This window comes from Streptomyces sp. NBC_01006, assembly GCF_045162725.1.
Taxonomy (GTDB): domain Bacteria; phylum Actinomycetota; class Actinomycetes; order Streptomycetales; family Streptomycetaceae; genus Streptomyces.
Genome location: NZ_CP108701.1, coordinates 284806 through 342476 on the forward strand (window position 1 = coordinate 284806; position 57671 = coordinate 342476).

49 protein-coding genes, 1 tRNA gene and 3 pseudogenes (2 of these 53 only partly in view) are annotated in these 57671 nt (G+C 68.3%); 23 read left to right on the forward strand and 30 right to left on the reverse strand.

Annotation, left to right across the window (positions count from 1 at the left end; all coding sequences use genetic code 11):
* On the reverse strand, positions 1–428 hold the 5' portion of the coding sequence (locus tag OG509_RS41060) for a 2-oxoacid:acceptor oxidoreductase subunit alpha (RefSeq protein ID WP_331742760.1). Its footprint begins 1462 nt before the window's first position; only the first 428 of its 1890 coding nucleotides appear in the window; it begins with the start codon at positions 426–428; its stop codon lies off the left edge, out of view.
* An 815-nt stretch (positions 429–1243) separates the two neighbouring features.
* Between OG509_RS41060 and OG509_RS41065 the strand changes: the two genes are divergently transcribed.
* Together OG509_RS41065 and OG509_RS41070 are read left to right on the forward strand one after the other, a co-directional pair.
* Entirely contained in the window at positions 1244–1405 is a 162-nt protein-coding gene (locus OG509_RS41065; RefSeq protein ID WP_387289332.1) for a hypothetical protein, read from the forward strand.
* 130 nt (positions 1406–1535) lie between these two features.
* Positions 1536–4175 carry an AAA family ATPase gene (locus tag OG509_RS41070; RefSeq protein ID WP_331742187.1) on the forward strand — a complete coding sequence of 880 codons (2640 nt, stop codon included), beginning with the start codon at positions 1536–1538 and terminating at the stop codon, positions 4173–4175.
* 195 nt (positions 4176–4370) lie between these two features.
* Here the strand turns inward: OG509_RS41070 and OG509_RS41075 are convergent, their stop codons facing one another.
* Both OG509_RS41075 and OG509_RS41080 read right to left on the reverse strand, forming a co-directional pair.
* The gene (locus tag OG509_RS41075) at positions 4371–4640 is read right to left on the reverse strand and encodes a hypothetical protein (protein ID WP_331742190.1); all 270 of its coding nucleotides are present in this window, start codon (positions 4638–4640) and stop codon (positions 4371–4373) included.
* 70 nt (positions 4641–4710) lie between these two features.
* Positions 4711–5247, reverse strand: coding sequence for a hypothetical protein (locus OG509_RS41080; RefSeq protein ID WP_406187899.1), 537 nt, complete (start codon positions 5245–5247; stop codon positions 4711–4713).
* 77 nt (positions 5248–5324) lie between these two features.
* Here OG509_RS41080 and OG509_RS41085 point away from each other — a divergent pair, with 77 nt between their 5' ends.
* Entirely contained in the window at positions 5325–5546 is a 222-nt protein-coding gene (locus OG509_RS41085; RefSeq protein ID WP_406187900.1) for a hypothetical protein, read from the forward strand.
* Positions 5547–5612: 66 nt separating this feature from the next.
* Positions 5613–6857, forward strand: coding sequence for a hypothetical protein (locus OG509_RS41090; RefSeq protein WP_331742196.1), 1245 nt, complete (start codon positions 5613–5615; stop codon positions 6855–6857).
* A gap of 156 nt (positions 6858–7013) precedes the next feature.
* Here OG509_RS41090 and OG509_RS41095 read toward each other — a convergent pair whose 3' ends face one another.
* Genes OG509_RS41095 through OG509_RS41110 form a run of 4 tightly spaced genes read right to left on the reverse strand, consistent with a single transcriptional unit; the run spans position 7014 to position 8287 of the window.
* On the reverse strand, positions 7014–7247 hold the full coding sequence (locus OG509_RS41095) for a hypothetical protein (RefSeq protein ID WP_331742199.1): 234 nt from the start codon (positions 7245–7247) through the stop codon (positions 7014–7016).
* Positions 7244–7606 carry a hypothetical protein gene (locus OG509_RS41100; protein ID WP_331742202.1) on the reverse strand — a complete coding sequence of 121 codons (363 nt, stop codon included), beginning with the start codon at positions 7604–7606 and terminating at the stop codon, positions 7244–7246. The genes OG509_RS41095 and OG509_RS41100 overlap by 4 nt, the downstream gene beginning before the upstream one ends.
* The gene (locus OG509_RS41105) at positions 7603–7884 is read right to left on the reverse strand and encodes a hypothetical protein (RefSeq protein ID WP_406187901.1); all 282 of its coding nucleotides are present in this window, start codon (positions 7882–7884) and stop codon (positions 7603–7605) included. Before OG509_RS41105 ends, OG509_RS41100 begins: the two co-directional genes overlap by 4 nt.
* Before the next feature lie 49 nt (positions 7885–7933).
* Positions 7934–8287, reverse strand: coding sequence for a hypothetical protein (locus OG509_RS41110; protein WP_331742209.1), 354 nt, complete (start codon positions 8285–8287; stop codon positions 7934–7936).
* 167 nt (positions 8288–8454) lie between these two features.
* Between OG509_RS41110 and OG509_RS41115 the strand changes: the two genes are divergently transcribed.
* Positions 8455–11235, forward strand: coding sequence for a hypothetical protein (locus OG509_RS41115; protein WP_406187902.1), 2781 nt, complete (start codon positions 8455–8457; stop codon positions 11233–11235).
* 610 nt (positions 11236–11845) lie between these two features.
* Positions 11846–12262 carry a hypothetical protein gene (locus OG509_RS41120; RefSeq protein WP_331742216.1) on the forward strand — a complete coding sequence of 139 codons (417 nt, stop codon included), beginning with the start codon at positions 11846–11848 and terminating at the stop codon, positions 12260–12262.
* Here the strand turns inward: OG509_RS41120 and OG509_RS41125 are convergent.
* The 3 genes from OG509_RS41125 to OG509_RS41135 are packed head-to-tail and all read right to left on the reverse strand — an operon-like array spanning position 12259 to position 16074.
* Positions 12259–12669 (reverse strand): DUF6262 family protein, encoded by a 411-nt coding sequence (locus OG509_RS41125; RefSeq protein ID WP_331742218.1) that lies wholly within the window; start codon positions 12667–12669, stop codon positions 12259–12261. The two genes, OG509_RS41120 and OG509_RS41125, sit on opposite strands and share 4 nt — an antisense overlap.
* Positions 12659–14992, reverse strand: a complete 2334-nt coding sequence (locus OG509_RS41130) for a tyrosine-type recombinase/integrase (RefSeq protein ID WP_406187903.1) — start codon at positions 14990–14992, stop codon at positions 12659–12661. Before OG509_RS41130 ends, OG509_RS41125 begins: the two co-directional genes overlap by 11 nt.
* The gene (locus tag OG509_RS41135; protein ID WP_406187904.1) at positions 14989–16074 is read right to left on the reverse strand and encodes a tyrosine-type recombinase/integrase; all 1086 of its coding nucleotides are present in this window, start codon (positions 16072–16074) and stop codon (positions 14989–14991) included. The genes OG509_RS41130 and OG509_RS41135 overlap by 4 nt, the downstream gene beginning before the upstream one ends.
* A 119-nt stretch (positions 16075–16193) precedes the next feature.
* On the opposite strand from OG509_RS41135, the pseudogene OG509_RS41140 reads away from it, so the two are divergent.
* A pseudogene (locus OG509_RS41140) lies at positions 16194–18391 on the forward strand (Tn3 family transposase).
* Between the two features lie 14 nt (positions 18392–18405).
* Here OG509_RS41140 and OG509_RS41145 read toward each other — a convergent pair.
* On the reverse strand, positions 18406–19656 hold the full coding sequence (locus tag OG509_RS41145; protein WP_406187905.1) for an MFS transporter: 1251 nt from the start codon (positions 19654–19656) through the stop codon (positions 18406–18408).
* 267 nt (positions 19657–19923) lie between these two features.
* Here OG509_RS41145 and OG509_RS41150 point away from each other — a divergent pair, with 267 nt between their 5' ends.
* The 3 genes from OG509_RS41150 (at position 19924) to OG509_RS41160 (ending at position 21645) form a co-directional block, all read left to right on the forward strand.
* The gene (locus OG509_RS41150; RefSeq protein ID WP_331742233.1) at positions 19924–20844 is read left to right on the forward strand and encodes a recombinase family protein; all 921 of its coding nucleotides are present in this window, start codon (positions 19924–19926) and stop codon (positions 20842–20844) included.
* Positions 20845–21112: 268 nt separating this feature from the next.
* Positions 21113–21439, forward strand: coding sequence for a hypothetical protein (locus tag OG509_RS41155; RefSeq protein WP_331742236.1), 327 nt, complete (start codon positions 21113–21115; stop codon positions 21437–21439).
* Positions 21436–21645, forward strand: a complete 210-nt coding sequence (locus tag OG509_RS41160; protein WP_331742240.1) for a hypothetical protein — start codon at positions 21436–21438, stop codon at positions 21643–21645. Before OG509_RS41155 ends, OG509_RS41160 begins: the two co-directional genes overlap by 4 nt.
* A gap of 10 nt (positions 21646–21655) precedes the next feature.
* Here OG509_RS41160 and OG509_RS41165 read toward each other — a convergent pair whose 3' ends face one another.
* Positions 21656–22045, reverse strand: a complete 390-nt coding sequence (locus OG509_RS41165) for a hypothetical protein (protein WP_331742243.1) — start codon at positions 22043–22045, stop codon at positions 21656–21658.
* 414 nt (positions 22046–22459) lie between these two features.
* Between OG509_RS41165 and OG509_RS41170 the strand changes: the two genes are divergently transcribed.
* Both OG509_RS41170 and OG509_RS41175 read left to right on the forward strand, forming a co-directional pair.
* Positions 22460–23446, forward strand: a complete 987-nt coding sequence (locus OG509_RS41170) for an integrase (protein WP_331742246.1) — start codon at positions 22460–22462, stop codon at positions 23444–23446.
* Positions 23447–24053: 607 nt separating this feature from the next.
* Positions 24054–24665, forward strand: a pseudogene (locus OG509_RS41175) (site-specific integrase); the annotation flags it as partial.
* A gap of 140 nt (positions 24666–24805) precedes the next feature.
* On the opposite strand, the gene OG509_RS41180 reads toward OG509_RS41175, so the two are convergent.
* From OG509_RS41180 to OG509_RS41215, 8 genes are all read right to left on the reverse strand, one after another.
* A complete protein-coding gene (locus tag OG509_RS41180) occupies positions 24806–25285 on the reverse strand; it encodes a hypothetical protein (protein WP_406187906.1) in 480 nt (159 codons plus the stop codon).
* Positions 25273–25695 carry an enterotoxin A family protein gene (locus tag OG509_RS41185; RefSeq protein WP_331742252.1) on the reverse strand — a complete coding sequence of 141 codons (423 nt, stop codon included), beginning with the start codon at positions 25693–25695 and terminating at the stop codon, positions 25273–25275. Before OG509_RS41185 ends, OG509_RS41180 begins: the two co-directional genes overlap by 13 nt.
* 147 nt (positions 25696–25842) lie before the next feature.
* The gene (locus OG509_RS41190) at positions 25843–26118 is read right to left on the reverse strand and encodes a hypothetical protein (protein WP_331742255.1); all 276 of its coding nucleotides are present in this window, start codon (positions 26116–26118) and stop codon (positions 25843–25845) included.
* Positions 26111–26452 (reverse strand): hypothetical protein, encoded by a 342-nt coding sequence (locus tag OG509_RS41195; protein ID WP_331742762.1) that lies wholly within the window; start codon positions 26450–26452, stop codon positions 26111–26113. The genes OG509_RS41190 and OG509_RS41195 overlap by 8 nt, the downstream gene beginning before the upstream one ends.
* A 155-nt stretch (positions 26453–26607) precedes the next feature.
* Positions 26608–27855, reverse strand: coding sequence for a helix-turn-helix domain-containing protein (locus OG509_RS41200; protein WP_331742258.1), 1248 nt, complete (start codon positions 27853–27855; stop codon positions 26608–26610).
* Between the two features lie 885 nt (positions 27856–28740).
* Positions 28741–29166 (reverse strand): hypothetical protein, encoded by a 426-nt coding sequence (locus OG509_RS41205; RefSeq protein ID WP_331742261.1) that lies wholly within the window; start codon positions 29164–29166, stop codon positions 28741–28743.
* 1110 nt (positions 29167–30276) lie between these two features.
* Positions 30277–30507, reverse strand: coding sequence for a hypothetical protein (locus OG509_RS41210; protein WP_331738212.1), 231 nt, complete (start codon positions 30505–30507; stop codon positions 30277–30279).
* Positions 30504–30701, reverse strand: coding sequence for a hypothetical protein (locus tag OG509_RS41215; protein ID WP_331738209.1), 198 nt, complete (start codon positions 30699–30701; stop codon positions 30504–30506). Before OG509_RS41215 ends, OG509_RS41210 begins: the two co-directional genes overlap by 4 nt.
* A 156-nt stretch (positions 30702–30857) precedes the next feature.
* Between OG509_RS41215 and OG509_RS41220 the strand changes: the two genes are divergently transcribed.
* The gene (locus OG509_RS41220) at positions 30858–31580 is read left to right on the forward strand and encodes a GntR family transcriptional regulator (RefSeq protein ID WP_331738206.1); all 723 of its coding nucleotides are present in this window, start codon (positions 30858–30860) and stop codon (positions 31578–31580) included.
* 64 nt (positions 31581–31644) lie between these two features.
* On the opposite strand, the gene OG509_RS41225 is transcribed toward OG509_RS41220, so the two are convergent.
* A complete protein-coding gene (locus OG509_RS41225) occupies positions 31645–32523 on the reverse strand; it encodes a GntR family transcriptional regulator (protein ID WP_331738203.1) in 879 nt (292 codons plus the stop codon).
* A gap of 225 nt (positions 32524–32748) precedes the next feature.
* Between OG509_RS41225 and OG509_RS41230 the strand changes: the two genes are divergently transcribed.
* The 5 genes from OG509_RS41230 (at position 32749) to OG509_RS41250 (ending at position 37353) form a co-directional block, all read left to right on the forward strand.
* Positions 32749–33084 (forward strand): hypothetical protein, encoded by a 336-nt coding sequence (locus OG509_RS41230; RefSeq protein ID WP_331738200.1) that lies wholly within the window; start codon positions 32749–32751, stop codon positions 33082–33084.
* Positions 33084–34415: an FtsK/SpoIIIE domain-containing protein gene (locus OG509_RS41235; RefSeq protein WP_331738197.1), complete on the forward strand. Its 1332-nt coding sequence runs from the start codon at positions 33084–33086 to the stop codon at positions 34413–34415. The genes OG509_RS41230 and OG509_RS41235 overlap by 1 nt, the downstream gene beginning before the upstream one ends.
* Before the next feature lie 169 nt (positions 34416–34584).
* Entirely contained in the window at positions 34585–35925 is a 1341-nt protein-coding gene (locus OG509_RS41240) for a replication initiator (RefSeq protein ID WP_331738194.1), read from the forward strand.
* Positions 35918–36100: a helix-turn-helix domain-containing protein gene (locus OG509_RS41245; RefSeq protein ID WP_331738191.1), complete on the forward strand. Its 183-nt coding sequence runs from the start codon at positions 35918–35920 to the stop codon at positions 36098–36100. The genes OG509_RS41240 and OG509_RS41245 overlap by 8 nt, the downstream gene beginning before the upstream one ends.
* Positions 36100–37353, forward strand: a complete 1254-nt coding sequence (locus OG509_RS41250; RefSeq protein WP_331738188.1) for a tyrosine-type recombinase/integrase — start codon at positions 36100–36102, stop codon at positions 37351–37353. The genes OG509_RS41245 and OG509_RS41250 overlap by 1 nt, the downstream gene beginning before the upstream one ends.
* 186 nt (positions 37354–37539) lie before the next feature.
* Here the strand turns inward: OG509_RS41250 and OG509_RS41255 are convergent, their stop codons facing one another.
* Together OG509_RS41255 and OG509_RS41260 are read right to left on the reverse strand one after the other, a co-directional pair.
* Entirely contained in the window at positions 37540–37851 is a 312-nt protein-coding gene (locus tag OG509_RS41255) for a hypothetical protein (protein WP_331738185.1), read from the reverse strand.
* A gap of 11 nt (positions 37852–37862) precedes the next feature.
* Positions 37863–44792 (reverse strand): polymorphic toxin-type HINT domain-containing protein, encoded by a 6930-nt coding sequence (locus tag OG509_RS41260; RefSeq protein WP_406187909.1) that lies wholly within the window; start codon positions 44790–44792, stop codon positions 37863–37865.
* 709 nt (positions 44793–45501) lie between these two features.
* On the opposite strand from OG509_RS41260, the gene OG509_RS41265 reads away from it, so the two are divergent.
* A complete protein-coding gene (locus OG509_RS41265) occupies positions 45502–49776 on the forward strand; it encodes a ricin-type beta-trefoil lectin domain protein (RefSeq protein ID WP_331742277.1) in 4275 nt (1424 codons plus the stop codon).
* A 93-nt stretch (positions 49777–49869) separates the two neighbouring features.
* Here the strand turns inward: OG509_RS41265 and OG509_RS41270 are convergent, their stop codons facing one another.
* Both OG509_RS41270 and OG509_RS41275 read right to left on the reverse strand, forming a co-directional pair.
* The gene (locus OG509_RS41270) at positions 49870–50409 is read right to left on the reverse strand and encodes a GNAT family N-acetyltransferase (protein ID WP_406187910.1); all 540 of its coding nucleotides are present in this window, start codon (positions 50407–50409) and stop codon (positions 49870–49872) included.
* A 550-nt stretch (positions 50410–50959) separates the two neighbouring features.
* Positions 50960–51712, reverse strand: a complete 753-nt coding sequence (locus tag OG509_RS41275; RefSeq protein ID WP_331742283.1) for a hypothetical protein — start codon at positions 51710–51712, stop codon at positions 50960–50962.
* A gap of 85 nt (positions 51713–51797) precedes the next feature.
* Here OG509_RS41275 and OG509_RS41280 point away from each other — a divergent pair, with 85 nt between their 5' ends.
* The gene (locus tag OG509_RS41280; RefSeq protein WP_406187911.1) at positions 51798–52010 is read left to right on the forward strand and encodes a lysine transporter LysE; all 213 of its coding nucleotides are present in this window, start codon (positions 51798–51800) and stop codon (positions 52008–52010) included.
* Between the two features lie 201 nt (positions 52011–52211).
* Here the strand turns inward: OG509_RS41280 and OG509_RS41285 are convergent, their stop codons facing one another.
* Positions 52212–52718, reverse strand: coding sequence for a hypothetical protein (locus OG509_RS41285; protein WP_331742289.1), 507 nt, complete (start codon positions 52716–52718; stop codon positions 52212–52214).
* A gap of 108 nt (positions 52719–52826) precedes the next feature.
* Complete coding sequence (locus OG509_RS41290; RefSeq protein ID WP_406187912.1) at positions 52827–53711, reverse strand: hypothetical protein; 885 nt, start codon at positions 53709–53711, stop codon at positions 52827–52829.
* Positions 53712–54498: 787 nt separating this feature from the next.
* Between OG509_RS41290 and OG509_RS41295 the strand changes: the two genes are divergently transcribed.
* On the forward strand, positions 54499–55032 hold the full coding sequence (locus OG509_RS41295; RefSeq protein WP_331742295.1) for an SMI1/KNR4 family protein: 534 nt from the start codon (positions 54499–54501) through the stop codon (positions 55030–55032).
* A gap of 266 nt (positions 55033–55298) precedes the next feature.
* Positions 55299–55736 carry an NUDIX domain-containing protein gene (locus OG509_RS41300; RefSeq protein ID WP_331742298.1) on the forward strand — a complete coding sequence of 146 codons (438 nt, stop codon included), beginning with the start codon at positions 55299–55301 and terminating at the stop codon, positions 55734–55736.
* Between the two features lie 424 nt (positions 55737–56160).
* On the opposite strand, the gene OG509_RS41305 is transcribed toward OG509_RS41300, so the two are convergent.
* Positions 56161–56796 carry a hypothetical protein gene (locus OG509_RS41305; protein ID WP_406187913.1) on the reverse strand — a complete coding sequence of 212 codons (636 nt, stop codon included), beginning with the start codon at positions 56794–56796 and terminating at the stop codon, positions 56161–56163.
* Between the two features lie 56 nt (positions 56797–56852).
* Here OG509_RS41305 and OG509_RS41310 point away from each other — a divergent pair.
* A pseudogene (locus OG509_RS41310) lies at positions 56853–57122 on the forward strand (RHS domain-containing protein); the annotation flags it as partial.
* Positions 57123–57212: 90 nt separating this feature from the next.
* On the opposite strand, the gene OG509_RS41315 reads toward OG509_RS41310, so the two are convergent.
* Together OG509_RS41315 and OG509_RS41320 are read right to left on the reverse strand one after the other, a co-directional pair.
* Positions 57213–57283, reverse strand: a tRNA-Trp gene (locus OG509_RS41315).
* Positions 57284–57308: 25 nt separating this feature from the next.
* Positions 57309–57671, reverse strand: the 3' portion of a protein-coding gene (locus OG509_RS41320; protein WP_331742304.1) for an SMI1/KNR4 family protein. Its footprint extends 201 nt past the window's final position; the window shows 363 of its 564 coding nt (coding positions 202–564); the start codon falls outside the window, past its right edge; its stop codon occupies positions 57309–57311.

Consider the following 57671-nt stretch of genomic DNA (forward strand, 5'->3'; position numbering starts at 1 on the left):
GCGTCGAGGGAGCCGTCCTCCAGCGGGGACGTCGCGTAGCCGATGCGGGCCATGCTGCGCTCGGTGAACTCGTCGGTGTTGACGATGATCTCGGCGCCGCGCGGGACGTCCGCGATGTTCGCCTTCAGCGCGGCCGGATTCATCGCGACCAGTACGTTCGGGGCGTCGCCCGGCGTCAGGATGTCGTGATCGGCGAAATGCAGCTGGAACGACGACACACCCGGCAGGGTGCCGGCGGGGGCGCGGATCTCGGCCGGAAAGTTCGGCAGCGTGGAGAGGTCGTTCCCGAAGGAAGCCGTCTCCGAGGTGAACCGGTCACCCGTGAGCTGCATGCCGTCCCCCGAGTCACCCGCGAAACGGATGATCACCCGGTCCAGGCGGCGCACTTCCTTGGGCCCTTGGCCTTCCTTGGGTCCTTGGCCTTCCATGGGCCCTTCCTTGGACCCCGTCCCGCTCTGGCTGGGGACGGCGTCGGTGATGACGGGCGTGGGCGGATTCACCTGGTACCTCCGAGGATGAGCAGGGCAGGGGTCAGCCTCGCGAACCGCGATCGCGTCAGACTCGACCGCCCGTTGAGCCGCCGCACCGGCTCTCGCTCCTCGGCGCGGACGGGCTCGCCGCCCGGTCCAGGGTCGCTTGAGGACGGCTGGATTACGGGTGGAGAAACGGTCGGGGCGGGACGGGGGGCGGGGCCCAATTCCGGGCACCCGGTTTTTCGACTCCCCTTTCGACCGGCAGCCCGCACACAATTCGGCCAAGCGCCCGCGATCCGGTTTGGGCCGGCGATTTCGGGTGATGCGCAGCTGACCGCCCGGGCGGATGCCGCATGCGTACGGCCTTTTCTGCCGGAATAGGGACGGTATTTCGCCGGATCCGCCGGTCCCGCGCCGGTTCGCTCCCCCTATCTCCGCCCGGGCGCCTTCACCCCTCCGTAGGGGGTCGGCGGAAGCCACCACCCCAGAGTGCGGCGGCTGCCATGGATCCGGAGGGCGTTCGCCCATAGCTTGAGGTGTCCTCGATCGGCTGGTGCCGACATTTCTCGCAGTTCTCGGATCCGGCAGTGGAGGTGGCCGTGCGCGTCCGACCGACGCCTGGTGTGGTCGCCGCCTCCGTGGACGAGGACGGCTGTCTGGAGCTCCACGCCGCGTACGCGACGGGTTCCGGTGCTGGTCCCGGTCCCGGTGCCTGCGCCGGTCCCGCCGCCGGTTCGGGGCGATTCCGGTGCGGCCCGGTGGGGACCGCCATGTGGATTGTGCTGCGCCGCCACGACGGCGATGCGGGAATCGCCGCCGACATGCTCGCCGAATTGTGGAACACCGCACCGGAAAACGCGCGGGCCGATCTCGACATATGGGTCGAGGAAATGCGCGACGCCGGTCTGCTCTGCGTACAGCCGGCGCCCTGACGCGCCCCCGCCCGCCGTCCTGGCCGGTTTCCGTCCCGACCTCCGCTTCTCCTCGACCTGCTCTGTAGCGCGCGGGCTCCATCCTGTCCTGGGTCAGGGGTGGGTGGACCGACGGATCGCGGGGGCGGCTATGACATTGACGGGCAGGGAAGCCGGAATCGACCTCCTGGAGACGGCACTCGCGGACTGCGTCGCGGGGCAGTCCCGGATCGTCCTGATCGAAGCCGGCACGGGATGCGGCAAGAGCGCGCTCGTCGATCTCGTCGCCGAGCGGGCCGCGGCGTCCGGCGCGCTGGTCCTGTACGCGGTCGGCGCGCCGGAGGAGCAGCAGGTGCCGCTCGGCGTGCTGCGCCAGCTCGTCAACAGCGAGCAGGTCTTCGCCCTGCCGAGGCCGTCCGAGGGCCCCGGGGCGCCCTCGCGCGTCGAGGCGATGCAGGCGTTCTGCGCGGAGCTGCGCGAACTGAGCCTGGACTGCCCGGTCGTGCTCTGCGTCGACGACGTCCAGTACGCCGACCGCGAGTCGTTGCAGTACGTGCAGTACCTGGCCCGGCACGCGCGCACCGCCCCGGTCCTCGTCGTGGTCGCCGGCGCGGTGCACGCCCCGGCGCAGGACCCGGCGTTCACCACCGAGCTGATGCGTCAGCCGCACTTCCGGCGGATGCGGCTGGAGCGGCTGACCGCGGCCGAGGTGGCCCTCGTACGGGGCCGGCAGGAGCCATCGGCGCACGCCGCGGAGACCGCTGAGCTGCACCGGATCAGCGGCGGCAATCCACTGCTGCTGCGCGCGCTCGTCGAGGAGGCGGCCGGCCGGGAGGCGCCCGAGTCGGCCGCCACCGGCCCCTGCGCCCCGTTGTTCCCCGCCCCCTCGTTCCCCTGCCCCGAGCCCGGCGGGCCGTTCGCCCAGGCCGTCGCGACGTGCCTGCGCCGCAGCGGCCCGGACGGGCTGGCGCTGGCCCGTGCGGCGGCGCTGCTCGGCGAGCAGGCGACCGCCGCCCGGGTCACCCGGCTGACCGGCCTCGACACGGCGGCGGCCCGGCGCGGGCTGGCCGCGCTGGAGGCCTCGGGCCTGCTGGAGGGCCTGCGCTTCCGCCACCCCGCGGCGCGCGCCGCGGCCCTGGAGGAGTGCGATCCGCAGACCCTGACCGCGCTGCACCGCGAGGCCGCCCGAGTGCTGGGCGAGGACCGCGGGCCGGTACTCGCCGTGGCCGAGCACCTGCTGGCCGCCTGCGCCGAGGGCCGGCCCCTGGACTGCGGTCCGGCAGAGGTCGCCGTACTGCGGGACGCGGCCGAGGAACTCCTCGTACGGGGCGACGCGCGCGAGGCGGCGCGGCTGCTGGAGCTCGCCGCGCGGGCGCGGGGCGACGAACACGTGGAGCGCGGGATCCGGGTACGGCTCGCGCAGATCACGGCCCGCTTCGATCCCGCCGCCGCGGAGCGGCAGTTGGGCGAGCTGCTGGAGGCGGCGCGGGCCGGTCTGCTGGACGCCGAGCAGGTGCAGCCGCTGGCCGGGCTGCTGCTCGCGCAGGGGCAGTTCGCCGAGGCCGCCGCCCTGCTGCCGGCTGCCCTCGGCGAGCCGGCCGCCTCCGCGCTGGACACGCTGGTCGACGCCACGGCCGCGGTGGGCGAGCGGCTGCTGCAGTCGGCCCGGCTGACGGATGCCACGGTGGCTCCGCTCGCCCAGGCCGTACGGTCGCTGATCTGCTCGGAGCATCCCGAGCGGGCCGTGCCGTGGAGCCGGAACCTGCTGGAGGAGGCCCGGCGCTGCCAGGCGCCGGGCTGGAGCGCGGTGTTCGCCGCGCTGCACGCCGAGGCGCTGCTGCGGATGGGCGATCTGCGGGGTGCGCACGCGCACGCGACGGCGGCGCTGGAGGCGCTGCCGGAGCGCGGCGGGAGCTTCCCGTGCTCGCCGGCGGCGGTGCTGATCAGGGCGTGCACGGCGATGGGCCGGTTCACGGAGGCCTCCCGGCTCGCCGACCGGCAGGTGCCGAAGGGGCTGCTCACCGGTCTGCACGGGCTGGCGTTCCTGCGGGCCCGCGGCCTGTACCGGCTGGCGGTCAACCAGCCGCACGCGGCGCTCGCCGACTTCCTGGAAGTCGGGCGGCTGATGGAGGCCGGCCGGGTGGACCGACCGGCGTTCCTGCCGTGGCGCACCGATGCGGCGGAGGCGCTGCTGAGGCTGGGCGAGGGGACGCGGGCCGAGCAGCTCGCGCTCCAGCAGCTGACCCTGCCGGATGCGCAGCGGCCGTACGTACGGGGCGTCTCGCTCCGCATCAAGGCGCTGACCGGCGACCCCAAGCGGCGTACGGCCGTCCTGGGGCAGGCGGTCGAGGCACTGCACCGCTCCGGGGACCGGGTGGAGGCGGCGCGGGCGATGGCGGAGCTGGGGCGGGCGCTGCAGGCGGACGGTTCGCCTGCGAAGGGCAGCGCGATGATCCGCTCGGCGTGGAACCTGGCGAAGGAGGCGGAGGCCACGGCCCTGTGCCGGGAGATCCTCCCCGACGCCCCCCTGACCACCCCGGCGGCGCGCGACCGCGCCCCGTCGGAGGCGACGCCGGCGGCCGGCACCACGGCAAAGCTGAGCAGCTCGGAACAGCGGGTCGCCACGCTGGCGGCCCAGGGCCTCACGAACCGGGAGATCTCGGCGAAGCTCTACCTGACGGTCAGCACGGTCGAACAGCACCTGACCCGCGTCTACCGCAAACTCCAGATCACCTCCCGAGGCGACCTCCCCACAGGCCTCTCCCCCCTCCCCCACCCCACCCCAGCCTGACCCCCACCCCCGGCAGCGCCGCCCCGCTGCCGGGACTTCGAGGTGTCCCCGGCCACTGCGGAGCGCCTGAAGAACAACGCCGTACCGGCCAACACCCACGCAGTTGCAGCAGCCAACGCAGGAACTTCGCCGGGTGGTTAGAGGCGATGGCTGGGTGGCACGGCCGTGCACGACAGGACCCTGTCGCGTCCGTGGTCAGTCGGCTGTCGGGCGCCAGCGGTGTGTCAGTCGTACCGCGCCGTAGGCGCCCCATAGCCATACGAGCAGCGCCATGGCGAGCGTGGTGGCGAGTACGAGGGTCAGGACCGGCCAGGAGTGGGTTGCGCCGTCGCAGTAGGGGCCGGCCGTCATGGGCGTGGCCAGCCAGTAGTGCGTGGCCAGGCCGATCAGGGACGCGGCCGCGAGCGGTAGGAACAGGGTGAAGAACGCGGTGCTGAGGTAGATGGTCCGGTTGCCGGAGAGCACGCTCAGCGCAGTGATCTGGCGGCTGAACGGACGAATTCGGCAAGGTTCGAGACCACGATGGACACTGCGATCACGATGACGGCGAACGCGCCGAACAGCAGCACCCACAGCCCTTGGCGGTCACGATGACGGCTCTCTTCGGGGTCTCCGTCTGCCGGGCGAAGAGTCCCTGGCCCGGCGTGTCCCAGCTGTAGAGCTCCTTGACCCGCACGTCCGCGTTCCGCAACTCGACCGGCGTAGGCTCCTGCGTGCAGGGAAGCGCGAGCCGTTGCAGCGCTTCGCAGGGGCCGTTGAGTTCGGCGGTCCCCTTCGCATGGTCGACGGCCAGTCGCAGGGCTTGTACGCCTGGTGGGAGTTCTGCCAGGAATGCGGGCGGTACCGGCTTGTCGTCACGGAGCTCCACCAGGACGGCGCTGGTCCCGACGCGCTTGACCGTCTGCTGCGCCTGCACCGCCGGACCGGTGTTGCGGGTCACCCACAACTGGGTCTGTCCGACGAGGACGAACGCGATGACGACCCCGGCGGTGAGCCGAACCGTCGCGCCGGGCCAGGCCGCCGCCCAGCGTCCGGAGACGAGGGCACCGGAGCGGCCCCTACGGCGGCCCAAGGTGAGATGCAGCACGCGATCGGCCCGCGCCGCCACCTGCTCGTCGTGCCGTTTGGCATCTTGCTCTTATTTGTCCGATGCAGCCGATCCAGGACGCGGCGCATTTGCGCTGCGGGCGGATCGAGGTTTTCGACACCCGGGGTGAGCGCCCGCTTCCCGGCGCGGGCCCGGTGCCCCCGCCGCTCGCCGACACCGGCCGGTGCCTGCTCCTCGTACAGGCCGTGGCGGCCCGCTGGGAAGTGCATGACCGGGATCGCGTGGGCAAGACCGTCGTCGCTGAGCTGGGCCGGATGCACTGAACGCCTGCTGATGTAACGCTTGTTAGGGTGAATCCCTTCCGTGTCGTGCAGCTACGGAGGGGGCCGGTGACGTTCGACGAGGAATGGGCGGATGCCCAGAGGACCGCGGCGGCAGGCGGCTCCTCCTACGACCTGGTCGTCACGCAGGACGACCTGGGCGCCGTCGGGCACGAGGCGTTCCTCATCCACGGCCAACTGCGTGCCAAGGCGGACATCGCCGGCACCGGCGCGACCGCCCGTGCCGCTACCGAATGCTCCACCAGGAACCTGGCCATGGGGTCGGAGCCGTCAGCGACGCTCTCCACCTGGGACTCACAGGTCAAGACGGTGCTGCAGATGTACGCGCACATCTCCAACCACCTCGACTTCTCCAAGAAGGCCCACGCGAACGACGACGAGGCCATTGCCGCCGGCATGCGCCACCGCGGACGGTTCCGCGCTGTCGGTCTCCGAGATACAGAGGTACGTGAAGTGACCCTCACCTGGACCGACCTCATCACCCTCGACCTGGGCAAGCTCAACGAGGCGGTGACGGAGTGGAAGACGGCCGCCGAGGAACTCGCGAAGCTGCACGGCACCGTGCGCGACGGCCTGGTGAAGAAGTCCGAGGCAGCGCGGTGGGAGGGGGTCAACGCCACCGTCACCCGGGAATTCGTCCGCAGCGCCGCGAAGGAGGTGGACGACCTCCAGCGTGAGGCCAAGAGCATCCACCTGGTCCTCGCCGATGCACACGCCGAGCTGACACAGATCCAGAAGCAGGCGAAGGCACTGGCCGACGAGGCGAGGCGGGGCGACCCCGCGCACACGCCCGAGCCGGACCCGGGGCTGCTGGTGTCCGACGGCGGCGGTGGCAAGGTCAGGGTGGAATCATCCATCTGCGATGCGAAGGGCCCCAACCAGCGAACCCAGGACATGATCCGCTGGTACGCCGACACGCTCACCGGCCTGGTCAGCCATGCGGCCGATGTGGACGCCGCCGCAACCCGGGCGCTGCGCGCCTCGCACGGCGCCGACCCGTACAACGCCGGGCACGCCGAGTACACCTCGCTCGACCAGGACCAGCTGCCGCGGGCGATGAAGCTGGCCGCCCTGGGCAAGGACGCCAAGCCGGCCCAGCAGGCCGAACTGCGCAGACTGTGGCAGTCACTCAGCCCTGACGCCCGCGCGCAGCTGTGGACCGCCCACAGGGACGATCTCATCGCCGCCGGACTGTTCAACCCGTCGGTCAAGCAGATGGCGGCCGACCGGGGATCCGGCAAGCACGGGGCGGAGGACATCGAATGGAACGACTGGGTCCACCCGTGGGGATGATCCGCCACAGCGCCCCGTCTCAGGACGCAGTCCGTAGCTGCTTGGCTGCCACCGAGGATGACAGAGTACGAGTGCGTCGAGGGAGCGGTTCGTCGGCTCTCCTGGGTGCTGGCGGTCAGAGCAGGTGCGGGGGCGGCGCGACCAGGACGACGAAGATCATGCGTGGCCGTACCCGGGGAAGGGCCTGGGTCTCGAACCAGCCTCCGCACGGCAGGACGTGCCGACGGGCGGTGCCGGGGGTGGGTTCTCCAAGCCGGCCGGGTTGATGCCGAGGTTGGCCAGGTCGACGATCTGCTCGGCGAGGGCCTTCACCTCATCGAGGACCAGTTTGGGGAAGCTCGCCTGATCCTCGGCCTGGAACGCGTAGTCCCACATCCACTCGTCGCTCACCGGGCAGCCCCGCCGACGCCGGCCTCGGCGGCCGCGGCCCGGCGGATGCCGCTGATCTCGGCGGAGATCTCCATGGCGGCCCGTAGGTCGGTCTCCTCGACGGCGGCCGCCTCCAGTTCCCGCAATCGTGCGACGGTCTCGGGGTGCCGGGCGATGGCGACCTCGACGGCCCACGCTTCGGCGAACACCCGCAGCGGCGTCGGCGACGTCTCGGCGCGGGCTCGGGCGGTGGCGGCGGCCCGGTCCTGGTCGAACTGTGGAAGCAGGTGGGGGGCGACCTGGGCGAGCACGATGCGGATCGCCTCGGCCTGCACGGGCGGCTGGGGTACGACCGTGGGTTCGTGGGCGGGCTGGCTCATGCGGCTGCACTCCTCTCAGTGCCGGCCGGGGCTTCCTTGACGGACGCGATCAGCGTCGAGACGTACTGGGCGGAGACGTCCAGATGGCGGGCGAGGGCGGAGATCCCTCCCCGGCCGAGCTCGTCGGCGATGCTACCCGCGGACTTCGCGTAGGCCTTCCGCCGCCGCTCGACCTCTTCGAGCGCGTTGTCGATGGCGGTCTGTCCTTCGCTGAGTTCGCGTTTGTGCGCGGCAGTGAGTTCAGCCTGACGGGCGCGGGCGCGTGGCGTGTCGCTCATGTAGGGAGTGTGCACGCCGCCCGCCTTAATCACAACTCCAACATTGTCATTAGAAGGCGCTCGACGTGCACGGGGCGACTGCCTTGACGGGATCGGCGTCGTGGGGCGGTACCTGCTTCCAGGCCGCCCTCAGTTCGAGCACCCTGCGATGGCCGGAAGCCTTGGCCTCCTGGCCCATGGGGCTGGCGAACCAGGCCTGGAACCGGGAGGTGACCTCCCCGGCCGCGCGGACGGCGTCCCCCCGCAGCACGTACGGCTTCGGGGACTGGCTCTGCCGTGCGGTCGGCGCGGCGGCCCCCGGGCCGACCGCTGCGGCAGCGCTGCAGGCGTTCTCGGCGGGGCGGGGTACCTGCGGGGGAAAGGCCGACGACGCGCGGCCGGGGACGGTCGGAAGGTCAACCATCGGGTCATCGTTCCGGATCCAGGTTCGGGGGGAGAGAGACCTTTCCGAAGCGTTGTGTTCTCGCCAGGTATCGGTTGCGGGCCAGTTGTTTCTGGCCTGGTCGGCGTGGGCCGAATGGTCAGGGCGTAGCATCCGCTGGTTCTTTCACTGGGGGGGGAGGCCGGGCGATGCGTACGTTGGAGTCGCAGCTGGAGATCTGGTATGCGAGGGCTGAGCATTTCTTCTTTGTGCCGGATCCGGAAGGCGTCTTTTTCCGGTGTGCGGGTGCTTCTCTGGCTGAGCGGGAGGCTGCTCGTCTTCTGGGGAGGCGTGAAGGGGTCAGTCGCTCCGCGGTCTTGGCGCGTATGTGCACGGAGCCGTATCGCGAGCGGGCGATCGGCCTGTGTGATGACGTGCTCGGAAGTCGGGCCCGTTTTGACAGGGCGTGTGGCGAGTTAGCCGAGGCTGCGGTCGCCTATGGGCAGGCCGTGGACGAGGCGGAGTGGGATTGGCGGCCGGTCTGCCTGCTGCCGGCGGGCGGTCTCCTCTTCCTGCTCCTGATCTGGGGTCCGCTGATTCCGCTGTTGCTCCTTGCAGCTGCGGCGGGGGTTGTCACCTGGCTGCACGTTCGGGGCGGCACGGTGTGGTCGAACCTGCGGCAGTGCCTGCGGGCAGCGACCGCGAAGTTCCGCTGGTTGGCGTACCGCTTCGGTGCGGGGATGTGCGCGATCGAGTGGGCGGAGCTCCTGCAGCGGGAGGGGACGGGGCCTGCGGCCGTTGCGGTGATCCGGGAAATGCTGGGAGAGGATCCGGATTCCCTGCTCGTCCGTGACGGTCATGAGGATGGTCTGCGTACCCCGCGGGCTGCCCACTATGTGGTGGAGAATGCCGCGCTGCTGCAGTTGAAGCGGAAGCTGCAGCAGATTGAGGGCGGGACCATCGCTGTCTGCGGTCCGCGGGGTTCGGGGAAGACCACCCTGCTGGAAAGCGCCGTGCGGGCGGCGGATTTCGGGGTCATGGCCCAGGCGCCGGCCTCGTATACCCCGCATGACTTCCTGGTGTCGTTGTCGGTACGCCTGTGCCAAACGTATGTCCGGGACAGCGGTAAGCCGGTTCCCGAATTCACACGGCTTTCGCCCTTCGAGCGGCTGGGCCGGAGGCTGCGGGCGGTTGGGAAACGTGTGGGGCGGTGGGCGCTGTTCGCGGTGCCGGCCGCGGCGCTCGTGGTGCTGGGTTCGGCAGCATCAGTGCGTGCGCTGTACAGCAACAACCTGCCTGCGGGGGCTCATCTCGTCAGCGTCTTCTCTGAGAGAGTCAGCCGCGGCGTTGTCCAGATGTGGCAGGGACATTCGGTCACCAGCAGCATGCTGGTTGCCGTGGTTGGGTTGTTGTGGTGGCGAGGACGGAGGAGGGCCGGCGTCGTCCGTGTGCTGTTCCAGATCCCGCTGGTGTTCGCCGGATTGTTGGGCTTCCTGCTGGTTGCGGCAGTCGCCCGTGACCTGGCCACCGACAAAGAGATCTTCTTCCAGCTCGAGCAGGTGGACATCCGCACCTTGATCGTTTTATTCGTGCTCCTGGTCGCGTGTGAGGGCTGCCGCACGGCCAAGGAGTCGGAGGGGGAACTCTCGATCGGTTCCTACGAGATCTCGGCCAGAGGCGTCTTCCGCCCTCTCACCTACCTCGTAGGCGGCCTGTTCCTCGTCCTGCTGCTGCGCAACGACCAGTTCCAGGCCCTCCTGGCTAATCCCGCGAATCCTCTGCGGCTCGCCGCCCTCGTCGTTGCGGCGCTGCTGCTCAGGATCGGGCTGTGGAAGCCCGGCCCGGCCGAGTCACCTCTTGTCGTGCGCTGCCAGGACTACCTCTACCGCCTGCAGACCGTGCAGTCGTCATCGAACGCCCTCAGCTCCAGCGCCGCGCAGGTCCTGACCTTGGGCACCGCCCACACATCGTCCCTTTCGACGGTACCGGTGAGCTTCCCCGAACTGGTCGATGACTTCCGGCGCCTCCTGAGTCTCATCTCCACGGAGAAGGCCAGAGCGGGCAAGGCCGTGGTGATCGCCATCGACGAGGTCGACCGGCTGGGCTCCGATACCCAGGCGCTGGCGTTCCTCAGCGAGATCAAGGCCATCCTGGGTGTCCCTGACGTCTACTACCTGATCTCGGTGGCCGAGGACGTCGGAGCCGCTTTCGTGCGGCGCGGGCTGCCCCACCGGGACGTGACCGACAGCTCCCTCGACGACATCCTCCATGTCCAGCCCAGCACTCTCGAAGAGTCCCGGACGATTCTCTCCAGCCGCTCAAAGACACTCACAGCCCCGTACGCTGGGCTGGCCCATGCACTGTCGGGCGGTGGCCTGCGAGATCTCCTGCGGTACGGCCTGCAGATCCTGGAAATGCAGGAGAAGTCGCAGTCCGACGAACTGACCGAGATCTCACGCCACCTGATCCTGGAAGAGCTGGCCGAGACACTGGCCGGCTTCCGGACTCTGCTGAGCAAGCACCAGTTCACACGCAGCACCAGCGGCATCCTCTCTTCCTTCGGTGCGCTGGTGAGGGACCTGCAGCTTCCGTGTCCGTGCTCCGACCTGAGTCTGCGGCCCACCCTTGAGCGGTTCGCCTTCTACGGAGCGGCCGACCACTCGGACACCCCGGCCGACCCCGATCTTGTCGATACCACTCGCCAGCTCATCGAGGAGGCCTCCGCGTACGCGTACTTCTCGCTGACTCTCCTCGACATCTTCAGCAGCAGCGGCCTGGACAGGCGCACTCGCTCGGCTGCGGCATTCGGCCGCGAAGGTGACCTTCAGCGTCTGGCCGACGCCCGGCAAGAACTGGGGATCTCGCCCTACAGCGCGCGCACGCTGCTGGACGGCATCCGGGTGGCATGGACCCTGCCCTTGCAGCCGAGGACCACTGGGAACATCCCGCTGCAGCGAGCAAGTGACTGCTCCCTTCACAACACGTCCTGATGCGTCCTGGCAAGAACCGGCTAGGTGGGCACCGGGTCCCGCATGTCCGTCAAGGCATCCTCGGCCGCCAGAAGAGCCCGTGCCGCTCTGCCCACCGGTCCCGTACGCCCTGGCACACCTGGCCAACAGCATGGCCTCGGTCTGCCGGTCGACCTTCCCCGCCGCCTTGCCCAGGGGTGGCCCGTTTCGCACGTATCTCCTCCCGCCTCCTCCTTGCCAAGGCCGGCCCGATCAGGGGACGCGACCGCCTGAACCCAGGCGTCCACCTCACCTTCCTCAACTGCCGCAGCAGCAGATACCGGAGCCTGTTACGGCCTCGGGGAACAGCGGTACCGGTGAGAACGATCATGGTCGGCTAGCACAGTGATCCGGCGCTGCGCTGGGGTTCGCGGGAAGATCGTCGATCGCCGGTGAGGGGCGGCTACCGTCCGGCCCGTGCCGGTGGAATTTCTGACTGATGAGCAGGCCGTTATCTGGACCTCTTGCGCTCACCAGGCGGGATGAGCTGGTCTTTTATGTGGCTGACAGTGTCAGTCACCTCTCCGTAGAGTTGCTCAGCGCCACCGGAGCTGATCCAGCTGGCACCGCAGGGAAGGGAGGACCCACCTACATGACCACCCCGCCGTCCGAGCGCACCCTCACCTACGCCGAAGACCTCAGGCCCGACGACGTCCGCGCCTTGGAGACATTCCTCAATGTCCAGTTGGGGCGGGTGTACGAGGAGGTCGGGGAGACCGGTGAGACGTCCTTCGCGATGCGGTCTCTGCTCATCCTGGTCTGCGACTCGGCCGGGCTCCTGTACACGCTCCTCGCGGTGGAGCGGCCACAGACGTGGCAGCGGGCCGCGATCGTGCGGGAGTGGCAGCGGCTACGCAGTACGGCCCATGAGTTCAACCACTGCGAGGGCTACGACCATGACCGCTGGTGGAACCAGGTACGGCACTTCGACGCCTCCGACGAGACCGCCGAACAGGACCGGATCCGCCGGTTCGCCGATGTCGGGCCGTACCTCGAGACCGGACATTAACCGCGTGGAGCGGGGATGCCTCGGCGAAGGTCGCGGAGCTGTCCGAGGGCCACGGCGAGTTCGTTGCGGAGCCGCTCGTTCTCCTCGTTCAGTTTCCGGTTGGCGTCCCGCAGCGCTCGCACCACCGTCTCGTGCGACTTGGTGGTGATCCGCTGCTGATCGGGCAGGGCCGGTCGTCCCGTGGCGGGCTGCTTGCTCGCGAGGTCGCGCAACCTGGCCAGCAGCGGAGCCTGGGCGTCGTCATAGAGGAAGGTCCGGGAGACCCCTGCCCGCGCGGCAACGCCGGCGACGGTCACCGGTCCGCCGTCGCGCTCCAGCCCCTCCAGGGCAGCTTGGACACGCTCGATGCAGCCCAGGCGGCGTTGCTGTGCGGCCTCGGCCAGACGCTTCGAATTGTCAGCCCGCATCGGCTTCCCCTTCCGTTTCGCCTGGGCCGCCGGGAAGGTCGTCCAACGCCGGGGCAATTCCGTCGTTCTCCTGCTTGGTGATGCGCGCGATGAGGTGCTCGACTGCGGCGGCCAGCTGTGCATTGACGTCAGCAGCGCGGGAACGGCCGGCGGTAGCGGCGCCGGCTTGCAGCTCGCGGGTGCGGGCGAGGGTGTCGTGGTGGATGGGCAGGAACTGCCGGTCGCTTTGGAAGTCGTCGCAGAAGTAGCAGCCGTCGGCCGCGGTTTTGGGGCAGGGGCGGGAGATGTGCCGTCCGCACCAGCCGCCGGCGACGGCGTGGAGACGGCGGCCGATCTTCTCTGCGAGCCACTCGACACCAGACAGGTCGCTGTCGCGGTGGATCTTGACGGCCTCGCCCTTGAGGTTGAAGCGGACCTCGTACTTCTCCTCGTACTCGCGGCGAAGTGTGTCGTCCGCGATGCGCGAGTAGTGCTCCTGCATGGCCCAGGAGGTGTGGCCCAGGACCTCGCGGATGGTGCGTCCGGACACGCCCGCGTTCGCCATTCTGGTGCCCAGCGTGTGCCGGAACTGATGCCAGCTGACAGCGGCGGCGTCGCCGTTGGAGTCGATGAGGCGAATCCGCTTCAGCCAGGCGTCGAAGCGGGTGTCGACGGTGCCGTAGGGCATCGGATACTTTCCGTCCGGGTTCCCGCTGACCTTGGGGAACAGCCACTGGCAGGCGCCGCCGAACCGTTCCCGGACCCGGCCGTGCTGTTCCCGGATCGCGTCCACCACCACGCGGGAGGCGGGGATGGCCCTGAAGCTCTTGTCCTTGCTCTTGTAGTGGACCAGGGCCCAGCGGCCCGACGGGGTCTTCTTCAGGCAGTCGGTCTTCAGGGTGAGTGCTTCGCTGATGCGCAGGCCCTCGTCGCGGCAGATCATCACCAGTGTGCGGGTCTCGGGGTCGAGCAGGGCCAGATTCTCCTCGGACTCGATCTGCTCCATCAGGTGCTCGTCGATGAAGTTGGCCTTCAGCCCGCGCGGCCGCGGGTATTCGTCCGGGTGGATCCGGGCGTCGGCTGGCAGCGTGGGCTGCCAGTCGTAGCGGCGCCACGTTTCGAGCATGGTGGAGACCGCCGACAGCAAGCGGCTGCGGCTCCCCGGGGACACTGGCTGGCCAAAATACGGTCCCTTCTGCTCCACCGTCCTGCGGCCGACCCAGCCGATATAGGACTCCAGCAACGGCCGGTCCAGCACCGCCGGGTCGTTCTGCCGGTCCGGGCGGGCCTCCGCGATGAACCGGGAGAAGAGCACGAAGTCGTGGAGGTTGCGCGCGGCCGACCGCAGTTCCGTGCGCGCGAGCCGCACCCGCAGGTAGCGCTTGACCGTCTGCCTCAGCCAGGTCTGGGTGATTCCGGTGAAGTCCAGCGGGGCGACGCGCTGCCGCTCCTCGATGCTGTAGCCGAGCCGTTCGGGGCGCCACACGTCCCTGTCCCACTCCTCCGCTGGTCCATCGAGGTCGCCGAGGGCTTCCAGCAGATCGGTGAAGAGCTGAGGGACGGTGGTGTAGTTCAGCGACAGGCAACGCCAGTGGTGGGCGGTACGGTCCCGCACTGAGGACACGCCCTCGGCGATGACGGTGTTGATCGCGCGGTCCCAAGAGCTGGGGATCACCTTGGAGCGGCGCTGGTCGGTGCGGAGCTGGAGCAGGTACTGGAACTCCAGCGCCGCCAGCGGCGGTAGGCCCGCGACGGAGAAGCTGGGGACGTTGCGGAGCGTCAGCTCGGCGGACAGCGCGGCCAGCGGAGGCCGCCCGACCTTCGTCCAGCGGTAGTGGTGCCCGTCGCACAAACCGTTGCGGCTGATCTCGTAGCCGCAGTCCGGGAAGCCGCACCGCCCAGCCGCTGGACGGGAGAGTTCCGGCGCCACGTCGGCATACTCGCGGACGCTGATGCGCTGGCCCCGCGAGTGCAGACCGTTGAGGTCGGCCAGGTGCAGGTCACACAGGCCCGACAGGCCGCCGGAGTGCAGGCATTCACTGACCAGGCACGAGGCCACGTCCAGGCTCAGCCCGGCCGGCCAGTTCGCCGGGTCCGCTGTCCACGCCTCCCGCTCGGGCCGGCCGGCCTTCCGCCAGGCTGCGTCGTGCGCGGCGCACAACCCGTGCGAGGCGTTCTTCCTCAAGCATGTGGTGATCACGCACGGGGTCGGGGCCAGGAAGTGCCCGGCGGGCGGCACGAAGCGCTTGACTCGGAACTCCGGCCGCACCACGCGGAGCAGGGCCGCGGTCCGCGGATCTGCAGGGAACGGGACGACGGCGGCCAGGCGGCCGTCGGCGCTCACCACGAGCCCCTGAAGCCGACCCGGTCCAGCTCGTCGGCCAGGTCGTCCGCGTCCAGGTGGCCGTAGGTGTCCGCCGTGGTGTGGACCGAGCGGTGCGTGAGTAGCTCACTCGCCACTTCCAGCCGCACGCCCGCCCGTAGAAGCGCGGTCGCGTGAGTGTGACGGAACAGATGGGGGTGAAAGTCGACTCCTGTGCGTCGTCGCAGCCGCTTGACCAGGCTCATCGCCGCCCAGTACCCCATCGGCGTGCCGATGGTGCCGTTCCACAGGTTCACGAACACGTAGTCGCAGTCCAATTCGCCGTACTCGGCGAACAGGTAGTCCGTGTAGAGGTCGAGCAGCGTCTGCCGGACGGGGATCTCCTTCGGGTCGTGGCTCTTGCCGCGTGCGCGGTTGGCGTTGTCCTCCCGAGGCCGTAGTGTCAGCGTCCGCCGGTCCGTGTTGATGTCCTCGTGCCGCAGGCCAAGCGCCTGCCCGATCCGGCAGCCCGTCTCGAACATCAAAGCCATCAGCAGCCGGTCCCTCAGCCGCTCGGAGGCGTCGAGGATCTTCTGCACCTCGGCGTCCGTCAGCGTTCCGGGCCTCCGCTTGACCTGCTTCAGCCGTGTCGGCCGACGGGTGACCTGCCGCTCCGCGATGCCGGCGAGGAACCCGCCGTGGTCGCCGGTCGATGTCGCTCGGCGGTGCGTCAGCTGGGCTCCCATGCCGACACCGCGGCGCGCGAGGAACTCGTAGAACATGTAGACGCTGTTCAGCGCGCGGTTCACCGTGGACGGCTCCCGGGCAGGACCATCGGCGTCCGCCGACCGTAGCCGTCCCGGCTGGACCGGGCGTCGCAGCCAACCGGCGAACTGGTCCACGTGCTCCGGAGACGCGGTCAGCAGATCGACCTCCAGGAGTTGGAGGAAGACCAGCCACACCTTCAGGTCGAAGGCACGGGCCCGGAGGGTGTTGGGCGAGTGCTCTCGGTCGGTGCACAGGGCGAGGTAGTCGTCCACGATCTCGACGACCCGTCCTTCGCCGTCCACGACGGTGTACGTCTCATTACGCATCCCCGTCCCGACGACCCGTCGCACGTACATCCCCGGCCTCCCCACCCATTGGTTCCACGGATGGAGCAACGACCGTCACGGACAACGGTCACGACGAAGTGTCAGCCACAGGTCCAGATGCCACCTCCCGAGCCACGTGCCGTACGTCGCTGACACCTCAAGACCGCGTACAGATAGAGGCCGAGGCGTACGGAAAGTTCGCCGAGGAGCCGACGAGGCCCGAGCTGGAGCGGTTCTTCTTCCTGGACGACGTCGACCGGGATCTGATCGCGCTGCGGCGTACGAACCACCATCAGCTCGGGCTCGCGCTCCAGATGTGCACGGTGCGGTACATCGGGCTGTTCCTGGAGGACCCGCTGGCGGTGCCGTGGCCGGTGGTGGATCATCTGGCTGCGCAGCTCGGGATCGAGGACCCGTCGTGCGTGAAGCGGTACACCGAGGGTCGGCAGACGTTGTACGACCATGCGTGGGAGATCCGGGACGCGTACGGCTACCACCTGTACGAGGACGCCGAGTGGGGCCGGCGGTTCCGTACGTTCCTGCACGGGCGGGCGTGGACGCACGCCGAGGGGCCGGTGGCGCTGTTCAACCAGGCGGTGGGCTGGCTGCGCCGTCATCGGGTGCTGCTGCCGGGGGGTGAGCGTGCTGGCCCGGCAGGTGTCCGAGGCGCGGGCTGCCGCGGAGAAGCGGCTGCACACCACGGTGGCGGGCGCCGCCCGGCGGGCGGATCCGGCGCTGCCCGGCTGGTCCGACCCGCGGTCCCGGCTGCTGGACGGCCCGGAGTGGGAGGCCGTGCGTGAGGACGTCCTGGCAGGGCTGAGCCTGGACATGCCGGTCCAGGAGCACCTGGCCGAGCTCGTCCGGGGCCTGGACGCCGGGTGGAAGCAGCTCGCGGAACGCCTCGCAGAAACGGGGCCCGGCCGCGAAGGTCAGCATCGAGACGACCGAGAGCGGCCGGGCGAAGCTGAACGTGAACAAGCTCGGCGCGCTCGGCGAGCCGAAGTCCCTGGCCTGGCTGCGCGGCCGGGTCGAGAAGATGCTCCCGAAGGTCGACCTGCCGGACTTGCTCTTCGAGGTGCACGCCTGGACCGGCTTCCCGGACGCTTTCGTCCACCTCGGCGACGGCACGACCCGGATGAAGGACCTGACCACCTCGGTGGTCGCGCTGCTGGTCTCGGAAGCGTGCAACATCGGCCTGACCCCGGTGGTGAACCCGGGCCACGAGGCGCTCACGCGGGCCCGGCTCGTGCACGTCGACCAGTACTACCTGCGGGCCGACACGATCGCCGCGGCGAACGCCTTGCTGATCGACGCCCAGGCGAGAGTGCCGATCGTCCGGCTCTGGGGTGAGGGGTTGCTGGCGTCGGTCGACGGGCTCCGGTTCGTCGTTCCCGTCCGCACCATCAGCGCGGCTCCGTCGCCGAAGTACTTCGGTTTCAAAAGGGGTATTGCATGACTAAATGCCGTAAATAATCAGGTTGCGGGCATCGAGCAGATGGTCGTGCCTGGCACCCCGCGTGACTCCCTGCACATCCTGGACGCCCTGCTGAACCTTGACGGCGGGGTGAAGCCGGAGATGGTGGCCACCGACAACGCCTCGTACTCCGACATGGTCTTCGGCCTGTTCCAGATCCTCGGCTACAACTTCAGCCCGCGGTTCCGCGACTTGGACGACCAGCCGTTCTGGCACGCGACGATGCCCGGGGTCGAGACAGGGACGTACGGGGTGCTGAAGGACCTAGCCCGCAACCGGGTCAGCCTGAACAAGGTGATCACGCACTGGCCGGACATGCTGCGGGTCGCCGGCTCCCTGGTCACCAGCCAGGTCCGCGCCCACGACCTGCTGCGGATGCTCGGACGGGAGAACCGCCCGGTCCCGCTGGGGCAGGCGTTCGCCGAGTACGGGCGGATCGCGAAGACCGAGCACCTGCTGCGCGTGGTCGACCCGGTGGACGACACCTACCGGCGGCAGATGAACCGGCAGCTCACCGTGCAGGAGTCCCGCCACAAGCTCGCCCGGGACGTGTGCAACGGCAAGCGCGGCACCATCCACCAGGCGTACCGCGACGGGATGGAGGACCAGCTCGGCGCGCTCGGCCTGGTCCTCAACGCCATCGTCCTCTGGACGACGAAGTACATCGACGCCGCCGTCGCCCAGCTCCGCGCCGAGGGCCACGAGCTCCGCGACGAGGACATCGCCCGGCTCTCCCCGCTCAAGCACCGCAACCTGAACCTTCTCGGCCGCTACAGCTTCACCGCAAGCGTCCCGGCCGCCGGCGCCCTGCGCCCGCTGCGCGACCCGGACGCGCCGGAGCTGGAAGGGGACGACGAGGAAGAAGGCTTCTGACACCTACTCGCCGGTCATCCCGTCGCTTCCGCGGCAACGCCTGGCTGCGGCCGGGTCCGCGTGCCCCAGCGGGCAAGAGATGGGCCGACAGCGCCCACTGCCGCGAAGAACACCGCCAGCAGCAGCCAGCCTTTCGTGCCGAGGCCGAGCACCACCGTGGTGAGGATCGCGGGGGCGAGAGCCTGGCCCGCGCTGAAGCCGAGACCGAGGACACCTTGGTACTGGCCCTGGGCGTGGTCGGGGGCAAGTCCGAAGCCCAGGGCGAAGCCCGCCGACGACTCCCAGACCTCTCCCAGGCTGTGGACGAAGATCGCGGTCAGGACCAGTCCTGCCGCGGCCCAGACCGGGGTGTACGCCGCCAGCGCCATCATCGGGCAGCTGACGAGGAAGAGCAGCCCCGCCGTGCGAAACGCCCGGCCGCCGTCGCGCGGGGTCTCGATACGCGAGCCGATCCTGGTCTGCATCAACACACAGAAGAGGGAGTTGACGGCGAACAGCGCGGCCACCGTCCAGCGCGGCGCCTCGGTGTGCTCGGAGATCCAGATCGGCAGGAGCAGCGAGACCACCGGGTACTGCAGTCCCATGGCCCCGTAGAGGGCGGTGAACGCCAGGAAGGGACGATCCGTGAGGACGAGCCAGCGCCGCTGTTGCGGCGGTGCTGCCAGTACCGGATAGCGGGGCAGCAGGAGCAGAAGCACCGCGCACAGGGCGAAGCTCGCCGCGTTACCGAGGATCAGCGTGACATAGGCGCCGCGTGTGTCCGCGGCCAGCGCCAGCCCCGCACCCACTGTTCCCAGGACGACGCCCAAGTTGACGAACGTCCGCAGCTTCGCCCGGAACAGGGCCGGGCGATCACCCCCGACCCGGACCACCAGAGCGCCCGACGCCGCCCCGCCGACCGCCGCGGCGACCTGGTCGACCGTCGCGATGACCGTGAGCACGGCCCAGCTCTCGACGAGGACGAGGGCCGCCATCGACACCGCCTGGACCGCGAGGGCCGACATCATGATCGTGCGCGCCCCGCGCCGGTCGGCCAGATGCCCGCCTGGTATCCCCGCGCACAGGCCGATCACTCCGGCGATGGTGAGCGCGGCGCCGACCTGCACCGCAGGCAGGCCCACGACCAACGTGAAATAGAGCGCCGACGCCGCGTTGAACAGACCATTGCCGACTCGGTTGACGAAACTGGCGGCAATCAGCACGCGCTCCGGCCTGCTGTCCCCCACTAAGCGGCCTATTCGGCCTGCCAGGCTGCCCTTGATCATGGACGGCAGGCTAACAGCGGCCGCTGATCCAGCAGCAGTCGCACCAAGATCGCGTGCTTTGGTTGCGCCACGGGACCGGACGAGGAGCGCTCCACCCCGAAGGTTCTGTCGTCAAACGATCGTTTGACGACAGGCGCCCGACGCGTCCGATGAACCCGTGCAATCCGGGGGTTCTCGGCGGCGCGAATCCAATCAGATCCGATGGTGATTGCTGGCAGGGTTTGACGACAGATAGGGTCCGATCCTCCGTATGGAAGGGACCCTTCGGTGGCGAACCTGGTCTACAAGCGAGTCTCGACCGACCAGCAGTCCACCGCCCGCCAGGACCTCGTCCTGGACGAGACCGGCATCGAGGACCCCGTCGTCTTCGAGGAGGACCCGGGCACCTCCAGCCGCCTCCACCCCTTCCAGCGCCCGAAGTTCCGCGCGCTCCTCGACTACGCACGGCCGGGCGACACCGTGCACATCTCCGAGATGTTCCGCCTCGTACGCGGCACCGGACACATCCTCGACGTCCTCCACCGCGACCGCCTCGCCCTGCGTATCCACGACGGCGCGTTCTCCGCCATGGACCTCACCGGCCGCCACCCGCGCACCGGCGAGCTGCTGTCCACAGTGAAGTTCATGGTGCAGACCCTCGCCGCCGCCGGCGAACTCCAGCGCGACCTCCAGAGCGAGCTGACCTACGACGGCCTACGCACCGCCGAGGCCAAGGGCAACAAGGGCGGACGCCGCCCCGCCGTCCCGGCCGGCAAGACCGCCGACGTGCGCACCGCGTACCTGGAGGGCCGCTCAATTGCCGCCCTCGCCCGCGACCACGGCGTCAGTCGCGGTGCCATCCGCACGGCCGTCGCCGAACTCATGCCCGACCACACCGCCATCGAGCAGGAGGCCGGCCCTGCCCCGAAGCTGCCGGTCACCCTCGACATGCCGGGCAAGGTCACCGACTTCCTCCACGCCGCCGAGCTGGAAGCCGCCGAACGGGCAGCGCTCGACCAGGGGGTGACCATGCGGCGCGGCCAGGGTTGCACCCTGCGCGTCACCGCCGCCCCCGCCGTGCACCGCAGGCTCCTCGCCCGCTGCCAGCCACTCGACGGTGCCCAGGGCGTCCCGGCGGTCCCGGCCCAGCGCCAGGCCCGCCGCGAGTACGAGAACCGGGTCAGCACCCTCGTGCCGCCCAGACCGTGATCGTTCTCACCGATAACCGCTGTACCGATTTTCCCCGAGGCCGTGTTACGCGGGAGCGAACCGAGCATGTTGATCTGCCACAGCCCATACAGCCATCCCGCGAACAGCCCGTTCGGCTGGGCGGCGTCGGCCTTGGGTCATCCCCGCAGGCGCGGAGAACAGACGGCCGCCGGGGTCACCGACTGATCGCCCGCGGGGCCATCCCCGAGGGTGCAGGGAGCACGCTACGCCGCGTCGCAGCGCAAGGCCGGGGAGGTCGTCCCCGCGGGTGCGGGGAGCAGTACGTACGGTCACAGACGGTCTTGGCCGTCTCGGGGGGCGTGTCCTCAATGACGACTCCCTGCCCCTGCGGAGCCGGGTCGCCCTTACCCTCGTTCTCCTCTATGCGCAACCCGTCAGCCTCATCGTCCGCCTTGCCGTCGATGACATCACCGACGACGGGATCACCGTCACCGTCCAACTGGGAGCGTCCCCGCTGCCGGAGCCCGTCGGCGACCTGATGCGGGCCTACATCCGGTCCCGCCAGCACCTGCCCTACGCCAGCAGCAGAAGCGCACAGTGGCTCTTCCCGGCCGTCAGCCCGGACAACCGATGAACCCGGTCAGCCTCCAGGTCCATCTGCCTGAGCTCGGCGTTCCGTCGCACCGCGGTAGGGCCTCCGCGATCCGCCAGCTCGTCCTCCAGGCCCCGGCTCCCGTCATCGCGAAGGCGCTCGGCTACCACGACAAGACCGCCACCCGTCTGGTCACCGAAGCCGGAGGAACATGGAGTCGATACGCCCCCGGCGACCACCAGCGATGAAGCGCGGTACTCAGGCTGGGTCCGCTGAGCCTCGTTTGTCCTCAACATGGACGACGTGGAGCTCGGTGCCGTCCCGGTGGCGCTTGGAACGTCCGAAAAGGCCGACACTGATCTGCGACTGATCCTGAGGCTCATAGGGGCCGACATAGGTAAGGACGTCGTTGTGATGCCCGGTGACGACCCATCCCTCGACGTCCTTGGGGTCGATCACCCCAAAGTCTCCTGCCGAAGATCCGGCATGCGCAGGGCCGAACTTCTTCAGGATCTCGGTCGCCTGTTCAGCAAGCTCCCCTTCCGGAGCGGTCAGCACGACACAAGTGCCATGCTCGAACAGCACCCACGACTTGCGAGGGTCAGCGAGAAGCCGCTGCCAGACGTCCACAAGTATCTCGGTGTCCATGGCGGCAATCATGCCGCAGAGCACTGACACAGGGTGTCGATCGACCGGCGGCTACGGCGAATACGCGACTCCTGAACATGCGGGCCTACCAGTCCCAAGGCCCCCCTACCCGTGGGTCGCGCGGCAACTCACCTCCCCCACCCTCGTATAAATTCCCTTATACAAGGGTGGTTGTCCAGGAACGATCGTCAGGGGAGAGGCTCATGACCGGGTATCAGGGGTCGACGGGAGAGATGCCGGCCGAGGAGGCCGAGGTGCTTGAGGCCGAGCTCGTCGACGACGCACTGCTGCCCGCCACCGTCCCACCCGCAGCAGCGCCTCGCCCCCTGCTCGACCGGCACACCATCCTCCACCCGGGCGCGGCGGTGCCCACCGAGGCCGACGCCCCCGACGTACACGCGCCGGGACTTCGAGGTGTCCCCGGCCACGGTGGAGCGCCTGAAGAACAAGGCCGCGCCGGCCAACACCAACCGCAACTACAGCAGCCAGCGCAGGAACTTCGCCGAATGGTGCGAGGCGATGGGCCGGATCGCGCAGCCGTGCACAACGGCGACGTACGTGGAGTGGGTCGCCGGCCTGATCGCCCGCGAGATGGCTCCGAACACGATCCGGACGTACATGTCGGGCGTCCGTACGTGGATGCCGGAGGACCAGCGGCCCGGAACCACCGAGGCCCGCGGAATGCTGGCCGAGTACCGCAAGGAATGGGGCAAGCGGAACCGTGTCCGCAGGGCCCCGGCCATCACCGAGCCGATGCTGCGCGCCATGGTCGACACCTGTGACCTGCGCACACCGGCCGGGCTGCGGGACCGGTGCGCGCTGCTGGTGGGCCGCGGCGCCCTCAACCGCCGCATCGAGCTGGCCGACCTGGACATCGACGACGTCGAGGTCGAGGACACCGGGGTCGACCTCTGGATCGCCTACTCCAAGACCGACCAAGAGGGAAAGGGAGAAAGCACGTTCATCCCGGCCGACCCGGCCGACTCTCCCCTCTACGATCCGGTGTCGGCCGTACGGGACTGGCTGAGCTGCCTCCACCGGATGGGCATCCACTGGGGCCCGCTCATACGCGCCCTCACCTCAAAGGGCCGCCTCCAGAACCGGGCGGCCGCGACCGCCCGGGGCGAATACGTGACGGGTGACGCCCTCAGCGACTGGATCCGCCACCGCGCCTACCTGGCCCGGCTGCCCGGCTGGCACCTGATCACCTCACACGGCTTGCGCCGAGGCGGCGCCCAGGAAATCGCGGACGCCGGCGGCGACCCCACCCACCAGGGCCGCTGGAAGCCCGGCTCGGCGACGGTAAAGCGCGAATACCTCGACCGCGCCCAGTCCCGCTCCAAAATCCCCTGGCACAAAGTCCAGGCCGCACGCCGCAGCGCACGGGAAGAGACACCATGAACGTGGTCGGGCGGTCGCGGGGATAGGGACCGTACCCTGAGGGCTTGCAGCGGTCGGGGCCGCCCTTGAGGAACTTCTCCCGACTCACGATCTGGTCCCCGTCGAACCCGGTGATCACCTTCCCGGCGGAAAGCGCCTCCAGATCCTTCGCTTTGAACGTCACGTGGCCGTCCAGGCGGCGCCCGTGGACGTCGCCGTACGCCACGGCCGTGTATCTGCCCGCGCTGTTCGGTTCGGTCAGCGTCTGCTCGTCGGTGGTCCAGCCCGCAGGCGGCGGAGAGAGCAACTCCATCGAGCCAGGCGAGCCCGCGTCCCACGGGCCGCTGATGCGCCAGGCGTTGAGGCTGTCAGGGGGACCGTTCTTCCACAGCAACGAGATCGTGTTGACGTCATAGTCATCGCACGGCGCGATGAGCATCTGGATACCCCCGCCTCAGTGCGCTCGACCGCCACAGTTGGCGCAGGCGCCGGACTGCACCCTGCGACACCCAATGTCAACAGCACCACACCGACGAGTACGGCAGTCTCTCGTCTACGACCTGCGTCCGTCACTCTCCATTACTTGTAGCCGCCCCACCACAGATTCGCGTCGATCTCGAACCGATTACTGTACGAACTCGCCCTCCGTACCGGCCTCCGCAAGGGCGAACTTCTTGGCCTTCAGTGGGAAGACCTCGACCTCAGTGTCGGCACTGCCAGCATCCGCCGCACACTTCAGCGCACCCAGACCGGCGGGCTGACCACCCTGCCCACCAAAACCCGCGCATCCGAACGGCGCATCGCCCTCCCCAGCGAGTGCATCCACTCGTTGAAAGAACACCGTGAAGCTCAGGAAGCAGAACGTGAGGAAGCAGCGGAGGGCTGGAAGGGCAGCAGTCTCGTCTTCGCAACGCCAGCTGGAGGGCCGATCGATCCCGCGAACCTCAATCGCCACTTCCGTGCCCTCCTCGACCGGGCCAGGCTCCGCCGCATCCGCTTCCACGACCTACGGCACTCCACCGCCACCCTGCTCCTGGAGCAAGGCGTCGAGCTCATCGTGGTCAAAGAACTCCTAGGCCACGCCCACATTGGCGTCACAGCCACCGTCTACGCCCACGTCAGGCTCCGGATCCAGCGGGACGCCATCGACCTCCTGGGCCGCACGCTCCACCACTCCACCGAGACGATAGGTCCAGATGCCAACGGCGACCTACCGTCTTGCGCACTGGCCGTCCGCTGACGTTGCCGTCAGCTACTGCCGTCAAGCGCGCGAAGCCCCGCCGGAATCGGACCCGGCGGGGCTTCTGAAATTAACCCCTGGTCAGAGCAGAGGAAAATTTGCACGGTTTATCAGCTAAAAACCTGTGGCGCCTTCAGGGTCTATTGACCATCACTCTCGGAGGCGTCGCGGCGCCGACTCTTGGAGAATTCACCAGCCAGGCGGTTTTCGAATTCTTCCCTTTGGCCCTCATCCCAATATTTGACGGACCGCCATCGCTCTTGATCGTACTCTTCATGCCATTGCCATGAAGAGACCAGAGCCCACAAGGCATTCCATGAAACGTGGACCTGCAAGCGCGCCATCGGTTGGGCTTCATTGCCCCCATCCGAAAAAGATAGAGAATGCTGAAGCGTGACGACTAGGTGATGCAGGGTAGTTCTGACGGCGCGCGCCATTTGCCGCTCGTCGGTTCCACGCTCCGCCTGGGCAAGTCGCGCAGTTCGCGCCTTGAGGAACGATTCCAGACGCGTGACATCGCCGAGAGTGATGTCACGGCCGTAGCGCAGCAGTCGCCTCTGGGCCTCTGAATCTTTCAAGTTCTTCCCCAATCGACCGGGATGGGCTGCTACCTCTGCCAAATTGGCTCATCGAAGTCGAAGTCGATCTCGCCCCACTCGTCCTTCTTCCAGACCCGAGTGACATGCTCCCACGGAATTCCGCCGTCGAAAGCTACTTCTGCCTCGTGGGCGTTCGGGTTCATGCCGCCCATTCTCGCATTGACGTCGATTCCACCTGGCGCCCCACGAATTTCGTAGACGTAACCACTCCGGCTTCCCTGGGGGAATTCGGTAGCAGTCTGATTGTGCCTAGATGTCCCGACGTAACGGCTGTGAGTATTGTTCTCTGCGTAATCCCCGAGAGTTGTGCCCGCGTCCGGGTCGTGGGGCATGAAACCACCAGCCTCTTCGACCTCAATAGGTGATCGCGAATCGCCGCGATAAACCGTATCGCAATTGTGAACGAGGACCGGAGTGGCGCCTGCCAGCACATAGTACGTGTGCTGGCCAGGGCCCTCTCACCTGTGTTTATGCAGGTGAGAGGCGGTTCAAGGTTTCGCTGGCGTCCGTGGTTGTGCGGGGAGATCCGTGGTTGTTGCCGTCGCTACTGCCGTCAACGGTGCCGACGGCGGGGGCGTTCACTGCCAGGCGCCGGGTTCGGCGCGGAGGGTGGCGCGGGTGGTGCGTTGGTAGAAGTCGTGGCCGGTCTGGGCGCAGTGCTCGGAGATCCAGCGGGTCAACTCGTCCTCGGTGTGCACCTCGCCGGAGGTGGTGCCGCAGCCGTGGTCTTCTCCGGTGACGCAGACGGCCTCGAAGGCGGGCAGGGTCATGGGGTCCACGACGGTGGTCACGTGGTACTCGCGGAAGCGGTAACGTCTGCGCGCCGGAGCCTCGGTGCTGGTGGCGTCAGGCATGGCCGGTCGCCCGTTCCTGCGGGTCCGCGATGCGCTGTCCACGCGACTCCGCCACCCGGAGCGCGTCTGTGAGGGCTTCGGTCAGCCGACAGGCGAGCCACCGGTACTCGGCGGCCGAGAGCATCTGGGCTCCGGGAGCCACGACTCCGCGGGCGTACTCCAGGAGTTCCTCGCCCATGTCGAGCTGTACCTCTTCGATGCTGTCCGCGAGTGAGGAGAGGTAGCCCCTGCCGTCGGTACTGAGGTAGCAGGGATTCCCGTCCTGAGTGGTCCATGGCAGTAACCGGGGACCGGTCACGCCTGCCGCTGCGTCGTGCAACTCCCGTCGGCGCATACGGTCCGCGTCGGTCCTGGATGTGCTCACCGTGAACCCCCACCTGGGTCGCCGAATCGAATACGGCGACCGTAGGGGCCGACTGTCTGTCACTCCATCGCCGAGGCATGCCAGTTGGCGACGCATCGTGTCGGAAGTATCGCGTTGCGTGGTAGCTATCCGGCGACGCCCAGGTAGTCGGCCATCTCTCGCATCTCCGTCGTGAGGGTGCGCTTGCGCTTGCCCAGGATCTCCTGCATGGTCTCGGCGGCCATGTTCTGGTGCCGCATCCACTCCGGGGCCGCCTCCCGGGCGCGGGTCAGTTCATCCATGGCGGCCGACAGGTCGCCTGTGCGTGTGTGGGCACGGGCCACGTCGAGGGTGAAGCGGTTCCCGTCGTTCGTGCTGGGCCTGCCCAGGCGCTTCCACGCCTTGGGTGACAACTCCTCCTGTTCGCCGGCCTTGCGCACCACGGCGCGCGCGTCGCCTACGACCATGGAGTCTTCAAGGGCCTTCATCGCCGCTGTGACAGGCCCAAAGACGGACCAGTGCCGCGAGACGTTGCGGTGCGACGTACCGACGGCGGCTGCCGCCACGCGGGCGGCCTTCCGGTATTCCTTGGCCTCGTCCGGGCGGTTGTTGCGGGCGGCTGCGGCTGCGGCCTCCATTGCCAATCCGCCCCACACCGCGTAGTGGTCCGGTTCGGCTCCGGTGATCTTCGGTTCCACGGCGTCCATGCTCTGGGTTGCGATCCGCTCCGCCTCGTCCAGCCGGCCCTGCCGCACCAGGAGCCAGCACATACCGCCGACTCCCGAGCCTGCCGCGAGCATGTCCCCGGCCCGGCGGGCATCCGCGATCGCGCCGGCCAGGGCGGTGTAGGCGATGTCGTACTGCCGGACCTGGGTGAGGTAAGTGCCGGCCAGACGCAGTGCCTCGGCGCGGGCCAGTAGGGCCTGCTGGTGCTCGTCGCCGCTGTCGTAGTAGGCAACGGCCCTTGCCGCGTCGCGCAGCAGGTCCGGCAGTTGAGCGGCGACGCTCTTGTAACTGTCGGAGAAGTACAGGACCCGTGCGTCTCCCACAGTCCGGCTGAAGGCACGCAGGTTGGGTTCTTCGCCCAGCACCTCGGCGTCTTGGTCTACGAGCCCGACAGCTGGGGTGAGCACGGCGCGAAGCTGGATCAGGTTGACCCGGTTCGGCTCCTCCATGCGGCCCACGGGTTCGGGGGCGTCGGACGCCATCAATGCGGCGGTGGTCACGCTCAGAGCGCGGGCCAGGACATGAAGGGTTTCCATGCGGACCGTTCCGCCCTGCTCGACCTTGCGTACCGTGCCAGGCGAGACGCCTGCGACGTGAGCCAGTCCTTCCTGGCTCATCCCGGACCGACGCCGGTACTTACGGACGTTGTCAGCCAGTTCCGTAGTCATCAGCTCACCACCTCCAGCGCCACGGTACGCCGGAAGGGCGTATCAACCGGGGGCTTATCCGGCAGATACCCGCCTGGAGCGGTAACTCACCGCTGTGTACGGGGTTGGGCGCCTGTGGTCGGCCGGAATCGCGCGCCGCCGGTCACCGGCAAGATCCGGGCCTGAGCGGGAGAGGTCCCTCGTCGGTCGGGCAGCTTCGCCGTACCAGGGTTCTCCGGGGGCCGCCAAGGCTCACCTCGTGACGCTTGCGCTTGGCCTTGGCGGCCCCCGGGGGTTCCTGGTACGCCTCCGGTGACCGGGCGACGAGGGACCCCTCCCGCGACCTGCGACCACTCACCACGACGAACTCGCACCTGTACTCGGGCCTCCCGTCCCTCGGAGAGAGGGCCGGGGCCTGGGGCAGAGCCCCAGAACAGTGCCTGTTGCTGGCTGTTGCGCGCCCGGGCCGGCGGGGCGGCCGGCAGCGGGGCGGAGACAGGAGCGGGCGGCGGCCCCGCCGGGCAGGGCGCGCGCGGGCCGCGTCAGCGGGCCGCGTCAGCGGGCCGCGTCAGCGGGCCGCGTCAGCGGGCCGCGTCAGCGGGCCGCGTCAGCGGGCCGCGTCAGCGGGCCGCGTCAGCGGGCCGCGTCAGCGGGCCGCGTCAGCGGGCCGCGTCAGCGGGCCGCCTTGAAGACGTAAAGAAAGTTTGGACGCGCCAACGGCCCCGGCGGTAGGCCAGGGCCGTTGGTTGGGCAGCAGATGTGATTGCTCGCCTGGCTCAGACGCCTGGGTGCGGTCCACGTCCCGTCACCCCAGGCGTGTGCAGCGCCACCAGTGTTGCCGTCAGGACTGCCGTCAAGTCATCAAACGGTGCTCCCTTCCAGCGCCTCCAGCTCGTTTGCCGAAAATCAAGAGGTAACACCACGCATGGCTCTCAGCGCATCAACAGACTGCCGAAGTGTGTCCACCAATCTGGCAGCTTGCTGCCGAACCTCATTACGGCCTTCAGGACGCGCACCGCGCGGAGACAGAAGCATTTCGAGCGGCTTCCACGCCTCAAAGACGAGACGCGTCTGCTCAAGCGCTTCCCCTGAAAGGCGCACAGCCATCTCCGCATCGCCCTGCTTGGCTTCGTGAAGCCACACTGAAAGGAGCGATTGCTCCACAACGAAGCGACCTGTCCATTCTGAGATCTTAGCTCCGATGAGTTCGGACGAAAGGATCTTGATAGCCAGATTGTTTTCGATGGAGCTGGATGGGGTTAGCAGTTCCTCAGGAGGGTCCCATTCGTCTGGAATTCCATCCAACCATCCCCAGCTCGGCGGTAGTGACACTCCGCTCCTTTCTTCACCCGTGATGTTCGAGGAGCCACTCTGTCGCGCGCTTCGTAGTCTTAGGAAGCCCTTCGATTCCGCCAGCCTCGAGTACGTTCATGCAGTAGGTTACACAGCTCTGCCTGCCGAGGCTGTACGGCGGGTAGGTACCTTCGGCGGACCGACTGAACTGCCTTTCGATGTAGGCCAAGGCACCTTGAACTCGCGGTAGCTCCACTCGCACGTTGATGGTGACGGGTGAAAGGATCGCAGGGTTGAATTCCCTAACTCCATTGGTGGCCACGTCAACCCCACCCCACTGCTCAGTGTGCAGAACTTCACCATCATGCGACTGCACGGTGATCAAGGCGTGTTGCTTCTCCGGATCCAAATGGACCGTTGCCACGCCATCACAGTTATGGACCAGGACCGGCGTCGAGCCCGCCAGCACATAGTACGTGTGCGTGCTGAGGCGCTGCCATCTGCGTTTTCGCAGGTCGGCGGAATTTGGCCAGTCCGTGGGTGTGCGTGGAAGTGCCCTGTTGTGCGCCCCTGTTGCCGTCGGCGTTGCCGTCAGACGGCTACGTACGTGAGGGCGGCGGAGTGGGCTTTGGCCGGTGTCCTGTTCGGGTTGGGGTCGGGCATGGTCAGGGGGCCGTACGCTGGCCGGCAACTCGGGCAGGCTTTGGAGCTGCCCGGAATTTGAACGAGTGGCCCCCTGGCCTTGCCCGACGCGGGCCCCGGCCCGAACAGGTGGGTAAAGCCCACGGAGCCGACCGACCCACCCACGAGCTGCGCCCCAGCCGACTCCTCGCCGCTGCCTCGCCGTCGGCCTCGCGCTCGTCGTGCGGACGCGTCCCGACTTCTCCGCGCTTCCGGCGCAATGCTGCGCTGTCTTTGCGCGGCCTGGTCGCTGGCCGGCCCGCGGTGGCGGAGCCGAGAGCGGGCCGGGTGGGCGGCCGTGCCGCGCGCGACCCGCGCCAGCGGGTCGCCTTGAAGACGTATAGAAAGTTTGGACGCATCCCGCTTTCGGCGGTACGCCGTGGCCATCGGTTGGGGCTGGTGCTGGGGATGCGGCCTCGGGCGTTGGCTTGGCTGGTGTGGCCTCGGGTGGTGCTGCCGTAGCTGCGTCTACTCGGCTCGGGTCACTTTCGCGTGGTCGGTGAAGATGCGTCTGAAGAGGTCGTGGCCGGTGCGTCCGGTGTGGCGAAGGGCCCAGTCTTGTGCGGTCTTTTGTTCGTCGTGCGGGCCGGATTCGGCGTCGCAGCCTGCGGTGACGCAGAACGCTTCGTAGGTGATGCCGCCCTCGGGGACGTGCCGGATGGTGTGGGGTACGTGCCGGTACACGGCTCGGGTGGTCACTGGTGGCCTTCGGGGTGGCGTCGCATGTAGACGTTGCAGTCGGTCACGGTCGTCATGTCGCCGACCACGCCTGCGCGGTCGCGTACGTTGGCCAGTTCGGTGCAGCCCGCACAGCCCTCGACGGGATCCGGGTCCGGCTCCAGTCGCAGCGGTAGTTCAACAGGCGCAGTCGAGTACCTGGTCGGCTCACTCATGGTGCGTCGCCACCCTTCGAACGTCACATGGCTGACCTGTTGACAGGTCGGTGCTCTAGTTCAGTATTCGAGTGGCCGAAGCACTCCCGCTACGGTTCGTAGTGCACTAGTGTGCCCTCACTGACAGCACGTCAACTCAATGGAGGGGCACTCCTTATGCCCAGTCCCAAGACGTTCACGAAGATCGCTGATCACTTCCGAGAGCGCATCCTGTCGGGCGAGCTCGCACCAGGTGCCAAGCTGCCGACCAACCGGGAGATCGCCGGACAGTGGCAGGCCGCAGCCGCCACCGTGTCCCGTGCTCTGCAAGCCCTCCAGGTCGAGAACTTCATCCGCACCACCCCCAGGGGTACGTTCGTCGCCGATGACCCGAGGTGGACCCTGTCGGCGCGGGACCGGCTGGCCAGGGTCCAGCGGGTGAAGTCGTTCCTGGCCGAGGGAGAGACGAGCCGCGTGACGGCCGCTGAGCTGATCGCCCCGCCGCTGTACGTGGCCGAGATCTTCGATCTGGAGCCCGGAGACCAGGTCGTACGGCGCGAGTGGCTGGCCGGCCGCGGCAAGACGCGGACCGTGTTCGCGGTGACCTGGTATCCGGCGCCGTTCGCCGCGTTGGTCCCCGATCTGCTGAACACCGCCCCGGGCCGCAATCACGGACTGTCCTCGCGCGTGCTCGAAGCCACCGGGCGCACGATCACCCATGCCCGTGATGACATGCACGCCCGCCCCGCCGACGCGCGCGAGGCCAGCGCGCTGGGGCTGCCCGTCGGCTCACCCATCCTGGCCGGTGCCCACAGGTGGTCGGACTCGGAAGGGATCATCGAGTACGGGGAATGGTGCCTGCCGCCCCGGTTCACCATCGGCTACGAGTACCAGCCCTGAGCCATGAACGTGGAGCGTCCCCGGAGATTCAAAACTCCCCGGGACGCTCCGTCACTTCCACACCTCAATCGGCGTTGCTGCGCTCCAGTCGCTCGACGCGTTCTTGCAACTCTTCGATCTGCTCCAGGGCTAGTTGAAGCTTGTGGGCCAGGTCCGCGAGCCCGGCTCCCGAGGGAAACTCCCGGTCTGGAACCCCCAGCTCCTCAGAGGCCTCGCCCACCGGCTGCACGGTAACGGGCAGCTCGGTCCCGAACTCGCCGCCCACAATGGCGTACGCACTCCCCTGGCGCGGCCCGCTCGTTCGGTGGACCTTCTTCACCCGGCCCTCCAGGGCGAGGAAGGTCAGGGCCTGATCTGCGGCTTCCGCGTCGCCGCCGATCATGTCGACCACTTCGTTCACGGTCACCGTTGAGCCCCTGGGCAGTGATCCGTCCCTGATCTTCCTGACGAGCCGGCCATGGATGAGCTGCGTGGCGAAGCCGTGGTCGTCCCAGTCCCGTACGTAGACGTCCTCGCCGGGTACCTCGCCCGCGTAGCGCAGGAGGAAGTTGCCCGCCAGAAGGGCGATGGCGTTGGTGACCACGTTCAGCGGCACCGAGTAGTGGTCGGCCAGGACCTCCCGGGCGGGAAGTTTGGCTCCGGGGGCCAGTGTGCCGGTGTAGATCTGCTGCTGGAGATCGCTGGCGACATCCTCGAAGGCTTCCTCGAAGTCGGCCGACCGGGTCACGAACGTGCCGCGCCCCTGGCGGGCGATGACCCAACCTTCGTTGCGCAGGAGCCGGATGGCCTTCTGCACGGTCAGGCTCGACGCCTTGTACTCCTGCATGAGCTGGCTCTGGGTCGGCAGCAGCTGGCCCGGCCGCAGCTTCTCCTCCCGGATCTGCTGCCGCAGGTCGTCCGCGATGCGCTCGAACGTCAAGCGCGCGTCGTCAACACGAGGCATGTCCACCCCTGATCCGGTTCCGAGTCCCACAGGCCGCAGGCGGGCCGTCGCCTCTGTGTTTCTCCAGCTCAGCCACCCACGGTGCCAGGGTAGCCGCCCTATGGATGGACCACTTCAGGAACGGATGGAATTCAATAGGGATGGACTTCGGATGGAATGAATGTATGGTTGCGGCATGCGATCACCCACAAGGGTGATTCACCCCCTCTCATCTGGAGGTTTGCCGTGAAGACCATGCCCATCGACCAGTCCCAGGCGCTGGAGATCCTGGCCTCCGAGCCCCGCCCGCAGTTCAAGGACCGCGAAGGCCGGGAGGCTGCCATCGACCGGGGCACCGGAGCCCAGCTGCACCAGGTGGACGTGATGTTCGCGTTCAACGGGCGCGCCGAAGTGATCACCGTGAAGGTGCCGGAGCCCGGTCTGGGTAAGGGCCTGAAGGTCGGCATGCCGGTCGTCTTCACCGGGCTCGTCGCCTCGGCCTGGGAGAACGAGATCAACGGCAAGGACCGGCACGGCATCTCGCTGCGCGCGGACGCCGTCACCGTCAAGACGGCCGCCTGATGCCGATTGCGAATGCACTCAGCACCGGGGTGCTCCTGGTCGCCTGTCTCGGTTTGCTGGGCCTGCTCGCGTGGACCGGGTTCCGCTTCGGGCGCTGGTACCGGGCCGACGGGGAGACCCGTATCAGCCTCCGTCAGGCGCGACGGATCCGGTGGGGCTGGAACCGACTGGCCCCGATGCTGGGCCTGGCGGTCAAAGACGCCACGCCCACCGTGCCCCAGCAGCTGAGCCCACAGGAGACGCCCGCGAAGCCGAGGGTGCTGGCGCCGCGCCTGCACACCCAGGCCGACCCGTTCGGCGTCACCGTCACCGCAGATGCCCTCCCGCAGGTCGGGCTGAGCGCCTGGCAGGACGCCAACGAAGGCCTGCGCGACGCGTGGGGGATGAGGCGCATCCGGATCTTCCAGCCCAAGCCTGGGGTGATCGTGGCTCGCGGCTTCCGGCGTGAACCACTGGAGGCCGTGATCCGCTCACCGCTGCTCGGACCTGACGGCTCCCCGGTCTGCCGTCCGGGGCAGTTCGTCTCCACAGATGACGTGTTGCTGGGGTGGAACGAGGACGGCACGCCCATCGTGCTCAATCTCGCCCTCTCCGCGCACGCTCTGGTCGCCGGGGTCACCCGCTCGGGCAAGTCGATCACCGTGAATACCCTGCTCGCCTACGCGTCCCTGATGCGGGACGTGCGTCTGATCGTGATCGACCCCAACCTGGGGGCCGTTGCCCCCTGGTGGCGTACCGCTTATAAGGTCTCCGACTCGATCCACCCGGATGAGCCGGCGGAGATCCTGCGCTGGGTGCGGGAAGAGATGCAGCGGCGGGAACGGCTGTTCTGGTCCGGCCGCACCGATCGCATCACCGACTTCAGCCCCGAACTGCCGCTGATCGTCTTGGCGATCGACGAGGTGGCGAACTACACCCGGCACCCGGACCGCAAGGCCCGCGAGCGCTTCGAGGCCGAACTGATGGCCATCGCCAGCCAGGGCGCCAAGTTCGGAATCCGACTGTGGCTCCTCACCCAAAAGCCGTCCGCCGACGTGCTCACCACCGCCGTACGCACCAACCTGTCCACCCGGATCTGCCACCGCGTCGACACCACGGAAGACTTCCTGCACCTCTTCCCGGACGGCCGAGAACTCGACATCACCGCCGCCGACCGGGAAATGCCGCCCGGTGTCTCGATCGCCTCCGTCGGCGACATGCGCACCCCGGCCCGGCTCCGCTCCGTCTACCTGCCCACCGAAGCCTGCTGGCAGATCAACGACCTGATGTGCGCAGACGGCCTCCAGGTCCGCGAACTCCCCGACCACATCGACCTCGGCAAGGCCGCGTGACCCGCGTCGGCCATCCACCCGAGCAGCCAAGACCGGGACCGCCCCGGTCCCATATCGCAGTGATCCCCGGCAGAGGCGTGTAGTCGCCAAACCCTCGCCCCTGCCGGGGCCTTTCCCCCCTTCATCCACGGCACACGCGTGTGCCGGAACGCAGAGAGGTCCTGCCAGCATGCCATCGCACGACCGCACCGCCACAATCCCCCGGCCCGAACCGACCACCGCCGATCTGGTGGCGCTCACCTCTTACCGGGACCTGCCGGGCCTCGTCCGGCAGCTCTCCTCCCTCGGCGGCTGCGCCCAGCCCATCCGACTCGAAGGCCACCGCACCGAGATCAACACCACCACCGGCGAGATCCTGTGGCGCCTGGACTCCGCGAAGATGCCCGCCGGGCACCTCCTGGTCCGCTGCGGCAACCGCCGCACCACCCGCTGCGCCTCCTGCGCCGAGCTCTACCGCCAGGACACCTACCAACTCATCGCCGCGGGGCTCCGCGGTGGCAAGAAGATCCCCGAGCAGGTCGCCTCCCACCCGCGGGTTTTCGCCACCCTCACTGCACCCTCGTACGGCCCGGTCCACGGCCGGCGCTCCAGCAGTTCGGCCTGCTGCCGCTGCGGGCGCACTCACGCCAAGGACGACCCGGCCCTCGGCACCCCACTCGACCCGAACCGGTACGACTACAAGGGCGCCGTCCTCTGGAACGCCCACGCACCTGCCCTGTGGGCCCGCTTCATGCTCCACTTGCGCCGCACCATCGCCGCTGTAGCCGGAATCCCTCAGCGCCTGCTCCCCAAGGTCGCCCGCGTCTCGTACGCCAAGGTCGCCGAGTACCAGCGACGTGGACTGATCCACTTCCACGCTGTGATCCGCCTCGACAGTCCCGGAGGCGGCCACACCCCGCCACCCGGGTGGGCCACGCCCGAGATGTTGGCCGATGCCGTCCACACTGCCGCCGCCCGCTCCCACGTCGACGGGCCGGAGATCGACGGCCGGACCTACTCCTTCGGCTTCGGCAAGGAGTTGGACGTCAAGATCATCCGCTCCGCCGCCTTCCAGGACGGCACCACCATCACCGAGGGCAAGGTCGCCGGGTACGTGGCGAAGTACGCCACCAAGGGTGCCGAAAGCGCGGCCGGCACCCTCGACCATCGCCTGAAGCTGATCGCCGAACTCGGCCAGGAAACCATTCCCGACCACGCGGCCCGCATGATCCGCACCGCCTGGACCCTCGGCGCCCGCCGCGACCTCGAACACCTGAAACTGCGGGCCTGGGCTCACATGCTCGGCTTCCGCGGCCACTTCTCCACCAAGACCCGCACCTACTCCACCACCCTCGGCGCACTCCGCGAGGCCCGCGCCGTCTGGCACCGCCGCCACACTCCCACACCCGAGGCAACCACTCTCGTACTCGCCCACTGGGCCTTCGACGGCACCGGCCTCACACCCGACCTCGAACGACTCGCCCGCCTCGTCGGCGGCACCCAACCCCAGGCGGTGACGGCCCGTGCGTGATGACGAACTCCTCACCGTGCCCGAAGTAATGGCCCGACTCAAGATCGGACGCTCCGCGCTCTACGACCTGATCCGCACCCGGAGCCTGGCCTCGCTGACCATCGGCCGCGCCCGCCGCGTCCCCGCCCACGCCCTGGACGACTACATCCTGCGCCATCTGGAAGAGGCGGCCTGATGACCGCTCCCCGCAAGAAGGCCCGCGCGAACGGCGAAGGCACCATCTACCAGCGCAAGGACGGCCGCTGGGAAGCCGCCGGCTACGTACTGGCCGCCGACGGCAGCCGTAAACGCGTCCGCGTCTACGGCACTACCCGCAAGGACGCCGCCGACAAACTCGCCGAGAAGATCACCGACAGCAACCGCGGCCTCCCCGTCGCGACAGCGGTCAGCACCGTGGGCGTGTACCTCGCGTACTGGCTCGGCAGCGTCGCTGTCCATCGGCTCCGCGAGAACACGCACACTCGATACGGCACCTGCATCCGCCTCTACCTGATCCCTGGGCTTGGCCGGAAGAGGCTCGCCCGACTGACCACACGGGACGTGCGGACCTTCCTCGACGGGCTCCGCACCACCTGCCAGTGCTGCGCCCAGGGGCTGGACACCGTCCGGAAACGCTGCTGCACCATCGGCCAGTGCTGCGGCAAGGTGCTGTCACCGCTGACCGTGACCTACGTGCATTCGGTCCTGAAGTCCGCTCTGGAGCACGCCGTCCGCGAGGACGAGCTGCCCCGCAACGTCGCCCGCAACGTCAAGACCACCGCACCCCGCCCGAGACGCTTCCAGCCCCTCACCGCAGCCGAGGCCCGACAGCTCCTCCATGCGGCGGGCGGCGACAGGCTACACGCGCTATACGAACTCGCCCTACGCACCGGACTCCGCAAAGGCGAACTCCTCGGACTTCACTGGGAAGACCTCGACTTTGACACAGGCGCCGCCAGCATCAGCCGATCCCTCCAGCGCACCCGCACAGGCGGCCTGACCGCACTGCCGACAAAGACCCGCGCCTCCGAACGCCGCATCGCCTTGCCCACAGGGTGCGTCCAGTCACTGAAGAGCCACCGGGAACGCCAAGAGAAGGAACGCGCGGTCCTCGGAACGGGCTGGACGGAAAGCGGCCTCGTCTTCACCACCCCAACCGGCGGCCCCCTCGACCCCGCCAACCTCACCCGCCGCTTCCGCGGCCTCCTCAACCGGGCAGGACTGCGCACCATCCGGTTCCACGACCTACGACACTCGACCGCCACCCTGCTCCTGGAACAGGGCGTCGACCTTGTCGTGATCAAGGAGCTCCTAGGCCATGCCCACATCGGCGTCACCGCCGACGTCTACGCTCACGTCCGACTCCGCCTCCAACGCCAAGCCATCAACACCCTCAGCAACGCCCTCGGTCGGCCCGACGGCTCACCTGTCCCGACAGCCGTCCGCTGACGTTGCCGTCACCGTTGCCGTCAAAGCCCCCAATGCCCATACAACAAAAACTGCTGGGAAGTGCACGGACACACTCCCCAGCAGTTTTTCTATTCCCTAGCTTCATCGACGCCAAGCCGTCAGGGAATCCGTTCAGGGGCACCCCGACACAATGTCACCACGACAGGGTGTCACTTCGAACCCATTTCAGATCCCCGCATTGCGCTCTCGTTGCCGCGCAAGCGAAGACGGGCGGGCTGAAAGGCGCAGTTCGCCTCCCGGCATAAAATCCAGTGTCACGGCGTCAAGAAGGTTACCCACTGGAGGGAAGTCTTCCGGCGTCGGATGCTGATCGCCATCACTCAACATGACGAAATCGATGAACGCCGGAACGTTTGATTCAGGATCAATGACTGAGACTTCTACGCCGAAACGACCTCGATGTCCCGTGACGACACAGCGCACTACTTGGAACTGCCGAAGCCCGCTGAGCTGCCACATCCGGTCATGATCTGCCATGGAATCCTCCCTCAGAAATGGACGCCTTTCTTCCAGGGTACCCATTCAGTCTTGTCGTGATCGATGAAGGAATTGAAATCATCGAAATCCATATCCTCGATGATCCATTGAAGCCCACCGTCATCGTCATGGAATCGTCGGTAGACGCTTGGGTGGAATTCATCGAGGAATCCGGGCTTCATCGTGAACACGTGATACCCGTCTTCATACACGCCCTGGCCAGCATATTGCCGAACCACTGAGTGAGAATTCCCCAGGTAGGCGAAATTGCGCCCGTTCAAGTCAGTTGCTCGGTGATTTTCCGCGTTCAGTCCACCCGCCTCTGAATCGCGATTCCCCTTCTGCGGGGACCGATACAGCTTTACCGCCTCGTCGCCATCCCCGCAATTGTGTACGAGGACCGGCGTCGCGCCTGCGAGCACATAGTACGTGTGGAAGTCGTTGACGGTGAGGTTGTGGGTGGTGACTGCGTAGGGGTAGTTGCGCTTGGACTTGACCGTGAGCGTGGTGCCGTCGGGGCGGCGGAGTTGGTCGCCCTGGGTGAATTCACCCGCGTCGACCCACTGGTGGCGGGTCTCGTTCCAGTGCGGGTGGTGGGAGGTGGAGGTGAGCTGGACGGGCGGGGCGCGGGGGTTGGACTCGTCGGTGAGGGTGAGGTCCGTGAATTCCTTGTCGTCCGGGGTGGTGATGGTGGCCGTCACCTGCTGGGGACGGGTCTCGCCGGTCTGCGGGTCAGTGGCGAGGACGGTGTCGCCGACGCGGACGTCCTGGATCTCCTTGGTCGTGCCGTCGGCCATCTGGACGCGGGTGCCGGTGGGGAAGCTGTTCGTCTTGACCTTGCAGGAGCCGCCCGACTCCGAGCCGCCGCTGCTGTGGGATTCGCTGGAGCCGGCGCTCGCCTCGGCGTCGGAAGTCTCTCTGGTGGCTTTGCCTTCCGTGCCCGCGCTGTCGGTGGCCGTCTCCTTGCCGGCTTTCTCCGATGCTGATTCGGCGGCCTTTGCTTCGGCCTCGCGCGCTTCCTTGGCTGCCTTCTTGGACTTGGCCACCGCCTCGGCCGCGCGGGCTGCGCCGCGTTCTGCCTCATGGATGGCGTCGTAGGACTTGTTGATCTCCTTGTAGATCTTGAAAGCCTTGATGCCGATCTTGATGGCCTTGAAGAGCTTGCCCCAGGGGACGAAGTTGAGGGCCGTGTTGATGCAGGCCATCGCGTCGCCCTTGGTGAAGCAGTCCCGGGCGTCGTTGTATCCGATCAGGTCGCCGACCATGTCGACGACTTCACTGATGAGCTTGTCGCGCTTCCTCTTCGCTTCGGTGACCTTGTTAGTGGCGTTGTTCAGACTCGTTTCAGTCTCATCGGTCGGAGGATCATCGAACACGGGGGTTTCGCCGGTGGGCGTGTGTCCGCAACCCGTCTCACCCCGTCCGCACTCCCAGGCCAGACCGCTGGGGTCCGTCTTGTTGATCGGATCGTTGTTGGAGTACGCGTAGGCGTTCCACTGCTGCGGGTCGCCGGCGTCGATGATCGGGTCCGGACTGAGGAAGCGGCCCGTCGTAGGGTCGTATTCGCGGGCGCCGAGGAGGGTAAAGCCGGTGGACTTCTCCTTGGTGCCGCCTACGAAGCCCTTGTCGCCCGCCCATGAGCCCGGGGCCGGCTGGGCACCGCGGTCGTTGCCGAACGGGTCCGAGGCGCGGCGGACCTGGGCCAGGTCCGTGGCGTTGAACTGCACGCCACCCGTGCCGTGGTGGTCCGAGCTCTGGTAGGTGAGGGTGGATACGCCGCCGGTGGTGGTACGGGTGATGGACAGGCCGCCGGGGGCCGCGTAGGTGCGGACGTTGGAGACCTTGCCGGTGGCGGTGTCCAGGGTGATCTGGTCGGTGCCGAGGTTGAGCGTGGTGCTGCCCGGATCACGGCGGATGAGCTGGTTGCCGCCCGTGTCGTACAGGTAGCTGGTGCCGGCGCTCTCACCGGTACCTGTGATCTTGTCGAGCTTGCCCTGGTCGTTCCAGGTCAGCGTCTTGGTGCCGGGCGTGCTGGTGATGGAGGCTGTGTTGCCGCCCGCGTCGTACGTGTACGACGTGACCTTCGTGCCGGACGGGCCGGTCTCGGTGGAGGTCATCAGGGCGTGCGGGCCGCCCGTGCCGCCACCCGTCTTCGGGTCGGTGGAGGGGGTGTTCTGGCGGCCGCCGAAGGTCTGGGTGACCGTGGTGTCCTTGGCGGCGTTTCCAGTGGCGTCCTTCTTGACCAGCTTCGTGCGGTTGCCGAGGAGGTCGTACTCGTACTGCTGCCAGTACGGGGCCGGGCCGCCCACGCTGGGCTTGCCGGCGCCATCGACGGCCGGGCCATTGGTATTGGTGCAGCCTCCGAGGCCGCGGATGTTCGACTGCGGGGCGGTGGTCTGGGTACCGGTGTCGGTCCAGGCCTGGGTCAGCCTGCCTAGGTAGTCGTGGGTGAAGCACTGCAGGTCGCGGGTGGCCCCGTCCTGCGTGTTCCCGACGGAGGTCAGCTGCCCGACCTGGTTGTAGGTGTAGTCGACGACGTCGACGCTGGCGGTGGCCGCAGTCTGCTTGTCGAGCGTGGAGCGGATCGGGCGGCCGGTCGCAATGTCGTAATCGACGGTCGAGACGATCTGCAGGGCGCTCTCGCCCACTGTGGTCCGTACCGCCTGCCCGTAGGGGTCGAAGAACGCCTGCGCGATGTACGGAGTCCAGTTCCCGGCGATGCTTCCGTCGAGCGACGAGAGGTTGCCGGCCTCGTCAGTTCCGATGGTCAGGGTCTCGGCGCCGAGACCGGCCTTGGGAATGGCGGGCAAGACCGATTGCTTCGGCTGACCGTACGAGTCGTAAGTGTTCGTGGTCTCGTAGACGCCGGCCAGGCCCTTCTCAGCCGCCGGGATCGTCGTCTTGGTGCCAAGGGGGCGGTAGCCGCCGTCGTACCCCGTGACCTCGGAGACGTACGCGCTGCCGCCGGCTCCGCCAACGTAGCGGGTGCTCGTGGAGGGCTTACCCAGGGCCTTGGAGTCGTAGGTGAAGGCGCCGACCTGTTTGGCGGGGTCGACGGCCTTGCCCTCGTAGGTCGCGGTGGTGCGGCCGAGGAGGTCGGTAACGGTAGTGGCGCTCTTGTTCCTGCTGTCGGTGACGGTGGTGAGGTTCTTGTCGTCGTCGTAGACCGTGGTACTGGTCCCGGAGTCCGGGTCGGTGGTCTTCACCGTTCGGCCGAGCAGGTCGTAGGCGAAGGTCCACTCGTTGCCCGTGGGGTCCTTGCGCCTGAGTTCCTTGCCCTGCGCGTTGGTCTCGTAGGTCGTTTCGTCGTATGCGCCCGTAGGGGTGTTGGCCTTGTACTGGCGCAGCAGCGAGGTGGTGCCGTTGGTGATGGTCGCGGTGGCGTAGCCGCCGTTCGGCGGGATGGTGCGGGTCTCGTCAACACCGGGGTACTCGGTCTTGGAGCGCCACTGTTCCACGCCGTACGACTGGAAAACGGAGGCCGTGGGACGGCCCAGACCGTCGAAGACGGAAATGCTCTGGGCAGGGATCTTGCTGTCGGGGTTGACGCCCCCGTTGGGCAGGAACAGCGTGCCCGAGGGGGCGCCTTCGTCGTTGTAGTACTGGCCGCTGGTCTTGACCTGACGGCCGTGGGAGTCGAACAGGGCATCGGTGATCAGGCGGCCACGGGAGCCTGACGCCGTGTTTGCCTGCGTCTGGCGGACACGGCCGAGACCATCGTAAATCGTGTAGCTGGCGCTATAGAGCTGCCTCGTTCCCACGAGCGCCTGGCTCAGGACGGTGGACGGCGCGTTCGTGCCGTTCATCGCGTACGAGAACTTGCGTACGGGCACGGCGCCCTTCGCGCGTTCCTGGCCGGGCTGCCAGATGGAAGTGACTCGACCGAAGGGGTCGTACTCGCGTTCGGCGACGTGCTTGTTCTCGTCCGTGGTCTTCAGCGGCAGCGAGCGGCCGATGTCGAGGGTGGTGACCGTCTTCCAGCCGAGCGGGTTGGTGTGGGTGACCTCGGTCGGTACGGAGCCGGTGGCCGGCTTGTACTCCGTGGTGGTCACCGCGCCGTCGGAGTGGGCGGCGTCCTTGCGGGTCTTGTTGGTGTTGCTCGTGACGCGCCCGTACGCGTCATACGTCGCGGCGGAGTTGAGGCGGTAGACCGCCTTGCCCGCGGCGTCGTATTTTTCCAGGACCGAGGTGCCGGTCTGGTCACCCGTGGCGCCGGTTTGCCCGGCGGGCAGGCCGTCGAAGGCTGTGAGGGTGTCGCCGACCGTGCTCGCGGCCGTGGGGGTCTGCCCGCAGGCGCCCGAGAGGACCAGGGTGCGGGAGGCCAGCTGGGTGAGGGCGCCGCCGGGGCCGGTGGCGTAGTCGAACGTGGTGCACAGGCGCTGGTCGGGGCGCGCCAGGTCGCTCTTGTCGTCGACCTTGGTCGGGCGGGAGAGGAGGGTTTCGTCGTACTCCGAGGTGCGCTCGCTGACGCGCCAGGTTCCGTCAGCCAGCTTGGCGCGGCTGGTGATCTGCGCCGTGTTCTGGGCGCGGGCGGTGATGGCGGGCAGGTCGCCGGACTGGGCGCGGGTCGCGGTGAAGTTCTTGCCGAGCCAGGGGGTGGTGACCTCGTCGGCCACGACGGTTCCGCCGTCGCCGTCCCGGTCGTAGGTCTGCGTCTGGCGGACCCGTCCGGACAGGACGTCCTCGTCCTTGATGTGGCCGCCCTGCGCGTCGTCGACGGTGACGCTGCGCTTGGTGCCGTTGGCGAGGACGTCGCCGTCCATGCCGCGCAGGTAGGTGGCCACGCTCTTGGTGCGCGGGGCCTCGGCCGCGTTGCCGTTGCCGGTGCGGGTGGTGACGGTGGCGAAGCCGCGGAACTGGTCCCACGTACGGGTCTTGGGGTCGGCGAACTCGGAGTCGTTGCGGTGCCACGCGATGCCGCCGCCGTACTCGTAGTCCGTCACCGTGGTGACCTGGCCGGCGACCATGTCCTGCTGAGTGACGGACTGGACGACGATCTTGTTGAACCAGTCGTTGACCGGGTCCTCGAAGGACTGCTTGGGCAGGTACCACTTGACCGGCATGCAGGGCATCGTGTTGCCGTCCTCGGAGGACGGCATGGTGCCCTTGACCCGGGAGCACTCCGGTGCCTTGTAGACCACGTTGATCAGGCCACCGGTCTCGGTGGTGATCTTCTGGATGCGGGGGCGGTAGTAGCGGGGCGCCGAGGCGTCCGTACCGTTCGGGCGTCGTACGACACCGTCGACGCGGTTGGGGATCTGCAGCGGCTCGAAGGAGACCGCGGGCAGTTCCTTCTCGGGCTGGCCGTTGGACGCCTTGCGCACGATCGAGTCGAGCCACAGCGTCGGGGAAGTGCCGTCGCCCGGGTCCTGGAACGACTGGTTGAGGATGTACGAGTCGACACGGCGGTAGTCCGTACCGGCCAGGACCTCGGTGTCGATCTGCTTGACCCGCTTGGCGGAGAAGTAGGTGGGCGACAGGTTCAGGCACTGGCCGGTGGCCGCGCACTCCTGATCGACTGGGGTGTCGGGCCAGGACTTCGCATTGGCCTTGGTGCGTTGTGCCGGGTCACAGGTGATGGCGCCGCCGGGGAAGCAGCGCTCGGCGCCGCGCAGCCACACCTGGGCGGCGGGCTTGGCCGCGCCCTTCGCGGCGATCTGCTCGGGCAGGCGCTGGCCGTAGCCGATCCAGGTGGGGTAGCTGCCACGCTGGTAGAGCGTGTTGGTGCCGGTGCCGTTGTTCTGGCCGCCGCCGCGCCCGTAGTAGTTGTCCTCCTGCTCGTAGCGGTAGGAGACCAGGTTCTGGTGCGGGTCCACGACGTAGTCGAGGTTCCACTGCCAGCCCAGCTGCTGCCACGTGCCGTTGGCCGGGGTCTGCGCGCCGAGGCACTTGTCCTGGCCGCTGTTGAAGTAGACCGGGACCGTGGAGACCGACTTGGCCTCGGGGTCGGTGCCGTCACCGCCGGGCAGGCGGTTGGAGCCGAAGTAGTACTGGGTGCCGTCGGTCGTGGTGACCTTGAAGCCCTCGCCCTTCCAGGCGGAGTTCCGCTGGCCGGTCAGGCGCTCGATCTTCGTGCCGTCGTCGCCCTGGAGGCGGTAGACGCAGCTGGTGTCGTCGCGGACGATCTGGCCGGCGTGGCCCGCCAGGTTCAGGGACAGGATGTCGCCGGCCCAGCACTCGTCGCCCGAGTCCTTGATGCCCGCGTCCTTGCACCCCTTGTACGAGCGGGAGATCGAGCCGGGGTGCCACTCCCAGCCCTCGCCGAACAGGCCGGCCTGGGCGTTGGTCGACGCGGTACGGCCGTCGACGGAGGACGAGTCGTAGCCGAGCGAGATGCCCGGGCCCGCGCCGGCGATGCCGTTGGGCACCTCGACGGTGTAGCCGTAGGTGAAGTTGGCGGCGTTCGCCCCGGCCTGCCAGGAGGCCGAGGGCAGGAGCGGGGTGGCGCTGTAGTCGCCGCCGGAGCCGTTGGGGCCCGCCTCCATCGCGATCGCCACGTCCTGGGCGGCGAGCATCTGCGGGGCTTGCGGCGCTGCCGGCTTGGCCGCCGCGCCGGGCTGCGCCTTCGGCGCAGAGGTGAGTGCCGCGGGGCTCTTGGGCGCGTCCACCTCCGCGACCAGGCGCCCGGAGGCGTCCCGGTGCGAGGCCAGGGGCGTACGGGTCGTGCAGCCGGGGGCGCCCGGGGTGATCAGGGCACACGTGGGCAGCTGCACCAGACGGGCGCGGTCGGCCCAGTTGGCTCCGGCGGCCTTGGCCCATGCGGAGACGTCGAGACCGACTTCCACCTTCCCCGAGGGGCCCGCCCCTGAGGCACCGCTGAGGGCGACGAGCGCGCCGTTGACTCCGGCGGCACGGGCCTTGGCTGCGTCCTTCACCTCGACGCGCAGTGCGCTGTCGTGGCTGGGATTGGCGTCCGAACCCCCGACGGCGAGAGTTGACACATTCGCCGAGCGATTCACGCCATTCACGGGCGCAATCCAGACAGGGAGTTTACCGGCCTGAACGGCTCCGGCCCCTGTGGCACCGCGGGCCGTTTCCTTGAGGCCTAAGGCGACGCTCGCCGAGCCCGATGGAATCTTGGCGTTCGAATCCGGGGTCCATTTCCGGCCAGCTAATGCCTGCTTGGCCGGAGCTTTCGCGTTCGCCCCCTTGACGGGTTTGACATCCGGCAGCGGCGTATTGGGTGGAACCCACACCTTTGGCGGTTTGTCTGCGGCCTCAACGGCGGGAAGGCCCAGACCGGAGAAGAGAACTGAGAGCGCGGCGACGACCGCGACGCGCGATCGTCTGGTGCGCGAGCGCGCGGCGGAACCATTTCTACGAGACAACCAAATCCCCCCACAGGACACAGAAAGCACGAACTCCGGACCGGCAGGGTCCAGAACAAGCGCACTTTACGAAGGATGTGTTCGATTTATCAGCGGAGTCTCATATTCCTCACGCGTGACTCATGTCACTTGCGGCACACCTTGGTCTTTTGTGTCCCAAATCGGACACCGAAACTTCATAAACCTTTGACAGAGTTGCAGACGTGAAGGGATGGTGCCGCTGACTTCTGTCCATCTCACAGCTCAGGGGGGCCATCACGTGAGATCGTCATTTTCAGCATTGCGGAAACCAAGGCCGGGGGACCGCGGTCGGTGGCGGGCCTTGCGCGTCTCGATGCTGCCCGTCACCGGGGCGGCCGTGCTCTCGCTCGGAGCCGGCCTGATCGCGGCTCCGCCCGCAGCCGCCGACGGTGGCGCCCGCGGTCACGGACCAGGGCAGAACGCCTGGCCCGCTCCTACGCCCAAACCGGCGCCGAGCGCGCAGGAATCGGCCATCACCAAGGCCCTCGCCGAGGCCAAGAGCAGCGGCAAGCGGGTGGCCATCGCCGACCTGACCACCGCGGGCTCGCAGACCTTTGCCAACCCGGGCGGCACGCTGACCACGGACACCTCTGCCGTGCCGGAGCGACTCAAGGGCGCGGACGGGCAGTGGCGCCCGCTCGATGCCACGCTCCATGCCGCCGCCGACGGCGCGATCGTACCGGCCGCGGTCTCCTCGAAGCTCAGCTTCTCCGGTGGCGGCAGCGGTCCCATGGTCTCCATGGCCACGGCCGATGGCCGGAAACTGGCCTTCAAGCCGCCGTTCCCGCTCCCCAAGCCCGCGCTCACCGGGGACAGCGCCCTCTACCGCAACGTCCTTCCGGACGTGGACCTGCGACTGAGCGCCGACCGGCAAGGCGGCTGGAGCCAGGTCCTGATCGTCCGCACCCCGCAGGCCGCCGCGAACCCGGCGGTCAGGAAGCTGCGTCTCGACGTCGAGGCCGACGGGCTGACCGTCGTCGGCGACAACGCCGGCAACCTCGACATCAAGGACGCCAGCGGCCGGACCCGCTTCACCAGCCCCACCGCCTTCATGTGGGACTCGGCCGCCTCCGCCTCCGCGTCCGCAGGCGCCCAGCAGTCGAGCAAGTCGGCCGGTGCCCCGCAATCCGGCCCTGCCTCGGATGATCCGCCCGCCGCTTCCACAGCGGACGGTCCGGGTGCGGGCGCCGCCGTGAAGCCGGTCAAGACGACGGCTGACGCGAAGGGGATCGAGCTCGTTCCCGATGCCGAGCTGCTGGGCAAGGGCACCGGCCCCTGGTATATCGATCCGGGCATCAACCCCGTCCTCGACAACACCAACCAGGCCTGGGCCCAGGTCCAGGAGGCCTACCCGGACACCAATGAGTTCAACGGCACCGAGTACGGCCAGGACAAGCCGGCCACCGGCTACTGCGGGTACAACATCGGCAACCCGCCCTGCACCGGAATCGGCCGCACCCGCGCCTACTTCCAGATCGGCGTCGACTCAAGGCTCTACAACACCGAGATCATCAACGCGACGTTCTCCGCGACCGTGATCTCCTCGTCCAGCCCCAGCACACCGACCCCGATGGGCCTGTACTCCACCAACGCCATCGGCAACCCGACCAGTTGGAACCGGCAGCCTTGCGGCACCGGCTCCACGATGCAGGGCTGCGGCCAGGTCGGGCACACCAGCATGTCGGGCACCGGCCAGATCGACTTCACCGTCACGGACCTGGTGAAGAACGCCGCCCGGTACCAGTGGCCCACCATCACCCTCGGCCTCGCCCCCGACGACGAGTACAACAAGTACTACCGGCAGCGGTACGAGAACACCCCGCACATCGTCGTCGAGTACGACATCACGCCGACCGTCTGGTGGCCGCGTACCCGCCCGACACCCGGATTCGCGAGCTCGGCTTCGTACGCCGACTGCCGCACGCCCGGCACGGCGAACCCGTGGGACAACCCGGGCTGGGTCGGGGCCAACAACAACGTCACCCTCACCACCCAAACGTACTCGGCCACCAAGCGACAGCTCCAGACGACGTTCCAGTACTGGGACGACGACGCCAACGGCAAGACCGAGACCCCCCAGACCGGCTGGAACGGCGACTACGGAGACGCAACGGTCGACATCGGCCCGCTGACCGACGGGCACCAGTACGGCTGGGCGGCACGCACCACGGACGGCACGCTGACGAGCGCGCCCACCGAGTGGTGCTTCCTGCGCGTCGACCGCACGCCGCCCACCGCCGCGGTCAGCTCCCCCGACTTCCCCGCCTCCGGCACCATCGGTGCCCACCCCAAGCAGACAGGCGACGAAGGCACCTTCACCCTCACCGGCACCGACCCCGCACCGGCAGCCGGCGGCCGCACCTCGGGCCTGGCCTGCGCGCGCTGGACCACCGACCCCGTCAGGGCCTTGGCCGGAAACTGGAAGTGCACCGACACGGACACGGCCAAGTTCACCGACGGCAAGGCCGACATCAAGGTCACTCCTCAGAGCTGGGGCACCAACCACCTCTACGTACAGACCCAGGACAACGCGGGCAACCTGTCCCAGCCCGTCGTTTACAGCTTCTACGTTCCGTCCAACCCAAACAGCCCGAAACCGATCTTCGGTGACATCACCGGCGACCGGAAGGCAGACGTCCTCCTGCCCGACAGCACGGGCGCGCTGCGCGTGATCAGTGCCGGCGCCGACCCGGCTGCGGCTTCCAAGGCCGACGTCGAATCCGCTCCAGGTACCAACGGCTGGAACACCATCCAGACCAGCCACCGTGGCAGCCTGGGTTCAAAGACGGTGGACGATTTGTTCGCCCATGCGCCTGAGGACCCATCGCTTCTCATCTACCGCAACAACTCCGTCAGCGGCCGGTTCGACAGCCAGGCCCCCGTTGCCGTGGACAAGCCGTCCGGCTGTGCCACGCCCGCCTCCGCCACCCTCGATTGCTCGGCCCACAGCTACGGCTCCGACTGGTCCAAGGTCACCCAGATCGCTGCCTTCGGATCCGTCACCGGTGACTCCGACGCCAAACCGAATGCCCTGCCCCGTACTTCTCTGCTGTTCATCGAGAGCGGGAGGCTCTGGCTGGCTTATGCCAACACCACCGACACCCTCAAGCCGCAAGCCATCCTCCTGTCCGCCAACGACACCCGGTGGGACGGCTACGACCTGATCACCCCCGGCCGCGCCCAGGGAACCGACTTCCCCACCCTGTGGGCCCGTTCCAAGACCGACGGCACGCTGCACGCCTTCTCCGTCAAGGGCACTGCGCAGGCACCCGACCTCACCGGCTTCACCGACCCGGCCGCGGGCCTGATCTCCGGCAGGGTCGAACCGAAGGCCTACCCCCGTGTCGGCTCCGACGGTGACCTGAACGGGGACGGCATTCCCGACCTGTGGGCCGTCGACACCAATCGGCAGCTCGTCGCCTTCAACGGCGCCGGCAGCATGACCGGAGGCACGGGCCCCGTCTACCCGCTGGCCAGTGGAGTCGGCACAGCCGCCGTAGCGCTGGGCAATCTCAACATCCCCACGGGCCAGTGGCCGCTGACCGGGCAGACCGGCACAACCACCCCCGATACGGTCGGCAAGAACGATGCCACTACGGTCGGCATCACCTACCAGGACGACACGATCGGCGGACGCGCCACCAAGTACGCGAGGTTCCTCGGCTCGGAATCCGAGGCGACCATCACCACCGCCCGACCGGCCGTCGACACCAGGAAGAGCTTCACCATCAGCACGTGGGCCAAGGCTGGCGCGCAGGGGAAGGTCGTCGCCAGCCAGGACGGCAATCGGACCAGCTCCTTCATCTTGTACGCCGACGACTCCTCGAACTGGCGCTTCGCCCTGGCCCATGCCGACGCCGACGGATGGCCCTTCGACTACACCAACATCGCCAACGACGCGGCCCGGTTCATCCCAGGTACGTGGACCCGTCTGACGGCCGTCTACAACGCGGACACCGGCCTCATGAGCCTCTACGTCAACGGCGTACTCGCCGGCACTGGAGCGCACCGGGCCACTACGAGCCCTTCCCCCAGCGGACCCCTCGTCCTTGGCCGGTTCAAGGCCGACGGAACCATTCGGGACGTCCTTGACGGCGGTATCAGCGACTTCGCTGTCCACCCCTATGCCGTCGCCCCCACCGCCCCTGGCGCCGCCGGCCCGATCGCGCTGTCCGCTTCGGCCACCAACTGCGTCGACAACGACTTCAACCGCCCCAACCCCGGCAACAAGATCCAGATCGCCGCCTGCAACGCCAGCGACGCACAGAAGTTCCAAATCCGGGCCGACGGAACCATCCGAACCAACGGCATGTGCCTCGGCGCGGTGAACGCAGGCACCGCGAATACGACGCTCATCGAACTCCAGGTCTGCGACACCAGCGCCCCGAGCCAGCGGTTCCTCCCCCGAGCCGACAACAGCATCTACAACCCGGTCTCCGGCCGCTGCATCGACCTCGGCAACCTCGACACCCGTCCCGGAACCCAGCTCTGGCTGTTCGACTGCAACAGCAGCCCCGCCCAGCGCTGGACCATCCCCACCCTCGGCACGGCCCCTCTCCCCGCCCCCGCCCCGTAGAAGGGACCACCGGAACCCACGCAGCGGCCGCCCTCCCGAAGCCGGGAAGGCGGCCGCTGCCGCCAATGCGTGGTGGAGAGCCGTGTCTGCCCGTCAGGTGGTCATCGAGTGCAGCTGGGCGAACTCGTCGGCCAGCAGGCCCATCATCACGACATCGTGGTGCCGGCCGGAGAGGTACACGAGCTCACGCAGCCGGCCTTCCTCCACGAAGCCGAGCCGACGATGGAGAGCCAGGGAGGCTTCGTTGTGCGCGAAGATCCGCACCTGGCACTTGTGGTACCGGTGCTCGGCGAACATGAAGCGAAGCAGCAGCACCGCGGCTTCTGCCGCATAACCCTTGCGGCGGTGCTCAGCGCCGATCGTGATCCCGTACTCGAACCAGCCCGAACGCGCGTCAGCCTGATGCGAGCCGACGGCACCAACTATCTCCCCCGTACCGACGGCTTCGACCGCCAGCTGGAAGCGGTCGCTGTCCCGCTTGCCAATCGCCTGTTCATTGGCCCAGGCGCGGTATCCCTCGACGGACCGAGGCGGGCTGACCAGGTCTCCCAGGCCTTCCTCGTCCTCCGCGAAACGCGCGAACGCAGCCGCGTCATCGGGCTCGATACCGCGCAGACGTACGCCCTTACCCACCCAAAACGATGTCATCCCCTATTGGATCATTCCCGGCTTCCCGAGTCCAGGCCTTCAAGAGGCCTGAATGGCCCATGACCTGCGCTTTCAGCCTGCCGAACACCCACTTGCGGACGGGCACTGGGGCCGATCACGGCGACGGACTCCCCCACCGGCAGCCGAAGATCGAGGCCCTCGAACAGCGTGCGCCCGCCGATGGCGTACCTCAGCGACCCCAGCTCCAGCGCTGCGGATCCCCGCGCCATCTCGGACACGGCGTGCTTTCCCATGTTTCCCTACTTACTGAAAGAGCCTTGGGGTATCGAGCCAGCCGCTCGAGCCTCCGGCGCATGTTCTGCCCCGGAGGCCCTGCACCGGTCAGGCGGCCGGGGCGAAGCCCGTCACCGTGGGGTGGGGGGCGGTCGTGCCCGTCCCCGGGAAGACGGTGAACGTGCCGGGGGCGTCGGCGGACCACAGATCGGGCAGGCCGTCACCGGTGAGGTCACCGTCCGAGCCGATCCGCGGGTGCGCGGCAACGGAGATGGTGGTCAGGGCAGGTCCCGCCGTCGGGTCAGTGAAGGCGGAGAAGTCCGGCGCGTCGGCGGTTCCGGTGACGGAGAAGGCGCGGATAGTGCCGTCCGCCGTGGAGCGGGCCCACAGGGTCGGGAACGCGGTGCCCTGCGCGGGGCCGGGGGGTGAGCAGCTCGTACGCGGCCCACCTGTCGTCGTTGGGCGAGAGGAGGGTGGACTCCCAGGCCAGTTGGTTGCCGTCACGCTGGGTCAGCCACAGGGGGCCGTTCTCGACGGACAGTACGGAGGTGTCCGGCAGGATCCCATGGACCGCCGTGTCGCCCCGGGTCGAGCCGTACGCCGCGATCTGCGTGACCTGGGACCAGTCGTCGGCGAAACCGTGCTGCGCACAGTCGATGGCCTCCCCCGCGGTGTTCCGGCAGGTGCGGGGCTTGCTGAGGCCGATCGGTGCCTGCTCGGTGAACCGGCCGGCTCCGTAGTTCCGGAAGCGGTACAGCCCGTAGCCGCCCGGGGCGTGCGCCAGCAGGTCGTCGACCTGCTGGGAGCCCAGCGTCCCTCGGTGGGTGTACTGGATGCCCGCCCAGCTGTCGCTGCCGTCGGGGGAGGCCAAGCGGTGGGCGCTGGGAGTGTCCCAGGGGTCGGAGCCGGGCTTGCGCAGGTTGCCGTCGGCGTCCGGGACCAGGACGTCCGGCTTGCCGTCGGCGTCGATGTCGCCAAACGAGGCGGGGGCGATGGAGGGCTGGGCGTAGTAGTCCAGGCGGGCCGACTTGGAGACGTTCCCGGCGTCGTCCATCGTCTCGAGGTAGACGGACTGGCTGCCCCAGGTCGGCGGCTTGAGTCTGATGTCGAGCGTGCCGCCGGTGAGGCGGACGATGTGGGTGTCAGCTGCCTGGTCCGAGCAGCGCCAGCCGACGCTCGCGGCGGCCGGACTGGCAAGCCTCTTCCTGGCCCACGGCGCCTGGCGCACCCACCGACGCCCCGCCAAAGGGGCCCGGCGGGGCCTCGCAGCCCTGACCACGGCCGGCTTCACCCTCGTCGCCGGGACGGCCCTCTTCCTGCTCGTCTACGGCACAGGCTGCGGCTGCCTGTGACGAGGCGGGGCGACGAGGAAGACTGACGAAGGCCCGCCCCGCGGGGACGTGCCGCCCCGGTCCTTGTCTGCGGTGGGTGCGGCCGGGTGGCAGGGCGGAGGGCTCCTGCCCGTTCGACGTCCTCGGACAACGACAGGTCAGACGGTGCTGCCCTGCCCCTCCGGTGAGAGGCGGGGCAGGGCAGCGCCGTTTCTGTTCCCGTCATCCTTGGAGGAGCCGTCGCCGTCGGGCCTCCTCGTCGGAGTCTGGCAGGGTCGACGTGCTGAGGGGCGCCGGAGCCGTCATGTCAGGGGCAGCACGAACTGTGACCAGGTATGCCTCGGCGGATTCGGGGAGAGAAGCGTCGGGATTCTGTCGGCGACCGCGAGCCTTGACCTCCAGCTCGTACCACCCTGGACCAGAGGTCGACAGGATCGGAAGGTCTGACCTCGGCCCGTCGACGACCGATTCGACACGCAGGCTGCCGGCGGGCGACCAGACCAGTGCCGTCGCTTGCTCCTCCCATTCCCCCGACGCGTTCGGCGCCGCGCTCGTCCGGACCTCCACGTGCACGTTTCCGGTGTTGATGCCTGTCCGTACCATGGCCCCCGCGGACATCGGGGCGATCAGGTCCCCAGACCAGTCGGCGCTCTCGATGGGTACCTCGCCGTGGTCGAAGATCCCGAAGGTGCCCTCGTTGATGAAGACTTGGGCCTGGTGGTTCGTCATCACCGCTCCTCACGTCGTACGGCGCCGCCCCCGCCAGGCGAGGTAACCACCGGCTCGGCCACCGCGCAACGGCGACGCTCCCGGGTGGGCCGGCTCCGGCCTGGCCACCTACTGGACGACCACGTTGAACGGATCGTCCTGCAGGACGCGTTCCCGGCGGAAGAACTGTGTGTTGGTTCCGCCCTGGGAATTGTTGTCGGCTACAGCGATCATGCACACGCTGACGCCGACCGGACCTGTCCCCGCCGGAACGCCGGTGAACCCGCAGCCCGGATGGGTCCGCCGCGTCCCTCCGGCGTTCAACCCCTGCTGCGAGGAGGCGATCGGGTACTCGTCGCAGGACTTTCCTGGGACGCTCGGAGCGGACCCGCAGGCCTTGGTGCGGTTGGAGTCGATGACGGTCTGGTCCTCGGTCCGGGTGAGCCGCGACGGCAGGCCGGTGGCCTGGGCCTTGGCCACGTGGCCGGCAAGCTCAGGAGTCGCGGTGCGCGTGTATACGAGGTTGGAGGCGGCCCACGGGATGACGCATCCGATGCCCGGCCGGCCGGCTGTGGCGTTGTCGCAGCGGCCTTCGTTCATCGAGTAGTCGACAACGGCAGGGTCATAGCCCGGGTTGTTGAAGGTGAGGTACCACTGCGTCTTGCACTTGCCCTTCGCCGCCGGACCTGTGATCGCGCTGTCCCAGAAGGACTCGCCGGTGTTCCAGCTGTTGACGGGCGAAAGGGGCTTGGCGGGGAAGGTGGCGCTGTTGCGCGTACAGGGCCCCGTCAGTGTCGCCTGGCCGTCGATCGTCGCCTTCGTCGCGTCCCCCCAGCCGCTGTACATCGACGTGTCGATCTGGTGCGCGTAGCGGCTCAGCCCGGTGTCGGTGTAGTTGTACTGCATCACCGTGATGTTGGCCTGGCCGGTCGTCGTGCGCTGCCCGTTGGTGACGAGGTAGGTGGTGTAGGTGACCGTCGACCATATACAGGCCTGCGTGCGGGTGCCCCACACCTGGTTGTACGCCTGGTCGCACCACTGCGGCGGCGTGACTCCGGCTGCGAGACCGGGTGATCGCCACAGGGCGCCAGCCGGCGGTGTATCCGCGGTTGTGACTTCGACACAGCCGTGGCGGCCGTCGGAAGCGGGCGTCGAGCACTTGTCCCGGCTGGAAGCCGTCAGTGAGACGGGACCGCTCCCGGGCTTCGGCTCCGGCTTGCGGTCAGCGTTCCCATCGGGTGTCAGCGGCCTGGCGATCGAGGCGGGCCGGGCATCAGCGGTCGGCTGGGCAGAGGCCGAGGCTGTCGATCCGACGACGGCGGCGAGCGTGGCAGCGATGGTGGTCGCGATTCGTAACACGGTGTTGCCGGCGGCACTTTGGCGCACAGCGGCTGTCCCTTCTACGGGTCGGAAGGGGGGGACAGTAGCCCGGAGATACGTACGCGTGTACGACGAATTGCGTGCGTGAGATGTCAAGAGGGCGGTTCCGGCTCAGCGTGTCGCGGTGCTCGGCAACGGCTCGCCGCAGAGACCGGAAACTTGCGGATCCTCCGCTTCCACGAGGGATCCGCTGTTCGGGCACCCCTTCGTGCAGGCCGTCAGCCGGGCCGATCACCGAACCCGCACTCCGCCTGTCCGCCTGTCCGCCTGTCCGCCTGTCCGCCTGTCCGCCGACGACGGAAGCCCGCCGTGCCGGTGACGTGGCGTCAGCCTGATACGGAATGTCCGATCGTCGCGGCCGCGGAGCGGGTTGGTAGGCCGTCCGCCGCACGAGATCTGATCCGCTGGCTAATCTGCTCGCGTGATCACGAACGAGGACCGTGGATTGCCCGCCCCGCTTGCCGCTGCCATGGCGGTCCGGCTCGATTCCATGGGCGAGGACGGTGTCGACTTCGAGCCCTTCGAGGCCTTCCTGTCCGCCGACGAGACGACCGAATGGTTCCGAGCGTGGACCGGCAACCGCGAGCTGAACGGCGACCGCTTCCGCGTGTTCGGCCAGGACGGAACTGGCGGATACGCCGCACTCTGGCTGATGCACCCGGACCGGGTGCTGGTCGAGCAGCCGGTCGTCTTCCTCGGCTCCGAAGGGGAGACCGGCGTTGTCGCCCGCAATCTAGGCGCCTTCCTGTGGCTCCTGGCCGACGGGTTCGGCCCATGGGAAGCAGCCACGTCGTACGACCGCAAGCCCGACTGGGGCCCGCACCCCAATCGTGCGCTGACGGCCATCGCCGAACAGTTCGCACCTGAGCGCCGTGCGCCGGCAGCCACCGTGATCGAGCAGGCCACACGGGAGTTCCCCGACTTCGACGACACCATCATGGAACTCTGCCGCTGAGCCCGATCGCCTGAAACCACGGCGGACGTCGTTGACGTACGTGTCGAGGGCAGTGTCATCCCCGCGTGTGCGGGGAGCAGGCTCTCTGGCCTGGGACTCTATGTGAGTGGCATGCCTTCATCGCGCACTTTCACCGAATCCGGCAATTGAGACAACCCTGAAAGTCGACGGTGCTCCGAGACGTCGGTCCTCATGTCGGAAGTGCCCCCTCATGGAGTGGCTGGCTGCTGCACTGAGACCGTCAACAAGCAAGGAGACAGAACGAAATGATCGAACGAGTCCGAGCCGTCCTCGTCACCGTGGACGACAAGATGCTGGTCATCCGCCGTACCAAGCCCGGAATCCCCATGTACTGGGTGCTGCCCGGCGGCGGGGTCGAGGAGAGCGACAAATCCCGGGAGGCCGCTCTCCACCGGGAGATCCACGAGGAGATCGCGGGGAAGGCCGACATCATCCGCCTCCTGCACACGATGGAGTCCGACGACGAGTGTCAGTTCTTCTACCTCGCCCGCATCGCGACGTGGTCCTTCGAGGACCGGACCGGCCCCGAGTTCAGCGCCGAGGGACGCGGCGAATACGCGCTGGAGGAGATCCCGCTGACCGTGGAGGGGCTCGGCAGCATCGACCTCAAGCCCGAGGAGATCGCCCACGTCCTTCGCGGCGCCATCAGTGCCGGCGCCCTCGGTGACGACGCGACACTCTGATCCTTCGAGCACGTCGGCAAGCCACCGGGGTCGGCCCTGAGATGAGTAGGACCCGGTGCCGTTCACATGAGGTGCCGGGACAGCACCGTGTTGATACTGGAAAGCTGTGACGACGGGGCAGCAGAAGCCATCCCTCGGCTGCTCAGGTCGGCGGCAACCGCTACTGGACGAGGCGGAGCACCGGCCTCTGCTCTTGGACACCCAACAGATCCCGAACTCGTGCGCTAGTCCACGCCAGTTCATGTGCCAGTCGGGAAACCGGACTTCGGCGTGCTGCGCGGGCTTCGGAAGTGCGCCATGGAGGCGTCGAGCCGGTTGGCCTGGCATCGGGGTCATCCCCGCGTGCGCGGGGAGCAGGCTTGCTGAGCAGCAAGTTCAGGCGCGCCACGACGCATTCTGGAGCACTTTCTCCGATCGCGACCTTTCAGGCGAAACGTCGCATATCCGGCTCTCCATCAGCCTGCGGGAGACATGCCAGCGCGTCGGCCAGCTGGCATACGGACACGGCACCGGCTTCCGGGAGGCCCGCCTCCGACCATGCCCGCTGGGCGACGGCCGTGTCGCCCTCGGCGGCCGCGAGGACGTTCTGCTTCGCGCTGTTCTCGTGGACCGGGTCGGTGTCGAGGCCGAAGTCGGCCAGGTGGACCACGATGCGCACCTCAAGTTTCGGATTCGATGCCATCCGCTCATTGAGGCGGTACACCCGTACCCGGTGGCCGATCAGAGCCCGAGCCCGCTCGATCATCGCCCGCCCCGCCTCGGAATCACCGCGGTCCGTGCGGATCGGCTGCTCCAGTTCCCCCGAGGTGTTCCGCAACACCAGCACACCGCGCTTACTGGATGCCTCCACCCGCACATCCAGCAGCGTCGCCGTGAACTGCTTCGCCGCATCCAGCCGGGCAATGTCCTGCCCCACCGTGTCCCCCAGGACGTAAAGACTCACGGCACGGTCACGGACGCGGTCGGTCCAATCGGCCTCCTCACCTGGCGGGCACGGCCCGACAGCATGGACAGCGGCAATGACGAGATCGAGGTCACGGGGATTCACGAGCCCCATCATGAACGAAGCGAATCGCCCCGCGGCATTGGAGGCCTCCCTCCCATTGACCACCGCCCTGCGAGCAGACGACGACCAGCCCGCAACAGCCGCACTCGGCCACCCTGACCTGGGACCATGAGGGCCCCCAGCCACTGGCTCAGTCCGAACGGCTGGTTTCGGCGGACGGGCGGGAGATCGACAGCCGGTTCTTCGCCATCGTCACCGACCTGATCGGCACCCCGCAGGAGCTCGTCGACGAGACGGGCGAGATCGCTTGGCGTACGCGCAGCACCGTGTGGGGCACCACCACGTGGAACACGGACGCCCGCGCCTACACCCCGCTCCGCTTGAGAGCCATGCCTGTCGCTTGAAGGTAGAGCCAACTTGGCACAGCGAGTCGGAGCGAGGACCCAGAACCTCGACCCCGGCAACCAGGGTCCGTACGGATGGATTCGAACCAGCGTCCTCGCGATTTTGGAGACCGCGCGCGACGACCTCTGCGCTACGGCTCCGCCCTGAGGGGCCGGACGGCGTCAGCGGCGGGACGCTCCGAGGGTGTGGTCGGCCGTCGCGAAGCGGTGCTCCGTTGGCTTGAGCACTTCGTAGAAGTGGCCGAAGTACTCCGTGTCCGCCGTTCCCGTGAGCACCGCCACCAGGAATGCCGAGCACCCCATGTCGTGGTGCTCCCACAGCGGGCCGCGCCCCTCGTTGTAGAGCACGGTCCACTCGTCGGGATGCTGCCCGGGCCGCGCCAGCCAGTACAGGAACGCCCCCGTACCCTCCTCGAACGCCCACGGCACGACCCGCGCCCCCATCTCCAGCAGGGCGGCGGGCTTCGCCTCGAACTCCCAAAGGTCGGCCAAGATCTCGTCCCGCTCCACGGTCTGCGCGTGAAG

Bases quoted from the DNA above. Each gene is read 5' to 3' on its own strand.
- OG509_RS41065 (WP_387289332.1), top strand. From the start codon at position 1,244: ATGTGGATTGTGCTGCGCCGCCACGACGGCGATGCGGGAATCGCCGCC.
- OG509_RS41070 (WP_331742187.1), top strand. From the start codon at position 1,536: ATGACATTGACGGGCAGGGAAGCCGGAATCGACCTCCTGGAGACGGCA.
- OG509_RS41085 (WP_406187900.1), top strand. From the start codon at position 5,325: ATGCAGCCGATCCAGGACGCGGCGCATTTGCGCTGCGGGCGGATCGAG.
- OG509_RS41100 (WP_331742202.1), bottom strand. From the start codon at position 7,606: ATGAGCCAGCCCGCCCACGAACCCACGGTCGTACCCCAGCCGCCCGTG.
- OG509_RS41105 (WP_406187901.1), bottom strand. From the start codon at position 7,884: ATGAGCGACACGCCACGCGCCCGCGCCCGTCAGGCTGAACTCACTGCC.
- OG509_RS41110 (WP_331742209.1), bottom strand. From the start codon at position 8,287: ATGGTTGACCTTCCGACCGTCCCCGGCCGCGCGTCGTCGGCCTTTCCC.
- OG509_RS41115 (WP_406187902.1), top strand. From the start codon at position 8,455: ATGCGTACGTTGGAGTCGCAGCTGGAGATCTGGTATGCGAGGGCTGAG.
- OG509_RS41120 (WP_331742216.1), top strand. From the start codon at position 11,846: ATGACCACCCCGCCGTCCGAGCGCACCCTCACCTACGCCGAAGACCTC.
- OG509_RS41125 (WP_331742218.1), bottom strand. From the start codon at position 12,669: ATGCGGGCTGACAATTCGAAGCGTCTGGCCGAGGCCGCACAGCAACGC.
- OG509_RS41135 (WP_406187904.1), bottom strand. From the start codon at position 16,074: ATGTACGTGCGACGGGTCGTCGGGACGGGGATGCGTAATGAGACGTAC.
- OG509_RS41145 (WP_406187905.1), bottom strand. From the start codon at position 19,656: ATGATCAAGGGCAGCCTGGCAGGCCGAATAGGCCGCTTAGTGGGGGAC.
- OG509_RS41160 (WP_331742240.1), top strand. From the start codon at position 21,436: ATGAACCCGGTCAGCCTCCAGGTCCATCTGCCTGAGCTCGGCGTTCCG.
- OG509_RS41165 (WP_331742243.1), bottom strand. From the start codon at position 22,045: ATGGACACCGAGATACTTGTGGACGTCTGGCAGCGGCTTCTCGCTGAC.
- OG509_RS41190 (WP_331742255.1), bottom strand. From the start codon at position 26,118: ATGCCTGACGCCACCAGCACCGAGGCTCCGGCGCGCAGACGTTACCGC.
- OG509_RS41195 (WP_331742762.1), bottom strand. From the start codon at position 26,452: ATGCGCCGACGGGAGTTGCACGACGCAGCGGCAGGCGTGACCGGTCCC.
- OG509_RS41200 (WP_331742258.1), bottom strand. From the start codon at position 27,855: ATGACTACGGAACTGGCTGACAACGTCCGTAAGTACCGGCGTCGGTCC.
- OG509_RS41215 (WP_331738209.1), bottom strand. From the start codon at position 30,701: ATGAGTGAGCCGACCAGGTACTCGACTGCGCCTGTTGAACTACCGCTG.
- OG509_RS41220 (WP_331738206.1), top strand. From the start codon at position 30,858: ATGCCCAGTCCCAAGACGTTCACGAAGATCGCTGATCACTTCCGAGAG.
- OG509_RS41225 (WP_331738203.1), bottom strand. From the start codon at position 32,523: ATGCCTCGTGTTGACGACGCGCGCTTGACGTTCGAGCGCATCGCGGAC.
- OG509_RS41235 (WP_331738197.1), top strand. From the start codon at position 33,084: ATGCCGATTGCGAATGCACTCAGCACCGGGGTGCTCCTGGTCGCCTGT.
- OG509_RS41240 (WP_331738194.1), top strand. From the start codon at position 34,585: ATGCCATCGCACGACCGCACCGCCACAATCCCCCGGCCCGAACCGACC.
- OG509_RS41250 (WP_331738188.1), top strand. From the start codon at position 36,100: ATGACCGCTCCCCGCAAGAAGGCCCGCGCGAACGGCGAAGGCACCATC.
- OG509_RS41255 (WP_331738185.1), bottom strand. From the start codon at position 37,851: ATGGCAGATCATGACCGGATGTGGCAGCTCAGCGGGCTTCGGCAGTTC.
- OG509_RS41275 (WP_331742283.1), bottom strand. From the start codon at position 51,712: ATGGACGACGCCGGGAACGTCTCCAAGTCGGCCCGCCTGGACTACTAC.
- OG509_RS41285 (WP_331742289.1), bottom strand. From the start codon at position 52,718: ATGACGAACCACCAGGCCCAAGTCTTCATCAACGAGGGCACCTTCGGG.
- OG509_RS41300 (WP_331742298.1), top strand. From the start codon at position 55,299: ATGATCGAACGAGTCCGAGCCGTCCTCGTCACCGTGGACGACAAGATG.
- OG509_RS41305 (WP_406187913.1), bottom strand. From the start codon at position 56,796: ATGATGGGGCTCGTGAATCCCCGTGACCTCGATCTCGTCATTGCCGCT.